This window comes from Halomonas sp. KM-1, assembly GCF_000246875.1.
GTDB lineage: Bacteria > Pseudomonadota > Gammaproteobacteria > Pseudomonadales > Halomonadaceae > Halomonas > Halomonas aerodenitrificans.
Genome location: NZ_BAEU01000150.1, coordinates 1 through 55,540, shown reverse-complemented (window position 1 = coordinate 55,540; position 55,540 = coordinate 1). Strand labels below are relative to the sequence as shown.

57 protein-coding genes and 1 pseudogene (1 of these 58 cut by a window edge) are annotated in these 55,540 nt (G+C 63.3%); 50 read left to right on the top strand and 8 right to left on the bottom strand.

Annotation, left to right across the window (positions count from 1 at the left end):
* Window positions 1-556, top strand: the 3' portion of a protein-coding gene (locus B8115_RS19450; RefSeq protein ID WP_010629525.1) for an NnrU family protein. Its footprint begins 11 nt before the window's first position; the window shows 556 of its 567 coding nt (coding positions 12-567); its start codon lies beyond the left edge, outside the window; the stop codon is at window positions 554-556.
* A 23-nt stretch (window positions 557-579) separates the two neighbouring features.
* Here the strand turns inward: B8115_RS19450 and B8115_RS19445 are convergent, their stop codons facing one another.
* Window positions 580-1,023, bottom strand: coding sequence for a nuclear transport factor 2 family protein (locus B8115_RS19445; protein ID WP_010629524.1), 444 nt, complete (start codon window positions 1,021-1,023; stop codon window positions 580-582).
* Window positions 1,024-1,241: 218 nt separating this feature from the next.
* Between B8115_RS19445 and B8115_RS19440 the strand changes: the two genes are divergently transcribed.
* The 17 genes from B8115_RS19440 (at window position 1,242) to uxuA (ending at window position 20,165) form a co-directional block, all read left to right on the top strand.
* Window positions 1,242-2,321, top strand: a complete 1,080-nt coding sequence (locus tag B8115_RS19440; RefSeq protein ID WP_010629523.1) for an NAD(P)-dependent alcohol dehydrogenase — start codon at window positions 1,242-1,244, stop codon at window positions 2,319-2,321.
* Between the two features lie 168 nt (window positions 2,322-2,489).
* Complete coding sequence (locus B8115_RS19435; RefSeq protein WP_010629522.1) at window positions 2,490-3,605, top strand: substrate-binding domain-containing protein; 1,116 nt, start codon at window positions 2,490-2,492, stop codon at window positions 3,603-3,605.
* Window positions 3,606-3,833: 228 nt separating this feature from the next.
* Window positions 3,834-5,003, top strand: coding sequence for an ABC transporter ATP-binding protein (locus B8115_RS19430; protein WP_010629521.1), 1,170 nt, complete (start codon window positions 3,834-3,836; stop codon window positions 5,001-5,003).
* Window positions 4,996-5,883, top strand: coding sequence for an ABC transporter permease (locus B8115_RS19425; RefSeq protein WP_010629520.1), 888 nt, complete (start codon window positions 4,996-4,998; stop codon window positions 5,881-5,883). Before B8115_RS19430 ends, B8115_RS19425 begins: the two co-directional genes overlap by 8 nt.
* 154 nt (window positions 5,884-6,037) lie before the next feature.
* A complete protein-coding gene (locus B8115_RS19420) occupies window positions 6,038-6,844 on the top strand; it encodes an ABC transporter permease (RefSeq protein WP_010629519.1) in 807 nt (268 codons plus the stop codon).
* A 208-nt stretch (window positions 6,845-7,052) separates the two neighbouring features.
* Entirely contained in the window at window positions 7,053-7,784 is a 732-nt protein-coding gene (locus B8115_RS19415; RefSeq protein ID WP_010629518.1) for a GntR family transcriptional regulator, read from the top strand.
* Between the two features lie 110 nt (window positions 7,785-7,894).
* Window positions 7,895-8,854: a C4-dicarboxylate TRAP transporter substrate-binding protein gene (locus tag B8115_RS19410; RefSeq protein ID WP_010629517.1), complete on the top strand. Its 960-nt coding sequence runs from the start codon at window positions 7,895-7,897 to the stop codon at window positions 8,852-8,854.
* A 98-nt stretch (window positions 8,855-8,952) separates the two neighbouring features.
* Entirely contained in the window at window positions 8,953-9,444 is a 492-nt protein-coding gene (locus tag B8115_RS19405; RefSeq protein WP_010629516.1) for a TRAP transporter small permease, read from the top strand.
* Window positions 9,441-10,730 carry a TRAP transporter large permease gene (locus B8115_RS19400; RefSeq protein ID WP_010629515.1) on the top strand — a complete coding sequence of 430 codons (1,290 nt, stop codon included), beginning with the start codon at window positions 9,441-9,443 and terminating at the stop codon, window positions 10,728-10,730. Before B8115_RS19405 ends, B8115_RS19400 begins: the two co-directional genes overlap by 4 nt.
* Before the next feature lie 31 nt (window positions 10,731-10,761).
* Window positions 10,762-12,183 carry a glucuronate isomerase gene (gene uxaC / locus B8115_RS19395; protein WP_010629514.1) on the top strand — a complete coding sequence of 474 codons (1,422 nt, stop codon included), beginning with the start codon at window positions 10,762-10,764 and terminating at the stop codon, window positions 12,181-12,183.
* Between the two features lie 34 nt (window positions 12,184-12,217).
* Complete coding sequence (gene manD / locus B8115_RS19390; RefSeq protein ID WP_010629513.1) at window positions 12,218-13,429, top strand: D-mannonate dehydratase ManD; 1,212 nt, start codon at window positions 12,218-12,220, stop codon at window positions 13,427-13,429.
* A 13-nt stretch (window positions 13,430-13,442) separates the two neighbouring features.
* Window positions 13,443-14,474, top strand: a complete 1,032-nt coding sequence (locus B8115_RS19385; RefSeq protein WP_010629512.1) for a zinc-binding alcohol dehydrogenase family protein — start codon at window positions 13,443-13,445, stop codon at window positions 14,472-14,474.
* Between the two features lie 97 nt (window positions 14,475-14,571).
* On the top strand, window positions 14,572-15,540 hold the full coding sequence (locus B8115_RS19380; RefSeq protein WP_010629511.1) for a TRAP transporter substrate-binding protein: 969 nt from the start codon (window positions 14,572-14,574) through the stop codon (window positions 15,538-15,540).
* Window positions 15,541-15,609: 69 nt separating this feature from the next.
* The gene (locus tag B8115_RS19375) at window positions 15,610-16,224 is read left to right on the top strand and encodes a TRAP transporter small permease (RefSeq protein ID WP_010629510.1); all 615 of its coding nucleotides are present in this window, start codon (window positions 15,610-15,612) and stop codon (window positions 16,222-16,224) included.
* On the top strand, window positions 16,215-17,498 hold the full coding sequence (locus B8115_RS19370; protein WP_010629509.1) for a TRAP transporter large permease: 1,284 nt from the start codon (window positions 16,215-16,217) through the stop codon (window positions 17,496-17,498). Before B8115_RS19375 ends, B8115_RS19370 begins: the two co-directional genes overlap by 10 nt.
* Window positions 17,495-18,970, top strand: a complete 1,476-nt coding sequence (locus B8115_RS19365; RefSeq protein WP_010629508.1) for a mannitol dehydrogenase family protein — start codon at window positions 17,495-17,497, stop codon at window positions 18,968-18,970. Before B8115_RS19370 ends, B8115_RS19365 begins: the two co-directional genes overlap by 4 nt.
* Before the next feature lie 16 nt (window positions 18,971-18,986).
* Window positions 18,987-20,165 carry a mannonate dehydratase gene (gene uxuA / locus B8115_RS19360; RefSeq protein WP_010629507.1) on the top strand — a complete coding sequence of 393 codons (1,179 nt, stop codon included), beginning with the start codon at window positions 18,987-18,989 and terminating at the stop codon, window positions 20,163-20,165.
* A 60-nt stretch (window positions 20,166-20,225) separates the two neighbouring features.
* Here uxuA and B8115_RS19355 read toward each other — a convergent pair whose 3' ends face one another.
* The 3 genes from B8115_RS19355 to B8115_RS19345 all read right to left on the bottom strand — a co-directional run bounded on the left by B8115_RS19355 (window position 20,226) and on the right by B8115_RS19345 (window position 23,329).
* Window positions 20,226-21,233, bottom strand: a complete 1,008-nt coding sequence (locus tag B8115_RS19355) for a PfkB family carbohydrate kinase (protein ID WP_026038249.1) — start codon at window positions 21,231-21,233, stop codon at window positions 20,226-20,228.
* A gap of 75 nt (window positions 21,234-21,308) precedes the next feature.
* Window positions 21,309-22,334: a LacI family DNA-binding transcriptional regulator gene (locus tag B8115_RS19350; RefSeq protein ID WP_010629505.1), complete on the bottom strand. Its 1,026-nt coding sequence runs from the start codon at window positions 22,332-22,334 to the stop codon at window positions 21,309-21,311.
* A gap of 92 nt (window positions 22,335-22,426) precedes the next feature.
* Window positions 22,427-23,329, bottom strand: coding sequence for a LysR family transcriptional regulator (locus B8115_RS19345; protein WP_010629504.1), 903 nt, complete (start codon window positions 23,327-23,329; stop codon window positions 22,427-22,429).
* 173 nt (window positions 23,330-23,502) lie between these two features.
* Here B8115_RS19345 and B8115_RS19340 point away from each other — a divergent pair, with 173 nt between their 5' ends.
* The 11 genes from B8115_RS19340 to B8115_RS19290 all read left to right on the top strand — a co-directional run bounded on the left by B8115_RS19340 (window position 23,503) and on the right by B8115_RS19290 (window position 36,884).
* Window positions 23,503-25,014: a CoA-acylating methylmalonate-semialdehyde dehydrogenase gene (locus B8115_RS19340; RefSeq protein WP_010629503.1), complete on the top strand. Its 1,512-nt coding sequence runs from the start codon at window positions 23,503-23,505 to the stop codon at window positions 25,012-25,014.
* 307 nt (window positions 25,015-25,321) lie between these two features.
* The gene (locus B8115_RS19335) at window positions 25,322-26,974 is read left to right on the top strand and encodes a GMC family oxidoreductase (protein WP_010629502.1); all 1,653 of its coding nucleotides are present in this window, start codon (window positions 25,322-25,324) and stop codon (window positions 26,972-26,974) included.
* A gap of 202 nt (window positions 26,975-27,176) precedes the next feature.
* Window positions 27,177-27,383 (top strand): cold-shock protein, encoded by a 207-nt coding sequence (locus B8115_RS19330; protein ID WP_010629501.1) that lies wholly within the window; start codon window positions 27,177-27,179, stop codon window positions 27,381-27,383.
* A gap of 202 nt (window positions 27,384-27,585) precedes the next feature.
* Window positions 27,586-29,355, top strand: coding sequence for an SLC13 family permease (locus B8115_RS19325; RefSeq protein WP_010629500.1), 1,770 nt, complete (start codon window positions 27,586-27,588; stop codon window positions 29,353-29,355).
* Between the two features lie 77 nt (window positions 29,356-29,432).
* Window positions 29,433-30,098, top strand: a complete 666-nt coding sequence (locus tag B8115_RS19320) for an alpha/beta hydrolase (RefSeq protein WP_010629499.1) — start codon at window positions 29,433-29,435, stop codon at window positions 30,096-30,098.
* Window positions 30,099-30,112: 14 nt separating this feature from the next.
* Complete coding sequence (locus B8115_RS19315) at window positions 30,113-31,036, top strand: prenyltransferase (protein ID WP_026038248.1); 924 nt, start codon at window positions 30,113-30,115, stop codon at window positions 31,034-31,036.
* Between the two features lie 188 nt (window positions 31,037-31,224).
* On the top strand, window positions 31,225-31,449 hold the full coding sequence (locus B8115_RS19310; RefSeq protein ID WP_141638668.1) for a hypothetical protein: 225 nt from the start codon (window positions 31,225-31,227) through the stop codon (window positions 31,447-31,449).
* An 11-nt stretch (window positions 31,450-31,460) separates the two neighbouring features.
* The gene (locus B8115_RS23770; protein WP_010629496.1) at window positions 31,461-32,129 is read left to right on the top strand and encodes an NADH-quinone oxidoreductase subunit K; all 669 of its coding nucleotides are present in this window, start codon (window positions 31,461-31,463) and stop codon (window positions 32,127-32,129) included.
* Window positions 32,126-33,589 carry a complex I subunit 5 family protein gene (locus tag B8115_RS19300; RefSeq protein ID WP_010629495.1) on the top strand — a complete coding sequence of 488 codons (1,464 nt, stop codon included), beginning with the start codon at window positions 32,126-32,128 and terminating at the stop codon, window positions 33,587-33,589. The genes B8115_RS23770 and B8115_RS19300 overlap by 4 nt, the downstream gene beginning before the upstream one ends.
* Window positions 33,586-35,091 carry a proton-conducting transporter membrane subunit gene (locus B8115_RS19295; protein ID WP_010629494.1) on the top strand — a complete coding sequence of 502 codons (1,506 nt, stop codon included), beginning with the start codon at window positions 33,586-33,588 and terminating at the stop codon, window positions 35,089-35,091. The genes B8115_RS19300 and B8115_RS19295 overlap by 4 nt, the downstream gene beginning before the upstream one ends.
* The gene (locus B8115_RS19290; protein ID WP_010629493.1) at window positions 35,088-36,884 is read left to right on the top strand and encodes a complex I subunit 5 family protein; all 1,797 of its coding nucleotides are present in this window, start codon (window positions 35,088-35,090) and stop codon (window positions 36,882-36,884) included. Before B8115_RS19295 ends, B8115_RS19290 begins: the two co-directional genes overlap by 4 nt.
* Window positions 36,885-36,964: 80 nt before the next feature.
* Here the strand turns inward: B8115_RS19290 and B8115_RS19285 are convergent, their stop codons facing one another.
* Window positions 36,965-38,377, bottom strand: coding sequence for a PhoH family protein (locus tag B8115_RS19285; protein WP_010629492.1), 1,413 nt, complete (start codon window positions 38,375-38,377; stop codon window positions 36,965-36,967).
* Window positions 38,378-38,743: 366 nt separating this feature from the next.
* Between B8115_RS19285 and B8115_RS19280 the strand changes: the two genes are divergently transcribed.
* The 15 genes from B8115_RS19280 to B8115_RS19210 all read left to right on the top strand — a co-directional run bounded on the left by B8115_RS19280 (window position 38,744) and on the right by B8115_RS19210 (window position 48,558).
* A complete protein-coding gene (locus B8115_RS19280) occupies window positions 38,744-39,388 on the top strand; it encodes a cell division protein ZipA C-terminal FtsZ-binding domain-containing protein (protein WP_010629491.1) in 645 nt (214 codons plus the stop codon).
* Window positions 39,389-39,423: 35 nt separating this feature from the next.
* A complete protein-coding gene (locus tag B8115_RS19275) occupies window positions 39,424-39,915 on the top strand; it encodes an AAC(3)-I family aminoglycoside N-acetyltransferase (protein WP_010629490.1) in 492 nt (163 codons plus the stop codon).
* A gap of 25 nt (window positions 39,916-39,940) precedes the next feature.
* The gene (locus B8115_RS19270) at window positions 39,941-40,510 is read left to right on the top strand and encodes a GNAT family N-acetyltransferase (protein ID WP_010629489.1); all 570 of its coding nucleotides are present in this window, start codon (window positions 39,941-39,943) and stop codon (window positions 40,508-40,510) included.
* Window positions 40,511-40,537: 27 nt separating this feature from the next.
* Window positions 40,538-40,948 carry a VOC family protein gene (locus B8115_RS19265; protein ID WP_010629488.1) on the top strand — a complete coding sequence of 137 codons (411 nt, stop codon included), beginning with the start codon at window positions 40,538-40,540 and terminating at the stop codon, window positions 40,946-40,948.
* A complete protein-coding gene (locus tag B8115_RS19260; protein ID WP_051004675.1) occupies window positions 40,941-41,948 on the top strand; it encodes a nucleoside recognition domain-containing protein in 1,008 nt (335 codons plus the stop codon). The genes B8115_RS19265 and B8115_RS19260 overlap by 8 nt, the downstream gene beginning before the upstream one ends.
* 134 nt (window positions 41,949-42,082) lie before the next feature.
* The gene (locus tag B8115_RS19255) at window positions 42,083-42,460 is read left to right on the top strand and encodes a CidA/LrgA family protein (RefSeq protein WP_010629486.1); all 378 of its coding nucleotides are present in this window, start codon (window positions 42,083-42,085) and stop codon (window positions 42,458-42,460) included.
* Complete coding sequence (locus tag B8115_RS19250) at window positions 42,457-43,164, top strand: LrgB family protein (RefSeq protein ID WP_010629485.1); 708 nt, start codon at window positions 42,457-42,459, stop codon at window positions 43,162-43,164. The genes B8115_RS19255 and B8115_RS19250 overlap by 4 nt, the downstream gene beginning before the upstream one ends.
* 86 nt (window positions 43,165-43,250) lie before the next feature.
* On the top strand, window positions 43,251-43,796 hold the full coding sequence (locus tag B8115_RS19245) for an AAA family ATPase (RefSeq protein ID WP_010629484.1): 546 nt from the start codon (window positions 43,251-43,253) through the stop codon (window positions 43,794-43,796).
* 463 nt (window positions 43,797-44,259) lie between these two features.
* The gene (locus B8115_RS19240; RefSeq protein ID WP_010629483.1) at window positions 44,260-44,736 is read left to right on the top strand and encodes an RDD family protein; all 477 of its coding nucleotides are present in this window, start codon (window positions 44,260-44,262) and stop codon (window positions 44,734-44,736) included.
* A 164-nt stretch (window positions 44,737-44,900) separates the two neighbouring features.
* On the top strand, window positions 44,901-45,470 hold the full coding sequence (locus B8115_RS19235; protein WP_010629482.1) for a sugar O-acetyltransferase: 570 nt from the start codon (window positions 44,901-44,903) through the stop codon (window positions 45,468-45,470).
* A gap of 20 nt (window positions 45,471-45,490) precedes the next feature.
* Entirely contained in the window at window positions 45,491-45,901 is a 411-nt protein-coding gene (locus B8115_RS19230; RefSeq protein WP_010629481.1) for a fosfomycin resistance glutathione transferase, read from the top strand.
* 64 nt (window positions 45,902-45,965) lie between these two features.
* Complete coding sequence (locus tag B8115_RS19225) at window positions 45,966-46,553, top strand: YdeI family protein (protein WP_010629480.1); 588 nt, start codon at window positions 45,966-45,968, stop codon at window positions 46,551-46,553.
* Window positions 46,554-46,613: 60 nt separating this feature from the next.
* Window positions 46,614-47,447 carry an oxaloacetate decarboxylase gene (locus B8115_RS19220; RefSeq protein WP_010629479.1) on the top strand — a complete coding sequence of 278 codons (834 nt, stop codon included), beginning with the start codon at window positions 46,614-46,616 and terminating at the stop codon, window positions 47,445-47,447.
* Between the two features lie 18 nt (window positions 47,448-47,465).
* Window positions 47,466-47,933: a hypothetical protein gene (locus B8115_RS19215; protein WP_010629478.1), complete on the top strand. Its 468-nt coding sequence runs from the start codon at window positions 47,466-47,468 to the stop codon at window positions 47,931-47,933.
* 115 nt (window positions 47,934-48,048) lie between these two features.
* Window positions 48,049-48,558 (top strand): DUF6622 family protein, encoded by a 510-nt coding sequence (locus B8115_RS19210; protein ID WP_010629477.1) that lies wholly within the window; start codon window positions 48,049-48,051, stop codon window positions 48,556-48,558.
* On the opposite strand, the gene B8115_RS19205 is transcribed toward B8115_RS19210, so the two are convergent.
* The 3 genes and pseudogenes from B8115_RS19205 to B8115_RS23980 all read right to left on the bottom strand — a co-directional run.
* Window positions 48,540-50,354: an alpha/beta hydrolase gene (locus tag B8115_RS19205; RefSeq protein WP_083861895.1), complete on the bottom strand. Its 1,815-nt coding sequence runs from the start codon at window positions 50,352-50,354 to the stop codon at window positions 48,540-48,542. The genes B8115_RS19210 and B8115_RS19205 overlap by 19 nt on opposite strands.
* Before the next feature lie 144 nt (window positions 50,355-50,498).
* Window positions 50,499-51,146 carry a GGDEF domain-containing protein gene (locus B8115_RS19200; protein ID WP_238539241.1) on the bottom strand — a complete coding sequence of 216 codons (648 nt, stop codon included), beginning with the start codon at window positions 51,144-51,146 and terminating at the stop codon, window positions 50,499-50,501.
* A gap of 12 nt (window positions 51,147-51,158) precedes the next feature.
* Window positions 51,159-51,562, bottom strand: a pseudogene (locus B8115_RS23980) (hypothetical protein); the annotation flags it as partial.
* A 350-nt stretch (window positions 51,563-51,912) separates the two neighbouring features.
* Between B8115_RS23980 and B8115_RS23665 the strand changes: the two are divergent.
* The 6 genes from B8115_RS23665 (at window position 51,913) to B8115_RS19180 (ending at window position 55,468) form a co-directional block, all read left to right on the top strand.
* Complete coding sequence (locus B8115_RS23665) at window positions 51,913-52,071, top strand: hypothetical protein (RefSeq protein WP_010629473.1); 159 nt, start codon at window positions 51,913-51,915, stop codon at window positions 52,069-52,071.
* A 260-nt stretch (window positions 52,072-52,331) separates the two neighbouring features.
* Entirely contained in the window at window positions 52,332-53,024 is a 693-nt protein-coding gene (locus B8115_RS19195; protein ID WP_010629472.1) for a transposase, read from the top strand.
* Between the two features lie 354 nt (window positions 53,025-53,378).
* Window positions 53,379-53,816 carry a GyrI-like domain-containing protein gene (locus tag B8115_RS19190; protein ID WP_051004673.1) on the top strand — a complete coding sequence of 146 codons (438 nt, stop codon included), beginning with the start codon at window positions 53,379-53,381 and terminating at the stop codon, window positions 53,814-53,816.
* A gap of 87 nt (window positions 53,817-53,903) precedes the next feature.
* Window positions 53,904-54,575 carry a hypothetical protein gene (locus B8115_RS23475; protein ID WP_141638667.1) on the top strand — a complete coding sequence of 224 codons (672 nt, stop codon included), beginning with the start codon at window positions 53,904-53,906 and terminating at the stop codon, window positions 54,573-54,575.
* 56 nt (window positions 54,576-54,631) lie between these two features.
* Window positions 54,632-55,072 (top strand): SMI1/KNR4 family protein, encoded by a 441-nt coding sequence (locus B8115_RS19185; protein WP_010629470.1) that lies wholly within the window; start codon window positions 54,632-54,634, stop codon window positions 55,070-55,072.
* A gap of 81 nt (window positions 55,073-55,153) precedes the next feature.
* On the top strand, window positions 55,154-55,468 hold the full coding sequence (locus tag B8115_RS19180; protein ID WP_010629469.1) for a hypothetical protein: 315 nt from the start codon (window positions 55,154-55,156) through the stop codon (window positions 55,466-55,468).
* Window positions 55,469-55,540: the final 72 nt, after the last annotated feature.

Sequence of the window (55,540 nt, the reverse complement as noted above, 5' to 3'; positions counted from 1 at the left end):
GATCCTTGGCCTCGTGATTTTTCTCGGTGCCCACTCCGTTCGCATCTTCGCCGAGGACTGGCGCAGCGAGCAGATACGCCGCCTGGGGGAGATGCGCTGGAAAGCGCTGTTTTCGGTGGTTTCCATCGTCGGTCTGGCGCTGGCAATCTGGGGCTTCGGGCGCATGCGGCTCGACCCCATCTGGGTATGGTTTCCGCCGGTGGGACTGCGCCATGCCGTAGCGCTGCTGATGATCCCAGCCTTCATTCTGCTGGTGGCGGCCTATGTGCCCAACAACCACATCAAGGCCAAGTTGGGTCACCCCATGGTGCTGGCGGTGAAGGTGTGGGCCTTTTCTCACCTGCTGGCGAACGGTCGCCTGGGCGACATCATCTTCTTCGGCGCCTTCCTGCTGTGGGCGGTGCTCGACTTCCGTGCCGCCAGGCGCCGGCAGCCGGCACCCGCGGTGACGCCGCGTCCGGTCGGCACGGCCATTACCGTCGTCGGTGGGTTGATCGCGTATTACCTGTTCGCCTTCCACCTGCACGTTTGGGTGACCGGCGTGCCGGTGATGTAGCGAATCGCCCATTGGGGCCGACCTCAGGGAGCGAGGTCGAGCAATGCCTTGTCGCCTTCCATGTCGAAAGGGGCGGAAAAATGTTCGTGCACCACCTTCCACTCGCCCTCGATGCGCCGGTAGCCGCTGGTCAAGCGTAGCCATCCCGCCTGGGTTTCGCCCTTGGCATCGGTGCCGCCGCAGCGTTGCAGGGCGTGGCAGAAGGCCACCTGGTGATCGGCATGGATCGTCACCTCGTGCAGTTCGAGAACCATCGGCCCCGGGAACATCTCCACGCACGTTTGCCAGTGGTCGCGGTAGGCCGCCACCCCCTTGAATTGCAGCTTCATCGCCGCATCGAAGGCGACGATGTCCGGGGCATAGTGAGCGACGATGGCGTCGACGTCCTGGGCGCGCACTGCGGCCGCCCAGCTTTCCAGCTGTTCCAGTACCGCAGCCTCGGCGGATAGGCTGGCATGAGTCGTCATGGGATCTCTCCTCGGTTCGTCTGGGTCCGTTCTCAGTCTGGCACTTTCCTGTCGTTCGAGTGGCGCTGAAATCGACTCACGGCTGAGCGGAGGTGACCCCTTTTCCGGCGATCTTGGCTACCTTGATCTGTATCAAGAGGTGCAGGCCGCCCGTGACGGATAGTTCTCCTACGGAATCGCTCTTCGTCAACGACCAGATGACATGAGGAAGCCACGCCATGCCTGCCATGATGAAAGCCGCCATCTTCGTCGAGCCCGGCCGCATCGAGATCGACGACAAGCCGATACCCGACATCGGCCCCAACGACGCCCTGATCCGCGTCACCACCACCACGATCTGCGGTACCGACGTGCACATCCTCAAGGGCGAGTACCCGGTCGAGCGCGGGCTCACCATCGGGCATGAGCCGGTTGGCGTGATCGAGAAGCTGGGCGCCAACGTGCGCGGTTACCAGGAGGGGCAGCGGGTCATCGCCGGCGCCATCTGCCCCAGTTTCACCTCCTATGCCTGCCAGGACGGCTGCTGCGCCCAGGATGGCGGCCACCATGCCCACGGCTACAAGCCGATGGGCGGCTGGCGCTTCGGTAACACCATCGACGGCGCCCAGGCGGAGTACCTGCTGGTGCCGGATGCCCAGGCCAACCTCGCCCCGGTACCCGATGGACTGACCGACGAGCAAGTGCTGATGTGTCCCGACATCATGTCGACCGGCTTTGCCGGTGCCGAATCCGCGGGCATCAAGATCGGCGACAGCGTCGCGGTGTTCGCCCAGGGGCCCATCGGTCTGTGCGCCACGGCCGGTGCCAGGCTGCGCGGTGCCGGGCTGATCATCGTCGTGGATGGGGTCGATGAGCGCCTGGCCATGGCGCGGCAGATGGGCGCGGACGTGACCCTGGATTTTCGCAAGGTCGACGTGGTCGAGGAGATTCTGCGCATCACCGGCGGACGTGGCGTGGACGCTTCCATCGAGGCGCTGGGGCTGCAATCCACCTTCGAAGCTGCGCTCCGGGTGGTCAAGCCGGGCGGTACCCTGTCGAGCCTGGGTGTCTATTCGAGCGATCTCACCATTCCGTTGGGCGCCTTCTGTGCCGGCCTGGGAGATCACAAGATAGTCACCTCGCTCTGCCCCGGCGGCAAGGAGCGCATGCGGCGGCTGATGCAGGTGATCGAAACTGGGCGTATCGACCTCGGCCCCATGGTCACCCACCGCTATGCGCTGGAGGACATCGTCGAGGCCTACGACCTTTTCTCCCATCAGCGCGATGGCGTCTTGAAGGTGGCGATACAAGCAAGCTGAATAACGTTGAAACGGCATACGCTCTTTTCTGCACAGGCTGCTACCCTTCGTTACATGGGATTGAACGGTCATTCAATGTTCATCCTCTCGTCATGAAGTCACGCGATAAGGGGCGGGGGCAGAACCCCGCCTTTGTCACCTGTGCAAGTTCCTCATGGAGAGCTCGTCATGTCGTTCACTCGCCGCCGTTTCCTCAAAGGCACCCTGGCTGCCGGCGCGGTCGCCACCGTTCCTTCGTTCTACATCAACAAGGTGCTGGCCCAGGAGCAGACCCTGCGCATCTATGCCTGGGCGGGCTACTTCACCGACGAGATGCTGGCCGACTTCACCGAGAAGACCGGCATCCGCGCCACCTTCACCCCTTACGGCACCAACGACGAGTTGATGAACTCGCTGCGCGCCTCCGACGGCTCGGGCTTCGACGTGATCATGCCCACCGTGGACCGTGTGCCGGGCTACCTGGATTACGACCTGATTCAGCCGCTGGATGAATCGCGCATCAATTGGTCCGGGGCACTCGACAGCGCCATCGAGGGCTCCGAGGTTGGTGGCGTGGTCAACGGTCAGCGTTTCTTTGCCCCCAGCGACTGGGGCACCGAGGCCATCACCTGGCATCGCCGCTTCGTCGATATCGACCGCGCCAACCTCAGCTATGCCGACCTGTGGAACCCCGAGCACGGCCAGGGGGTGACGGTGCGTGGCCACTCGGCGCTAGTGGGTATCGGCCTGTGGCTGGAGCGCGAGGGCAGGCTGCCTTACCCGCTGCTCGACTCCTACAAGAGCGAGGAGGCCATGCGCGCCAACTTCGACGTCATCCTCGAGGAGGCGGTCAAGCACAAGCAGATGCTGGTGCAGTTCTGGAACACCGAGAACGAGGCTCAGGCCGCTTTCCGCACCAACGGCGCCGTCATCGGCCAGACCTGGGACTCCACCGCCTTCCGCCTGCGCCAGGAGGGCGAGGACATCGCCTACGGTGCGCCGAAGGAAGGCGCGATGGCGTGGATGGAGGGCTTCGTGATTCCCAAGAATGCCCAGAACCCCGATGCCGTGTACGAGCTGATCAACTGGTACTACACCCCCGAGGCGGGCGCCATGTTCGCCGAGGCCACCGGCTACAACTCCACCTCCAAGGGCGCCACCGAGCTGCTGCCCGACGAGACCCGCCAGTTCTTCACCGACTCCTACACCGATGAGGACCTGGCCAACCTGTGGTGGTGGCCGATCCAGGAGCCGTGGTACGTGGCCCTGCGCAATGAGTACCAGGATCGCTATCTCAGCGCTTAGGGATGAAAGTGGCTGCGCTCGGCCATACGTCGTTAAAAATCAGCTTAAGATGCTCATTTACTACAGTAAACTCCGCTCTTTCGCTGATTTTTGCCTAGTCTGGCCATCGCACGCCGACTTTCCGCAAGTAGCTCTAAAAGGCGGCTTCGATGAGATATCGAAGCCGCTTTACCCCCTGACGCTACGGTGTCAAAAGAATCAGCAATACAGAACATAGGCAGTCATTGAATGGACGGTAGCGTCAGACTGGACGAGGTGGTGATGCGCTTCGGCGATTTCACCGCCATCGAGAAGATCTCGCTTGCGATAGGCTCAGGCGAATTTTTCAGCTTTCTCGGCCCCTCGGGCTGCGGCAAGACCACCCTGCTCAACATCGTCAGCGGGTTTCTCGTACCCAGCGAAGGGCAGGTGTACATCGGGGACGAACCCATGGCCGGGGTGCCGGTGAATCGCCGGCCCACGGCGATGATCTTCCAGAACCTGGCGCTCTTCCCCCTGATGACCGTATTCGAGAACATCGAGTTCGGTCTCGAGGTGCGCGGGGTCGACAAGCGCAAGCGGCGTGAGGTGTCCGAGCGTCTGCTGGCGCTGGTGGCGCTGGAGGGCAGCGGCCCGAAGATGGTGACCGAGCTCTCCGGCGGGCAGAAGCAGCGCGTGGCCATCGCCCGTGCCCTGGCGGTGGAGCCCCGGGTGCTGCTGCTCGACGAGCCGCTCTCGGCGCTCGACCTCAAGCTGCGCCAGCACATGCGCACCGAACTCAAGGCGATCCAGCGCAAGACCGGCATTACCTTCATCTACATCACCCACGACCAGGGCGAGGCGCTGAACATGTCCGACCGGGTGGCAGTGATGTCGGCCGGGCGCATTCAGCAGGTCGCCGACCCCATGACGCTCTATCGCCAGCCGGCCACCGGCTTCGTCGCCGCCTTCGTCGGGGAGAACAACCGTCTCCAGGCGCGCGTGATCGACTGTGAAGGCGAGCGGGTGCGCCTCGACGGTGGTGCCCTGGGCGAACTGGCGGGGCGGGTGAGCGGTGCCGCGCGTCTGAGCAACGGCGAGGCGGCGGTGCTGTTTGTGCGGCCCGAGCATCTGCGTCCGGTGGAGCCCCAGGCCTCGGGCCCGAAGCTCGAAGCCGAGATCGAGGCGGTGCACTTCGAGGGCGCCTGGGTGATGCTCGAGACGCGCCTGATCGCCTCGGGCGAGAAGCTGCGCGTTCAACTCGGCCATGAGCTTTCGCGCAGTCAGGCCGGCGCTTTCAGCGTGGGTCAGCGGCTCGCCTTCGGCTTCGATCCGGCCGACGCCGTGGTGCTGCCCGACGACGGCAGTCCGGTGGTGGACGAGGAGACCGGCGAGGTCGTGGAAGGGCGCCCGGCGTCGGCAGGGGGTACCCATGTTTAGGCAACTGCGGGCCCGCTTCGGTGGGCCGCTGGCGATGGCCATCGTCACCCTGCTGGGTATCTGGCTGATCGTGATGGTGACCCTGCCGCAACTGCAGATGATCGAGTACTCGCTGCGGCCCAACCTGCTGCCGGCGCAGATCGGCGGGCCCGACGATCGGCTCACGCTGGCCAACTACGCCACCCTGTTCAACAACGACATCCACCGCACCATCTTCTTCAAGACCATCTGGTCGAGCGTGCTGGTCACGCTGCTGACGCTGGCGGTGAGCTATCCGCTGGCCTGGTACCTGGCCAAGGTGGCGACCCCGCGGCAGGCGGCGCTGTGCATCCTGCTGCTGATCATCCCGTTCTGGATCAACGAGATCCTGCGTACCTACTCGTGGTTCATCATCCTGGCGTTTCGCGGCCCGCTCAACGAGGTGCTGATGATGCTGGGACTGATCGATCGGCCCATCCGCTTCCTTAGCGGCAACGGCGGGGTGATGGTGGGCATGGTCTACGCCTATATCCTGTTCATGGTGTTTCCGGTCTACAACGCTATCGAGAGCCTCGACGACAACCAGGTGCGCGCCGCCCGGGATCTCGGTGCCGGCACCGTGCGCACCCATCGGCGTATCGTCATTCCCCACGCCAAGCCGGGCATCGCCACCGGTTGCATCATGACCTTCATGCTGGCGGCGGGCAGCTACGCGGTGCCGGCGCTGCTCGGCTCGCCGGGCAGCCGCTGGTTCACCCAGATCATCTACAACTGGTTCTTCGAGGGCGGCAACTGGAACCAGGGCGCGGCCTACGCCTTCCTGCTGCTGGTGCTGTGTATCGGCTTCATGTCGTTGATCATGAAAATATTCAAAGTGGGGCTGGGGGATATCGGAAAATGAGGGAACCACCGCATAAATGCCTGCACGAACGAATCGCTGCGTTGCGCGGTGCGCGTAATCCTCACATATACCCCATATGCTCCGGTTACTGTGCTCCGTGCGCCTTGCGCTTCATTTCGCTCGCCGATTTCTGCGGCGCTTCCGGTAAAAAGATATGAGCTCTCAACGCTTCCTCGCCTTCGGCCTGCGCTTCTACGTGGTGATCTTCTTTATCTATCTGTTCCTGCCGCTGATCATTATGGCGGCGGCCACCTTCAATGACAGCCGCTTCCCCACCGTGACGCCCTGGGACGGCACCACGCTGCGCTGGTTCGGCGAGCTCGCTGCCGACCGCGGCATGTGGCAGGCGCTCGCCAACAGCCTGATCGTGGCCGCCGGGGTGCTGGTGGTGGCGGTGCCCATCGGTATCGCCACGGCGCTGTTCCTCAATACCGTGACCAGTCGTGCCAAGCCGTTCCTGTATGCCCTAATCCTCTCGCCGCTGCTCACGCCCGGTGTGATCATCGGCATCTCCACGCTGATCTTCTGGCGTCAGTTCGGCGTCAGTGGTGGGATCTTCCTCACCGTGCTGGGTCAGGCCACCTTCATCGCCGCCTACGTGATGCTGATGGTCACCGCGCGGCTGCAGCGCTTCGACCGCACCATGGAACGCGCGGCGCTGGACCTCGGTGCCAGCCAGTGGCAGATGTTCCGGCGCATCCTGCTGCCGTACCTCAAGCCGGCGCTCTACTCGGCGGCGGTGATCGCCTTCCTGCAATCCTTCGAGAACTACAACACCACCCTGTTCGTAGTGGGCTACGACACTACTCTGACGGTCTACATCGCCTCCAAGGTGCGCACCGGTTTGACGCCGGCGGTGAACGCCCTGGGGCTGATCCTGATCCTGGTGACGGTGCTGTTTGCCGCCATCTACGAGCTCAAGCGGCGGCGCGAGGCCGCACGTGCAGTGCAAGGGGTGTAACTGGTGTAGCTGCTGTAACTAACGGACAGGGGCGGCCGCGAGGCCGCCCCTGTCCTCGTGTAACGCTTCCTCGTTTTCTCATCGAACGTCGAACTCCGGACTCGACCAAAGTCTAGTCGAGCGAGCCTTTCTGTTTTCTAGTCTAACTACCATACTAGTTGTGTCAGTTGGCGGCAGCGCCTTTTCGCACGCGATTCGGAATAGATCCATGAACAAGACCCTACAAACGCTATGGCAGGAGACCCGCGAGAGCGACTCGGTGCGCCAGCGGCTCTATCAGGTATTGCGCCAGTCGATCATCCGCATGGTGCTGGAGCCCGGCCAGGCGCTGTCCGAGAAGGAGCTCGCCGATGCCTTTGCCGTCAGCCGCCAGCCGGTGCGGGAAGCCTTCATTCGGCTCTCCGAGGCGGGGCTGGTGGAAGTGCGCCCCCAGAGAGGCACCTACGTGGTGCGGATCTCGCGTCAGGCCGTGCTGGAAGCACGCTTCCTTCGCGAGGCGGTGGAGGTGGCGATCGCCCGGGAGGCCGCCGAGAAGGGCCTGGCTCCTGCGGTGCTGAGGGAGCTGAACGAGCTGATCGAGCGCCAGCGCGGCTGCATCGATCCCGTCGATCACGACCGTTTCTACCTGCTCGATGAAGCTTTTCACCGTACTTTGGCGCTCGAGGTGGGCAACACCATGGCGTGGCGCGTGATCGAGGACGTCAAGGCGCAGCTGGACCGGGTCCGCTACTTGAGCGTCCCGGATTCGACGCCGATCGCCAAGCTTACCGATCAGCACCAGGCCGTGGTGACGGCCATCGCCGCACGCCAACCGGAGCAGGCCGCCCAGGCCATGGCCGCGCATCAGCGCGAAATCCTGCTCTCCCTGCCGGAGCTGGAGCGGCGTTTCCCGACGATGTTCGAGACGACCGCCGTTGCGGCCCTCTTGGCAGAAACATGAACTAGTAGAAACAGGAATGAATAGGCAGCGCCCCTGGCCAGCGCTGCGACAGGCAAATACAGCTAACGAAGCGACCAGACCACAGTAATAACAAGACTCAGGAGCCCGTCATGAAAATCCAGACCCTCGTTCCCGCGCTGGCACTGCTGCTGGCCGGTAACGCCGCCCAGGCCGCCTACCAGCTCAATCTCTCGTCCGCCCTCAGCTCCCAGGACCCCATCGTGCAGGCGATGGAGAGTGCCAGTGAGGCGATTGCGCAGCGCTCGGAAGGCGAGCTGACCGTACGCGTCTTTCCCAACAGCCAGCTCGGCTCCGACGAGGACGTGGTCGAGCAGATCCGCAGCGGCGCCAACATCGCCATTCTGATCGACGCCGGGCGGCTCTCCGAGTACCAGCCCGAGTTGGGCATTCTGAGTGCGCCCTACCTGGTCGAGGATCACACCGACTACGACCGGATAACCTCGTCCGAGCTCTACCAGGAGTGGGTCGAGGGGCTGGCCGACAGCAGCGGCCTGCGCCTGCTCAACTACAACTGGTTCCAGGGCTCGCGCCACATGCTGACCAAGAAGCTGGTCGAGGCGCCCGAGGACCTGCGCGGGGTGCGTGTGCGCACCATCAACTCGCCGGTGTGGCTGCGCACCATCGAGTCGATGGGCGCCACGCCCACGCCGCTGCCCTGGTCGGAGGTCTACTCCGCGCTGCAGCTCGGCGCGATCGACGGCGCCGAGGCGCAGCTCACCGCCGCCGAGGGCCAGAACCTGCACGAGGTGATCACCCATATTGCGCTGACCGGCCATATCCACCTGATGACCGGCATTGCCACCTCCGAGCAGTGGTATCAATCGCTGCCCGAGGAGCTGCGCACCATTCTCGACGAGGAACTCCAGCGTGCGGGCGAGGAGGCCAGTCAGGCCACCGTCGAGGCCCAGGACGCCGTGCGCGAGCGCATGGAGGCGGAAGGGGTGACCTTCACTGCCGTGGACGTCGAGCTGTTCCGCGAGCGTGTCGGCGGCGTCTACGACGAACTCGGCTACGGCCAGTATCGCGACCAACTGACCGCGGGAGAGTGAGCCTGGCGGCCCTTGTCGCCTCGGCGGCAAGGGGCGGTCGACTTGCACGCCGTTCCATGGAATCGGCCGGAGACGCTCCGGCTCCGAGGACCTTCGACATGTGGTACTGGTACGACCGATTCGAGGCCTGGCTCGCCGTTGTGCTGCTGGGCGCGACGTCCCTCACGCTGCTGGCGAGCTCCACGGCGCGCGCCATCGGCCAGCCCTTCGCCGGCGGCGCCGAGCTGGCCCAACTGCTGTTCATCTGGACCGCCGTGTTGGGGGCCGACATCACCCTGCGCCACGGCGGCCAGGTACGCATCGACGCCCTGTCCATCAGGCTGCCGCTGCCTTTGCAGCGCTTGGTCACCGGGCTGTGTCTGGTGCTGATGCTGAGCTTCCTGGCCCTGCTGGTGCGCTATGGCTTCCCCCTGGCGTTATCCAACTGGCAGCGCCCCATGGGCGTAGCCGGGCTGAGCTATGGCTACATCACCCTGGCGCTGCCAGTAGGGGCCAGCCTGATGATCGTTTCCCTACTGCGTCGCGTGGCGGCCAAGGGCATCGTGATGAGCCTGGCGCCGGACACCGAGATCGTGGAGAAGCACTCATGACGGCCGCGCTGCTGCTGGGCCTGGGGCTGCTGCTGATGGCCATCGGTATGCCCGTAGCCTTCGCCATCGGCATTGCCGGCTTCACCTACTTCTTCCTGCCCGATACCTTTCTGCCGACCAACATCGGGGTGCAGCGCATCGTTTCGGCGACTCAGTCGTTTCCGCTGCTGGCGGTGCCGCTGTTCATCTTCATCGGTCACCTGATGAACGCCAGCGGCATCACGCCGCGGCTGATTCGGCTCTCCACGCTGCTGGCCGGCTGGATGAGCGGCGGCCTGGCCCAGGCCAGCATCGTGCTCAGCACGCTGATGGGCGGCGTCTCCGGTTCGGCGGTGGCCGATGCCGCGATGCAGTCGCGGGTGCTGGGCAAGGGCATGATCCAGGAGGGCTACACCCCGGGTTTCTCCGGCGCGGTGCTGGCCATCGGCGGGCTGATCACCGCCACCATTCCGCCGAGCATCGGCCTGATCCTCTACGGCTACCTGGGCGAGGTCTCCATCGGCCGGCTGTTCATCGCCGGCGTGGTGCCGGGCTTTTTGCTGATGGTGGCGCTGATGGTGACGACCTTCTTCGTCGCCAAGCGGCGCGGCTACGCACCGGTACGCGAAAAGCTGCCGAGCGGGCGCGAGGTGCTCGCCGCCGCGCGCAGCAGCATCTGGGCGCTGCTGTTCCCGGTGTGGCTGCTGGTAGGCATTCGCTACGGCCTGTTCACCCCCACCGAGGCGGGGGCCTTCGCCGTGGCCTATGCGCTGCTGGTGGGCTGCGTGATCCATCGCGAGATGGGTCTGCGCGAAATCCTCACGGCGATGCACGCCAGCGTACGCGACATCGGCATGATCATGCTGATCATCATGTTCTCGGGAATCATCGGCTACGTGGTCTCCTTCGAGCGGGTACCGCAGACCATCGCCGAGTTGACGCTGGGCGTCTTCGCCAGTCCCACCGCGCTGCTGCTGACCCTGGCCGTGCTGCTGGTGCTGCTCGGCATGCTGCTCGAGGCCACCGTGGTGGTGATGCTGCTCACGCCGATCCTGGTGCCGGTGATCAAGGCCGCCGGCATCGATCCGGTGCACTTCGGACTGCTGATGATGACGCTGGTGACCTTCGGCGGCATGACGCCACCGGTGGGCATCTCGATGTACACCGTGTGCGGCATCCTGCGCTGCTCCTTCTTCGACTACAGCCGCGAGCTGCTGCCCTTCGCCGTGGCGGTGTTCGTGGTGGTGCTCGGCATCATCTTCTTCCCCGACATCGTGCTGTTCCTGCCCAACTGGCTGATGGGCTGAGCATGAGCGAGCGATAGCTATGGAGGGTTCAATGGCCTTCACCGACAAGATCGCCTTCATGGGGTCGGATTTCCTGCTCGAGAACGAGCCGGCACGCCGGCTCTACCACGAGCATGCCGCGGCCATGCCGATCTGCGACTACCACTCGCACCTGAGCCCGCAAGAGATCGCCGGCAACGTGCAGTTCGACAACCTCACCGAACTGTGGCTCAAGGGCGACCATTACAAGTGGCGGGCGATGCGCATTGCCGGCATCGACGAGCGGCGCATCACCGGCGAGGCGAGCGACCGCGAGCGCTTCCAGGCCTGGGCCGAAACGGTGCCGCACTGCCTCGGCAATCCGCTCTATCACTGGACCCACCTTGAGCTGCGCCATCCGCTGGGCATCGAGAACACGCTGCTCTCGCCGGCCACCGCCGAGGAGGTCTGGACCACCGCACGCGAGAGGCTGGCCACGCCCCAGCTGAGCGCCCAGGGCATCCTCGAGCGCTTCGACGTGCGCACCGTCTGCACCACCGATGACCCGGTGGACGATCTGGCGCTGCACCGGCGCCATGCCGAGAGCGGGGCGGCCCCCGCCATGTTGCCGACCTTCCGTGCCGATACCGTGCTCAAGATCGAGCAGGCCGGCTTCGTCGACTATCTCGGCGAACTGGAGCGTGCCAGTGGCGTGGCTATCCGCGGCTACGACGACCTGCTGGCGGCGCTCTACCAGCGCCTCGAGCACTTCGCCGCCCACGGCTGCTGTCTCTCCGACCACAGCCTGGAGAAGCCGGTGTTCGTTGCACCGCCGAGCACGGCCGAACTCGACCGGCTGATCGAGCGTCGCCGCCAGGGCAGAGCGCTGAGTAGCGACGAGAGCGCTTCCTTCACCACCGCAGTGCTGCTGTGGCTGGGGCGCGAGTATGCCCGCCGCGGCTGGGTGATGCAGCTCCATCTCGGCGCGCTGCGCAGCTTGAGCCAGCGCGGCCTGGCTGAGGTCGGCGCCAACAGCGGCTTCGATGCGATAGGGGACGTGACCTACGCCGAGCCGCTGGCGGCGATTCTCGATGCGCTGGATCGCGACCGGGCGCTGCCGCGCACCGTGGTCTACAACCTCAACCCCCGCGACAACGAGATGCTGGCGAGCCTGGTCGGCTCGTTCGCCAGCGACGGCATTCCCGGCAAGCTGCAGTTCGGTGCCGCCTGGTGGTTCAACGACCAGCGCGACGGCATCGAGCGCCAGCTCGTCACCCAGATGAACTTCGGCCTGTTGCGCCACTTCGTCGGCATGCTCACCGATTCGCGCAGCCTCTTGTCGTTCTCCCGTCACGACTACTTCCGCCGCATCTTCTGCCAGATGCTCGGCACGCAGATCCAGCGCGGCGAGCTGCCGAACGATCTCGACCGTATCGGCGAGCTGGTGCGGGCGGTGTGCTACGACAACGTGCAGCGCTACCTCTGCGAAAGATAGGGCTCCCCCTCCACCTCACTGCGACGGAAGCTTCATGAAAATCAGCGATGCCTATGTGATTGTCACCTCGCCGGGGCGCAACTTCGTCACCCTCAAGATCGTCACCGAGTCGGGCACCTACGGCATCGGCGATGCCACCCTGAACGGCCGCGAGATGGCGGTGGTGGCCTATCTCGAGGAGCACGTGATTCCCGCCCTGATCGGGCGCGACGCCAGCCGCATCGAGGACATCTGGCACTACCTCTATCGCGGCGCCTACTGGCGTCGGGGGCCGGTGACCATGGCGGCGGTGTCGGCGGTGGACCTGGCGCTGTGGGACATCAAGGCCAAGGCGGCGGGCATGCCGCTCTATCAGCTGCTCGGCGGCAAGAGCCGCGAGCGGGTGATGACCTATGCCCACTGCACCGGGCGCGACATCGAAGGCTGTCTGGCCGAGGTGGAGAAGCACGTCAAGCTCGGCTATCGCGCCGTGCGCGTGCAGTCCGGCGTGCCCGGCATCCCGACCATCTACGGCGTGGCCAAGCGCGAGGGCGAGCGCTACGAGCCGGCGGACTCCGACTTGCCTGCCGAGCACGTGTGGAGCACCGAGAAGTACCTCAACCACGTGCCCAAGCTGTTCGCCGCGGTGCGCGAGCGCTTCGGCGAGGAGCTGCACGTGCTGCACGACGTGCATCACCGGCTCACCCCCATCGAGGCGGCGCGGCTGGGCAAGGCGGTGGAGCCCTACCACCTGTTCTGGCTCGAGGACTGCGTGCCGGCCGAGAACCAAGAGAGCTTCCGCCTGATCCGCCAGCACACCACCACGCCGCTGGCGGTGGGGGAGGTGTTCAACTCGATCCACGACTACCGCGAGCTGCTCGAGAACCAGTGGATCGACTACGTGCGCACGCCGCTCTCCCACGGCGGTGGCATCACCCACGTGCGCCGTATCGCCGACCTGGCCGCGCTCTACCACGTGCGCACCGGCTTCCACGGGCCGACGGATCTGTCGCCGGTGTGCCTGGGCGCGGCAATCCACTTCGACACCTGGGTGCCCAACTTCGGCATTCAGGAGCACATGCCCCACACCCTGGAGACCGACGCCGTCTTCCCCCACGACTACCGCTTCGAGGACGGTCACTTCCTGGTCGGCGAAGCGCCGGGACACGGCGTCGACATCGACGAGGCCCTGGCCAAGCAGTACCCCTACAAGCGCGCCAGCCTGCCGGTCAACCGGCTGGAAGACGGCACGCTTTGGCACTGGTGAGGAGAGCGCACCGATGAAAGCCTTTCAGGTCAATGCACCGCTGGACTATGCCGTCGTCGAGACAGAGGCGCCCCGCGCCGCTGCCGGCGAAGTGCTGGTGAAGGTGGCCTTCGCCGGGATCTGCGGTTCCGACATGCACATCATCCATGGCGACAACGCCTTCGTACGCTTCCCGCGCATTACCGGACACGAGTTCGCCGGTACGGTCGAGGCGCTGGGCGAGGGCGTCGAGGGCATCGAGATCGGCGCCCGGGTGTGCATCGACCCGGTGGTCAGCTGTGGGCGCTGCTACCCGTGCCGCATCGGCCGCCCCAACGTGTGCAGCGCACTGCAGGTGATCGGTGTGCACCGCGACGGCGGCTTCGAGGAGTGGGTCAACGTGCCGGCAGCCAACGTCCACCTGCTGCCCGAGGGCCTGGGGCTGGAGGCCGGCGCGCTGGTGGAACCCTATTCCATCGCCGCCAACGTGCTGGAGAGGATGCAGCCGCTGCGCGGCGACCGCCTGCTGATCTACGGTGCCGGGGTGATCGGCCTGACCATCTTGCAGATGGCTCGCGCCCTGGGCATCGAGGACATCACCGTCATCGACCTGATCGAGGAGCGCCTGGCCACGGCCCGAGAGCTCGGCGCCACGCGCACCTGGCACGGCAAGGAGGACGTCGAGGCCGTGGTGAGCGAGCTGACCGGCGGCGAGGGCATGCCGTTGATCGCCGATGCCGCCTGCGTGCCGGCGCTGCTGCCGCAGATGCTGCGCATTGCCTCGCCGGCGGGGCGTATCGGCCTGCTCGGCTTCAACCCCACCCCCAGCGACCTGGTGCAGTTGGAGGTGATCAAGAAGGAGCTGAGCCTGGTCGGCTCGCGGCTCAACAACCGCAAGTTTCCGGAGGTGCTCGAGCGCATGGCCTCGGGGCGTCTCGATCCGCTGGCGCTGGTCAGTCATCGCCTGCCCTTCGACGACATGCCCGGTGCCATCCACATGCTCGATCACCATCCCGAAAGGGCTCGCAAGGTGCTGATCGGTATCGGTGCCGATACCGGTGCCTGAGCCAGCTCGAGGCGACAGCGGCATCGCCATGTTGCGATGCCCCATAACAGCAGCAACAACACATCAACAACAACCAGTAAGAAGAAGGAGCTACGCCATGTTCAAACGACTCGTCACCGGCGCCGTCCTCGGGGCGGCTCTCATCGGCAGCCAATCCCTTATGGCTGCCGAGGTCACGCTACGCTTCGGTCACCTGGCCAATGAGCAGAACATCTGGCATCAGGCCGCCGAACGCTTCAAGGAGCTGGTCGAGGAGAACTCCGACGGCCGTATCGAGGTGCTGCTCTATCCCAACGAGCAGCTCGGCAACGAGATGGACGTCATCAACAGTATCCAGCTCGGCACCGCCGACATGACCATCACCGGCGAGAGCCTGCAGAACTGGGCGCCCAAGGCGGCCATGATGGCGGTGCCCTATGCCTTCCGCGACGCCGAGCATCTGCGCCAGGCGGTGGAGAGCGAGATCGGCGAGCAGATCGAGGCGCAGATCGCCGAGCGCGCCAACCTGGTGCCGCTGGCCTGGTTCGAGCGCGGCCCGCGGGAACTGACCTCCAACCGACCGATTCGCCATCCCGATGATCTCGACGGCATTCGCCTGCGGGTGCCCAACGTGCCGCTGTTCGTCAGCACCTGGGAGGCGCTGGGTGCGCGCCCCACGCCGATGGCCTTCAGCGAGGTGTTCACCGCCCTGCAGCAGAACACCATCCAGGCTCAGGAGAACCCGCTCAGCCTGATCGAGAGCGCCAGCTTCAATGAGGTGCAGGACTACGTGAACCTGACCGGCCACGTGCGCAGCTGGATCTACGTGGTGATCGGCCGCAACCGGCTCGAGAGCATGCCGGAGGAGCTGCAGCAGATCGTGCGCGAGGCGGCACGCGAGATGCAGGAGTATCAGGCCGAGCTGTTCGAGGAGGATCAGCAGCGCCTGGAGCAGGCCCTGCAGGAGCGCGGCATGGAGTTCGTCGAGGTCGACATCGAAGCCTTCGCCGAGAAGGCACGACCGGCGGTGGAAGCGGCCCTCAATGACGAGCAGCGTGAGCTGTTCGACGCCATCCAGAACCTGTGAACCGACCGACCGGGCGGGCCAGGCCCGCCCATTCCTTCCGATTTGGCGAACCCCCAGCGAGGAGCGCCTATGGATATTTCCCCACAGCGTGCCGAGGACGAAGCGGCGCGTGACGGCCAGGAGGTCGTGGCCAGTCTCGAGGCGCTGTCCGCCGTGCCCGGTTTTCAGGGGCTTTTGGGTCGTGTCATCGGCTGGATGGACCGTCTGTTCATGCTGCTCGCCAATCTGGTGCTGATCGGGATTGCCGCGACCGTGCTGTTGCAGATCTCGGGCCGGCTGTTTCTGCCGTTCGCCCTGTCCTGGACCGAGGAGCTATCGCGCTATCTCTTCATCTACATGGTGGCGCTGGCGGCCGGGGTGGCGATACGCCGTCACCGGCACGTCAACGTCGAGCTCTTCCATCACCTGCTGGGGCTGCGCGCGCGAGCCGCCTATCAGGCACTGATCTGCCTGTTGATCGGCGGCTTCGCCCTGATGGTGCTGCCTGCGGCGTGGCAGTTCGCTCAGAACGGCGCCTGGCAGACCTCGCCCACCCTGAGGGTGCCCATGCTCTATATTTTCTTCTCCACCGTGGTGCTGTTCGCCCTGGTGCTGTTCTACAGCGTCATTGGCTTCTGCGAAGGCCTGCTGGCGGCGTGGCGGCCATCCACCGAGGGTGACCGGGAGGGCGCGTCATGGAAGTGATGGTGCTGTTCGGCGTGTTCCTGGTGCTGCTGGTGCTAGGCCTGCCCATCGCCTTCGCGCTGGGCATCTCGTCGCTTGCCTACCTGCTGCTGGAAGGCATCTCGCTGACCATCGTGCCGCAGCGCATGTACTCGGGTATCGATACCTTCGTGCTGCTGTGCATTCCCGGCTTCGTGCTGGCCGGCAACCTGATGAACGTGGGCAACATCACCGAGCACATCGTACGCTTCTCCAACGCTGTGGTCGGCCACATCCGCGGTGGCCTCGGCCTGGCCAACGTGGGCGGCTCGATGATCTTCGGCGGCATCTCGGGCACCGCGGTGGCCGATGCCGCCAGCATCGGCTCGGTGATGATCCCCGGTATGGCACGCTCCGGTTACGACAAGCCCTTTGCTGCCGCCGTTACCGCCGCCTCGTCGACCATCGGCCCGATCATCCCGCCCAGCGTGCCGATGATCATCGTCGGCTCGCTGGCGGGCATCTCGGTGGGGCGCATGTTCCTGGCCGGGGCCGTGCCCGGCCTGCTGCTGGGCATGGCGATGATGATCACCGTCTATCTGCTGGCGGTGAAGCGCGGCTACCCCAAAGGGCGCCGTGCCACCCTGCGCGAGCTGCTGCGTGAGGGGCGTACCGCCTTCTGGGCGCTGCTGATGACGGTGATCATCCTCTACGGCATCATCGGTGGCTTCTTCACTCCCACCGAGGCTTCCATCGTCGCCAGCCTCTATGCGCTGGTGGTGGGCATGTACGTCTACAAAGGGCTGACCTGGCGCAAGCTGCCGGCGATTCTCACCGACACCGTGCTGACCTCGTCGGCGCTGCTGCTGCTGGTGGGCCTGGCCAACCTGTTCGGCTGGATCCTCACCAGCCAGCAGATCCCCCAGACCATCGCCGCCCTGATCATGGCGATCAGCGACAACCCCATCGTGGTGATCCTGATTCTCAACCTGATCCTGCTGTTCGTCGGCGCCTTCATGGAGACCATCGCTGCGCTGATCATCCTGTTCCCGGCGCTGCTGGGTGTGGCCACCGGAATCGGCATGGACCCGGTGCACTTCGCGGTGATGGCGGTGCTCAACCTGATGATCGGCCTGACCACGCCGCCGGTGGGGGTGTGCCTGTTCGTGGTCTCGGGCATCGGCAAGCTGCAGATGCTCACCGTGGCTCGCGCCATCCTGCCGTTCCTGGTCTGCAATATTCTGGTACTGCTATTGGTGGCCTACGTGCCGGCCATCTCGCTGTGGCTTCCCGACCTGTTGATGGGGACAAGATGAACGACGTTAAACGTATCGCCGCCGCCGCGCCTACCGGGCGCATCGGCATCGTCCACCTGGGGCTGGGGGCTTTCCACCGTGCCCACCAGGCGGTCTACCTGGAGCGCTATCGGCAGCGCAGCGGCGACGATGCCTGGGGTGTTTGCAGCGCCAACCTGCGCGGCGGCGTGGCGCTGGTGGATGCCCTGTGCGACGCTGGCTGCCGCTACCACGTGGCCGAATATGCCGACCGCGATACCGTTACCCTGCGCGAGATCGGCGTGGTCGAGCAGGCTCTGTTCACCGGCCGGGACCTGGCGGGGGAGTGGGGGCGCGATCTCGCGTCGCTGCTGGCGCGCATGGCCTCGCCCGAGACGCGTATCGTCACTCTCACGGTGACCGAGAAGGGCTACTTCCTGAGCCCCGCCGAGGGCAGCCTGCTGCGTGATGATCCGCTGATCGCTCACGATATCGATCAACCCCAGGCACCGCGCACCGCGCCGGGCATTCTGGTCGAGGCCCTGGCCCGGCGGCGCAGCGCGGGCGTCCCGCCGTTCACGGTGCTGTGCTGCGACAATATGCCGAACAACGGCAAGCGCACACGGGCGGCGGTGGTGCAGCTCGCCGCCTGTCGCGACGCTGAGCTTGCCGCCTGGATCGGGCGCGAGGTGGCGTTTCCCTGCAGCATGGTCGACCGCATCGTGCCGGCCATGACCGCGGCCGATTTCGTTCGCCTGGCCGAGCTGGGCGTCGAGGACCCCAACGCCGTGGTGGGCGAGGCGTTCACTCAATGGGTGGTGGAGGATGATTTCCCCCTCGGCCGACCGGCCTGGGAGGCCGAGGGCGTGGAGATGGTCGCCGATGTGGCGCCGTTCGAGACCATGAAGCTGCGTATGCTCAACGGCAGCCACTCGCTGCTTGCCTACCTGGGCGCGCTGGATGACATCGAGACAGTGTTCGATGCGGTGAGCCGCGACGACCTGGTGGCGTTGCTGCGTCGCTACATGCTGTGCGAGGCGGAGCCGACCCTGGCGATGCCCGAGGGCACCGACCTGGTGGGCTACGCGGACTCCTTGCTGGCGCGCTTCGCCAACGACAGTCTGCGTCATCGCCTGCAGCAGATCGCCATGGACGGCTCGCAAAAGCTGCCCCAGCGCTGGCTGCACGGCGCCCTGGCGCGGCTCGAAATGGGGGATGAGGTACCGTGCACCGCGCTCGGTTTGGCGGCGTGGATCCGCTATACCGCCGGAAGCGACCTGCACGGTAATGCCCATGCCGTCGACGACCCCATGGCGGGCACCTTCAGGCTGCTGCACGAAGCCCACGACGAGGATGTCGAAGCGTTGGTGCTGGCCTTTCTCGAGCTCGACGCCGTGGTGCCACCGGCGCTGGCCGAACACGCCGGCTTTACGGGGGCGGTGGTAGCGGCCTACCGCTGCCTGACGACGTATGGCCTCGACGCCGCGCTTGCAAGGCTCGACGCCCCCACCTGATAGGGAGAGATTGGTCATGGAACACACCTGGCGCTGGTTCGGCCCCAGCGATCCGATCACCCTCGACGAGATTCGCCAGACTGGTGCCACCGGCATCGTTACGGCGCTTCACGAGATACCCAACGGTACGGCCTGGCCGATCGAAGCCATCGCCGAGCGCAAGGCAGAGATCGAAGCCGCGGGGCTGACCTGGTCGGTGGTTGAGAGCGTGCCGGTGCACGAGGCGATCAAGCAGGGCGCGCCCGAGCGTGAGCGCTATATTGCCGCCTACCGGGAGACCCTGCGCAACCTGGCGGCCTGCGGTATCGACCTCGTCTGCTACAACTTCATGCCGGTGCTCGACTGGACCCGCACCGACCTGGCCTGGCGCCTGCCGGACGGCGGCCTGGCGCTGCGCTTCGATCAGACGGCCTTCGCCGCCTTTGATCTCTATCTGCTCAAGCGCCCAGGCGTCGAGGCCGAGTACAGCGAGGCCGAACGGGCCGAGGCCAGGCGTTACCTCGACGGCCTCGACGCCGCCGGGCGCGAGGCGCTGATCGATACCGTCATTGCCGGCCTGCCGGGGGCCGAGGAGCATTACACCCTGGCGCGTTTCCAAGAGGCGCTGGACGGCTATGCCGACATCGACGCCGAGCGCCTGCGCGAGAATCTCGGCTACTTCCTGCACGCCATCGTGCCGGTGGCTGAGGAGGCTGGTTTGCGACTCGCCATTCATCCCGACGACCCGCCGCGTCCGCTGTTCGGTCTGCCGCGGGTGGTTTCCACCCCCGAGGATGCCCAGTGGCTGCTCGATGCCGCACCGAGCGAGGCCAATGGCCTGACCCTGTGCACCGGCTCCTACGGCGTGCGCGAGGACATCGATCTGGCCGACATGGCGCGCCGCTTCGGTCCGCGCATCTACTTCGCCCATCTGCGCTCGACCCGGCGCGAGGCCACCGATCCGCGCACCTTCCACGAGGCGCATCATCTTGGCGGCGACGTCGATATGGTGGCGGTGATCGCCGCGCTGGTGGCGGAGGAGCGGCGCCGCGAGCGCGAGGGCGGCCCGCGGCTGCCGCTGCGGCCGGATCACGGCCATCACATCCTTGACGACCAGCGCCGCGACACCCGCCCCGGCTATCCGCTCTACGGTCGCCTCAAGGGGCTGGCGGAGCTGCGCGGCGTAGAGCTGGCGGTGCGCCGCTTGTTTCGCTGAACGCAGCCGGTCCGAGCTGAGCGCGGCCGGCCGGCTTTATCAACCGGGCAACAGGCGCCATCAGGCGCCCTGGTCCAGCCTGGCCTCGAGCTCGGTCAGCTGTTCGCGACTCGGCAAGCCTTCCATGTCGCCTATCACCTGCACCGCCAGCGAGCCGATCAGATTGCCGCGGCGCACCGCCTCCCGTGGGGAGCAGCGGTCGAGCAGGGCGCTGACCACTCCCACGGCGAAGCCGTCGCCGGCGCCCACCGTATCTACCACTTCGTCCACCGCAAAGCCGGGCACGCTGAAGGACTCCAGCTCGCCGCCAAGACTGCCGCGGTAGAAGCTGCCTTGGGGGCCGAGCTTGATGATCACCGCCGAGGCGCCGCGTTCGAGATAGAAGTCGGCGATGGCCTCGGGCGTGTCCTGACCGGTCAGCAGACGCCCCTCGGCGAGCCCCGGCAGCACCCAGTTGGAGAGGCTGGCGAGGTCATTGAGGGTATCGCGCATCTCGGCCTCGCTCTTCCATAGGCTGGGACGCAGGTTGGGATCGAACGAGATGCTGGCGCCGACCTGGCGAGCCTGAGTCAGCATGTGCCGGGAGAGTTCGCGGGCGCTGGGCGACAGCGCCGGGGGGATGCCGGTGGCGTGCAGATGGCGCAGGGCGGTGAAGTCCACCTCGGCGGCATCGGTGGGCGAGAGGTGGCTGGCAGCGCTGCCACGGCGGAAGTACTCCACTCGCGGGTCGGCGCCACCCAGGGCACGCTCCTTGAACATCAGACCGGTAGGGTGGGTGGGGTCGCTGCCGAGATGACGACAGTCCAGCCCTTCGGCCTCCAGGGTATGGCGAATGAAGGTGCCGAAGCTGTCGGCGCCCACGCGGCTCAGCCAGCCGACATGGAAACCCAGCCGGGCCAGGCCGATGGCCACGTTGGTGTCGGCACCGGCAATCCGGCGCTGGAAGTGCTCCACCTCGGCCAGGGGGCCGGGGGCATCGGCGACGAACAGGGTCATGGCCTCACCGAAGGTGAGTATCTCGGGGCTTGGCTCTTTACTTGAAACCGGGCTTGAGTGGCTCATGGTCATCTCGCTTGTTGTTGGGAACGTTACCATTCGAGTGGGCGATGATCGTCAGTCAGTCTGGACAAGCGGTTTGGGAGTTCAGCCTGAGAGGCGCGTGGAGCCTCGCGCTATCAGCCTGGGTTCGAATCGATGCTGCCTGGCCTTGGCATCGGCCGGGTTGACGGGCTTCGCCAACAGGCTGGCGACGGCCTGCTGGCCAATCGCTTCGGTGGGCTGCGCCAGGGTGGTGATGCCCGGGTCGATCAGCGCGCACCAGTCGAGCTCGTCGATGCCCATCAGCCCGGTCTTGCCGAGTCGTGCGCCGAGCCTTTGCATGGCGCGGGTGGCGGCCAGGATGACCGCACCGTTGGCACACAGCAGGGCACGCGGCACTTCACCCGAGCCCTTGTGAGCTGAACGCGTGAGAAAGGCCTCGATGGCTCGCACCAGTTCATCGTCGCTGCCGTTCATCGTGTAAGCCTCGCCTGTCAGACGACGAACCGCCAGACCGTCTTGAAAGCGCGTCAGGCGCTCACGGCGTGGACTGGCCCGCTCGGGCGGCTCGCTGAGATATAGCAGCTCGCCGTAACCCTGCTCGGCGAGGTGGTCGAGAGCCAGATCGATGGCCTTTGCATTGTCGAGCCCCACCAGATCGGCCTGCACGGTGCCTAGTTCGCGGTCGAGTAGTACCAGCGGCATGCCTTGATCGGTCAACGCTTGCAGCTCTGCGTCGGGGCTGCCGGACGCGTTGATGATCAGTCCTTCCACCTGGTAGGCGGCCATCAGCCCCAGGTGCGTGCGCTCCAGCTCGGGGTCGTTGTCGGTATTACATACCAGCAGTGCCAGGCCCCGCTCGCGGCAGGCGCGCTCCACGCCGTGCATCACCGCCACCGAGAAGGGGTTGCGAATGTCCGCCACCAGCATGCCGATCAGCCGCGAGCGGCCCCCCTTGAGGCCCCGGGCCATCTGGTTGGGGCGATAATCGAGACGCAGGGCGGCCGCGGCGATGCGCTCGCACAGCGCCGGCGACAGCTTGTCGCGCTCGCCGCTGAAGTAGCGCGATACGCTGGTCTTGGAAGCACCGGCTTCACGGGCGACTTCGATGATGGTGGCGCGACGTGGCATGAGGCGACTCGATGAATGGGAACGTTCCCATCATAGGTCGAGACGGTGCTAGCGACAACCGCACGACTACAGCCTGAGGTGGTGGCTCGGCTCTAACTCTCGCCCCACACGCTGCTCAGCACCTCCAGCGCTGCGGCCACGGCAGGTTCCTCACTGCGCTCTCTGCGCCAGATGAAGCACAGCGCGCAGGGCAGGCGGACGCCCTCGACCACCACCAGACCGCGCTCCTGACGCTCGGCCATCGCCAGGGCGTCGCGGGCCAGGCTCAGGCCCACGCCGGCGCGCACCAGATCGAGCATGCACGCTTCCTGATCCACCTGGGCCACGCCGTGAGGCGTCACCCCGAGCGGGTCGAGGGCGCCGCGCAGCAGGCGGTGGTGGGCCGAAAGCGTCGGTGTGACGATCCACGGCTGGGCGGCCAGGCTCTTCCAGTCGCTGCTGGCCACCCGACTGCCCCAGCCGGGTGGGGCCACTACGTGGTAGTGGAAGTGGGTCAGCTTGCGATGACCGATATCCGCTGCGTCCGGCCCGGGACCTTCGCCGGGCGGCGCGAGGAAAAAACCGACATCGAGCTCGTCGCGGCGAATCCACTCCAGCACGCTGCCGCTCATGCCGTGCTGCAGCTCGGTTTCCAGCTGCGGTGCGCGCTCCACCAGGCGATGCAGAAAGGCGCCGAGGCGAATGAACTCGGGGTCGACGATGGTGCCGATGCGCAGCCGGCCGCGCAGGGTGCCGTGCAGGGCGCGAGCGCTCTGCTCGAAGGCGGCCATGGCGGCCAGTGCCCGCTCCGCCGCGGGCAACAGGGCGTGGCCGTCGGCAGTCAGCGCCAGGCCCTGTGGGCGACGGCGAAACAGCGTCAGTCCCAGGGCTTCCTGCAGCTGCTTGAGCTTGAGGCTGACTGCCGGCTGGGTCAGATGCAGGCGCTCGGCGGCGCGGGAGACGCTGCCCTCATGAGCCACGGTAACGAAGGCGCGAAGCGTGGGTAGGTCGTGCATGGCGGAGAGTCGGTCAGGATATAAAAGAAGCTTATATCTGGCTTTTGAATTACTCAATTGATCCTTGCTCTCGGCGCGGTAGTCTAGACAGTCACAGCCGTGTGCCTGTTCGCTGAACGTGCCGAAAGACGTGCCGTCCAACCGAGGGCAGCCTACGACAAGAGGGAGCACCCATGACTCAGAACACCATCGCCCATTATATCGCCGGACAAATGACGACCGGCGAGTCGGGTCGTCATCAGAGCGTCTACAACCCGGCCACCGGTCAGGTCACGGGGCAGGTGGCGCTGGCTTCCCGTGCCGACGTAAACACCGCCGTGGCCGCCGCCAAGGCCGCCTTCCCGGCCTGGGCCGATACCCCGCCGATCCGTCGCGCGCGGGTGCTGTTCAAGTTCCTCGAGCTGCTCAACGCCAACAAGGACGAGCTGGCCCGCGCCATTACACTGGAGCACGGCAAGGTCTTCACCGACGCCCAGGGCGAAGTGGCCCGCGGCATCGACATCGTCGAGTTCGCCTGCGGCATTCCGCAGCTGCTCAAGGGCGACTTCACCGAACAGGTGAGCAACGGCATCGACAACTGGACCGTGCGTCAGCCGCTGGGCGTGGTAGCCGGTATCACACCGTTCAACTTCCCGGCCATGGTGCCGATGTGGATGTTCCCGGTGGCCATAGCCGCTGGCAACACCTTCATCCTCAAGCCCAGCCCCACCGATCCTAGCGCCTCGCTGCTGATCGCCGACCTGCTCAAGCAGGCCGGCCTGCCCGACGGCGTGTTCAACGTGGTGCAGGGCGACAAGGAGTCCGTCGATGCGCTGATCGAGCATCCCGACGTGCAGGCGCTCTCTTTCGTCGGCTCCACCCCCATCGCCAACCTGATCTACGAGAACGGCGCACGCCACGGCAAGCGCGTCCAGGCCCTGGGCGGTGCCAAGAACCACATGGTGGTGATGCCCGACGCCGATCTCGACAAGGCCGTCGACGCCCTGATCGGGGCCGCCTACGGCAGCGCCGGCGAACGCTGCATGGCGATCAGTGTGGCGGTGCTGGTGGGCGACGTGGCCGACAAGGTCGTGCCGCGCCTGGCCGAGCGTGCCCGCGCACTCAAGGTCAAGAACGGCCTCGAGCTCGACGCCGAGATGGGCCCCATCGTCACCGCCCAGGCTCACCAGCGCATCACCGGCTACATCGAGAAGGGCGTTGCCGAGGGCGCCGAACTGGTGGTCGACGGCCGTGACTTCGATGCCTCTACCACCGGCGACGGCTGCGGCGAAGGCTTCTGGATGGGCGGTTCGCTGTTCGATCACGTCACCCCGGAGATGACCATCTATAAGGAAGAGATCTTCGGCCCGGTGTTGGCCTGCGTGCGGGTCCCCGATGTGGCCACAGCCATCCAGCTGATCAACGACCACGAGTTCGGCAATGGCGTGAGCTGCTTCACCGAGAGCGGCAGCGTGGCCCGCGAGTTCGGCCGTCGCATTCAGGTCGGCATGGTCGGCATCAACGTGCCGATTCCGGTGCCCATGGCGTGGCACGGCTTCGGTGGCTGGAAGCGCTCGCTGTTCGGCGATACCCACGCCTACGGCGAAGAGGGCGTGCGCTTCTACACCAAGCAGAAGTCGATCATGCAGCGCTGGTCCGACTCGATCAACGCGGGCGCCGAGTTCGCCATGCCGACCCATAAGTGAGTCCTGCTGACGGATACGCACGGCGTCAGTGAGAGGCGCCGAGGGGAGACCGAAGAGGAGGTCATTTGCCAGGGGTGAGGAGCACTGCTCCGAACGGGCTGGCCATGGATGGCCAGCACCGGCCCTGCAAGCGGAGCAGGACGCGAGAGCGCCGCAGGGCAAATGTAGCGCCCAGGGATGGGTTCACAGCGCCTCCTCGCAGGTCTTCCCCTCGGATCAGCCTCGAACGGGCATCAACTGCCGTACATAAGAGAGAGGCTTTGCTGTCGGCTAAGGGCGCCGGTGGCATGCCGAGAGAGAGCACGCCATGGCAGAGCAGGAATTCGACTACATCGTAGTGGGGGCCGGTACCGCTGGCTGCCTGCTGGCCAACCGCCTCAGCGCCGACCCGGCCAACCGGGTGCTGCTGATCGAAGCGGGCGGCCGCGACAACTACCACTGGGTGCACATCCCGGTGGGTTATCTCTACTGCATCAACAACCCGCGCACCGACTGGTGCTTCAAGACCGAGCCGGACAAGGGGCTCAACGGCCGCTCGCTGATCTACCCGCGCGGCAAGACCCTGGGCGGCTGCTCCAGCATCAACGGCATGCTCTATCTGCGCGGCCAGGCCCGAGACTACGACGGCTGGGCCGAGCTGGTGGGCGACGACGACTGGCGCTGGGAGAACTGCCTGCCGGACTTCATGAAGCACGAAGACCACTACCGCCTGGACGAGGGCGGCGATGCCGATGCCGCCCACCGCGACTATCACGGCCACGGCGGCGAGTGGCGGGTCGAGAAACAGCGGCTCAAGTGGGAGGTGCTCGATGACTTCGCCGAAGCGGCAGTGGAGGCGGGCATTCCGCGCACGCGGGACTTCAACCGCGGCGACAACGAGGGCGTCGACTACTTCGAGGTCAACCAGCGCGACGGCTGGCGCTGGAACGCCGCCAAGGCCTTCCTGCGCCCGGTGTGCGAAAAACGCAGCAACTTCACCCTGTGGCACTCCGCCCAGGTGCACCGCCTGCTGTTCGACACCGATGAGAGCGGCAAGCCCCGCGCCACCGGCGTCGAACTCGAACGCAACGGCAGCGTCAGCCGGGTGAAGGCGAAGCGTGAAGTGATCCTGGCCGCAGGCGCCATCGGTTCGCCGCAGCTGCTGCAGCTTTCCGGCATCGGCCCGGCCGCCCTTCTGGCCGAGCACGGCATTCCGCTGGTTCACGAGCTGCCCGGGGTAGGGGAGAACCTGCAGGATCACCTGCAGATCCGCTCGGTCTACAAGGTCACCGGAGCCAAGACCCTCAACACCCTGGCCGCCTCCTGGCTGGGCAAGGCGAAGATCGGCATGGAGTACCTGCTGCGCCGCACCGGGCCGATGAGCATGGCCCCCTCGCAGCTGTGCATCTTCACCCGCAGCAGCGACGAATACGAACACCCCAACATCGAGTATCACGTCCAGCCGCTCAGCCTCGAGGCCTTCGGCCAGCCGCTGCACGATTACCCGGCGATCACCGCCAGCGTGTGCAACCTCAACCCCACCAGCCGCGGCAGCGTGCGTATCAAGAGTCGCGACCCGCGTCAGGCCCCGGCCATCGCGCCCAACTACCTCAGCACCGAAGAGGATCGCCGCGTGGCAGCAGACTCGCTGCGGGTCACCCGGCGAATCGCCGAGCAACCGGCGTTCGCCAAGTACCGTCCCGAAGAGGTCAAGCCCGGTGTGCAGTACCAGAGCGACGAAGACCTGGCGCGTCTGGCGGGCGATATCGGCACCACCATCTTCCATCCGGTGGGCACGGCCAAGATGGGCCGCGACGACGACCCCATGGCAGTGGTGGACTCGCATCTGCGGGTGCGCGGCGTCGAGGGACTGCGGGTGGTGGACGCCAGCGTGATGCCCACCATCACCAGCGGCAACACCAATTCGCCGACGCTGATGATCGCCGAGAAGGCGGCTGCCTGGATTCTCGAATCGAGGTAACATTAACGTCACCTACACAAAATAGTGTTTGACGTGTGGGGACGAAGAGCGCAAGATGCGTGCAGTTGGTTAGCAAGTCGAACATCGCAAGTGGTTATCGAAACGCTCATGGCGTCTTGATTTCCCGGTGAAAAGTTTCTTGTTTTACCCACTGCAACTCGGGTATTTCCCGGAAAATCAATGCTATTAGAGGAATTCGATAATGGCTACCGGTACTGTCAAGTGGTTCAACGACACCAAGGGCTTCGGCTTCATCTCTCCGGACGACAACGGTGACGACCTGTTCGCTCACTTCTCCGAGATCCAGGCTGACGGCTTCAAGACTCTGCAGGACGGTCAGAAGGTCTCCTTCGACGTCACTCAGGGCAAGAAAGGCCTTCAGGCTTCCAACATCAAGGTCATTGGCTAAGCTTCGGCTTACCATGAGTTGATGTGCCACCTCGGTGGCGACGAAAGGCCCGCGCAAGCGGGCCTTTTGCGTTGCTGTGCATGCGTTTCTCGTGTGCAAGGTATATGCATTTTTGGCATTAATGAATTTCTAAAAATAACTTTTTAGAATATGCGGCAGCCTTCACAATGGCTCAGCACCTTTGTGAACGGAACCCTCGCACATGCCGCTGGATGCTTGGATCTCATTGGCCGTGGTCATGGCCGTTTTCCCTTTGATGGCCTTTTCGCGCCTCGGCCCGGACATCGTTCTGCTGGGGGCGGTCATCCTGCTGCTGACGCTCGGCATCATCGACCCGAGTCAGGCCTTGGGCGGTTTCTCCAGTACCGGTCTGTTCACCGTGGCCTTCATGTACGTGCTGGTGGCCAGCATCCGTGAGACCGGCGGTATCGACTTGATCATTCGCCATGTGCTGGGGCGTCCTCGTCGCGAGGGTGGCGCGCTGGTGAGGCTGGTGGTGCCGGTCGCTGCCCTCAGTGCCTTTCTCAACAATACTCCGGTTGTCGCTACCTATATCCCCGCCGTGCTCAGCTGGAGCCAACGCCTGAAGCTGCCGGCGCACCGGCTGCTGATGCCGCTCAGTTTCGCCTCGATCCTGGGCGGCACCGTCACGCTGATCGGCACCAGTACCAACCTGGTGGTGCATGGCCTGCTGGTGGAGCGCTATCCTGGGCTGGCGATGGGGCTGTTCGATCTTGCCTGGGTGGGGCTGCCGGTGGCCCTGATCGGAGCGCTCTATCTGATCGTCATCGCGCCGCGCCTGCTGCCGGAGCGTCGTGGTACGGCGTCGGCGTTCGAGAATCCCCGCGAATTCACCATCGAGATGGAGGTCGACCCGAACGGCCCCTTGGTAGACCGCACCGTGGAAGAGGCCGGCCTGCGCCACCTCTGCGAGCTGTTTCTGGTGGAGATCGAGCGCGAGGGCAACGTGGTCAGCGTGGTAGGGCCGGGCGAACGGCTCAAGGGCGGTGATCGGCTGGTCTTTGCCGGCACCTCCGACGGCGCCGTGGAACTGCAGCAGATTCGCGGTCTGATGCCGTCGCGCCATGGCGAGTCGAGCCTTGAGAAAGACTTCAAGGAGCGGCGGCTGGTGGAGGCGGTGGTCTCCGACCAGTGCCAGTTCGTCGGCAAGCGCATTCGCGACGGCCACTTTCGCACGCTGTATGGCGCCGCGGTGCTGGCGGTGTGTCGGGGCGGCGAGCGAGTGGCCGGCAACCTCGGCCAGGTGCGCCTGCAGCCCGCCGACGTGTTGCTGCTGGAAGCACGCCCGCCCTTCATCGAGCGTCACCGCCAGTCGCGCGACTTCCTGCTGATCAGTCAGGTCAACGGCCAGGCGCGTCCCAAGCACGAGAAGGCCTGGCTGGCCTGGAGCATCCTGGCGGGGGTGGTGGCTCTCGCCACCTTCGGCGTGATGAGCATGATGAACGCTGCCATGCTGGGCGCGGTGCTGGTGCTGGCCACCGGCTGCTGCTCGGTGGGGGCGGCCAAGCGCGGGCTCGATACTCAGGTACTACTCACCATTGCCGCTTCCTTCGGTCTGGGCGCGGCGTTGGAGAGTTCCGGTGCGGCGGCCACCCTGGCCGGGCTGGCACTGGGTGTGGCCGACGGTAACCCCTTGCTGCTGCTGATCGGCACCTATCTGCTGGTGGCGTTGCTGACCGAGCTTGTGACCAACAACGCGGCGGCGGTGATCACCTTCCCGGTGGTCATGGCCAGCGCCGAGAGTCTTGGCGTCAATCCCATGCCCTTCGTAGTGGCGGTGATGTTCGCCGCCTCGGCCAGTTTCCTCACGCCCATCGGCTATCAAACCAACTTGATGGTGCACGGCCCCGGTGGCTACCGCTTCGGCGACTTCCTGCGCGTGGGCGGCCTACTCAACGTGCTGACGGCGATCGTCGCCCTCGTGCTGATTCCGCTGGTGTGGCCGTTCTGAGCCGCCCGGCGCTCGCCGTGGTCATGGCTTTGCGGTAGGGTGTCGGGTTGATACGAGCCACGACGAAGGAACCCGCCATGAGCCATCCCGGCGAACTGATCATCGAGCCCAGAAGCGGCCGTCCGGCCGACGCCTGCGTCTTCATTCTTCATGGCCTGGGCGCCGACGGCCACGATTTCGAGCCCCTGGTGCCGGCGCTGACGCTGAAAGAGGGGCTCGATGTGCGTTTCATCCTGCCCCATGCACCGCGGCTGCCGGTGACCATCAACGGTGGCATGGTGATGCCGGCGTGGTACGACATCTACGAGATGAGCCTCGACCGCCGTGTCGATACCCGGCAACTGGTGGCCTCGGCCGAGCGCATCCAGGCGCTGGTGCAGGAGCAGATCGACCACGGTATCGACAGCCGGCGCATCATTCTCGCCGGCTTCTCCCAGGGAGGGGCGGTGGCCTACCAGGCAGCGCTCTCCTTCCCGTCCCCGCTTGGTGGGCTGCTGGCCATGTCCACCTACTTCGCTACCGCCGAGACCATCGAGCTGAACGAAGCCAACCGCGGGCTGCCCATCGAGATTCACCACGGATCCTTCGACCCGGTGGTGCCCGAAGCGCTGGGCAAGGCCGCCCAGCAGCGCCTGCAGTCGCTGGAGTATCCGGTCAACTACCGCAGCTATCCCATGGCTCATGCGGTCTGTCCGCAGCAGGTCGGCGATATCGCCGCCTGGCTCAACGCCCGCCTGAGCTGAAACCCGTGAACGACATGGCGGCGCCACCTTCTGCCGCGCGGGCCTGCCTGCGCAGCAGTCGGCCGAACTTCTTGGTGCTGGCGCCGCTGTGCGCGGGCCTGGCGATCACCGCGGCCTGGGCCGACGGCCACGCGGTGGCTGGGTGGGATGCCCTGTTGGTGCTGCTTGGGGCACTGCTGGCTCACGCTGCAGTCAACCTGTTCAACGAGCATTATGACTTCTTCTCAGGGCTGGATGAGCTCACCGAGCGCACGCCGTTCTCAGGCGGCAGCGGAGCGCTGCCTGCCCAGCCCGAAGCCGCCGATGCGGTGCGCAATGCGGCCATGCTGTGCCTGGCCGGCGTGGTGGCGATAGGCCTCTGGTTCCTGTGGCGGACAGGTCCGGTGATGCTGCTCTACGGCTTGCTGGGCATCGGTCTGGTAGTGGCCTATACCGCCTGGTTGACCCGCCGCCCCTGGCTCTGCCTGCTGGCGCCCGGCGTCGGTTTCGGCCTGCTAATGGTGGCGGGCTCCTACCAGGCACTGACCGGCACGCTCAGCGCCACGGCGGTCGCGGCCGCGCTCATCCCCACGCTGATGGTCAGCGCGCTGCTGCTGATCAATCAACTGCCCGATATCGACGCTGACCGGCGGGTCGGGCGCGACCACTTGGCGATACGCCTGGGGCCGCTGCGCTCGGCGCGGCTGGTGGCGCTGCTGCTGGCAGCCGCCTTCGCCGTGGTGCCGGTGGCCTGGCTGTTCGGCGCGCTACCCGGTGCGGCCTGGCTGACGTGGCTGGCGTCGCCCGCCGTCGCTTGGCTGGTGCGTGGCCTGTGGTCGCTGCCGGCGGAAGTCGAGCAGGGCGAGCTTGCAGCGCTGCTGCCGCTGATGGGGCTCAACGTCGCACTGCTGCTGGCAAGCTTGACGCTGCTCAACATTGGACTGGTTATCGCGTCCTGATCAACCTCTCCGGACGGGGCGACAAGGACGTCGACCATGTGGCAGATAAGCTCGGACTCTGACAGGCTTAAGAACAGAAGACCGCCTGCCTGAATTGGCCTTCCGGGGTTGAGTCAGGCAGGATAAGCCCCAAGGTATTGAAAAGAGTGCTGGTCTTAAAGGTCATTGAACACAAGGAGACTGTGATGATGCCCGATACGTCCGAAGACATTCGTCTGCCGGTGGCCTGCCCTTCGTGTGGCAGCCATCTCTATCGCGTCAATCAGGTGCGTAACCCCACCGATGAGGTGCACTGCGCCTCCTGCAAGCTCTATCTCTGCGACTATCACGAAGCCGTCGATATGCTCGAAAAAGGTCCAGGTGACGAAGCCGAGGCCTTGATCGAGAAGGTGGTCAACCGGCGGCATCACTGAGGCACTGGCCTATGCCGCCACTCCTGGATGCGCTGCTCGCACTGACCATGGTGGCATTGGCCGCATCGGCGTTGCTCGATCGCCAACTGGTGAGGGCCTGCTCCTGGTTCGTGGCTTTTGCCGTGAGCGTGGCCCTGACCTGGTGGAGCGTAAGCTTTGCCTGGCTGGCGCTGCTCGAGCTGCTGCTGGGAGCGCTGCTCACCGGTGCCTTTCTGTTTCATGCCCTCGACGTGAAGCTGTGGGCCGGAGTGCCCTGGGGGCGCCTGGCTCGCTGGCGTGATCCTGTACCGCTGACCTGGCGCCGCGGGCTGCTGCGCCTGCTGCCGGCGCTAGCAGTGTTGGCGATGCTCGGCATGGCGCTGGCAAGCCTGGTCGACAGCGCTGGGCCGCTGCAGGTCAGCGGTTTGGGCCTGATCGGGCTGGGCCTGTGGGCTTTCATGCTGCATCGGCATCTGCTGCGTCGGCTGCTGGCATTCAACGTCATCGGCACCGGCATCTTTCTGATCCTGATGGGTCTGGTAGGTGAGCAGCACCCAGCTGCAGGCCATGGTTTGGTAGTGACCGGGCTGCTGGTCGCTTTGTTCGGCACTGCACTTGGGGCGCTGCTGATCAGGCGGCTCAGCGCACTCGAAGTTCGTAGTGCGCATTGCGCTGCCGGGGCAGAGCGGGGCGGCGCATGATCGAGAGGCTGGGCGGCGATTTCAGCGTCGTGCTGCTGGTGTTGGGATTGCCCGTGCTGTTGGGCGGGCTGGCAGCGTGCTGGCAGCCTCGACGCAGCTGGCCGATCATGGCGTTTTCTCTATTGCCGTTGCTGGCGCTGGCGGGGCTGTTTTACCAGGTACTCCCACAAGGGGAGCAGACCTGGCTCATCGAGCTTGGCTCCTTGACGTTGCAGTGGCGCGCCAATGGCTTGACCCTGCTGCTGCTCTTGCTGACGCAAGTCATCACGTTCTCCAGCGCTGCTTACGCACCGGCGTACTTGATGGAAGAGATCGGGCGAGAGGGCAAGCAGGTCTGGTTATGGCCGCTGCAAGGCGTGCTGGCCGCAAGTCTGTCCCTCATCTGGCTAGCCGGCGATCTGCTCACTCTTTATATCGGCCTGGAACTGATGGGGCTTGCCGCGGTGGGCCTCATGCTGCTGCCCGGTCGCGTGGACGCGTTGGCGGCCGGCATGCGCTACCTGCTGCTGGCGCTGGTAGGGTCGTTGGCCTTCCTGCTGGGCGTAGCGCTGCTGCTCGGAGCCTGGGGGCGGCTGGATCTGGCCGGGCTGGCGCTGGCCGCAGAGCCGGGCATCGTGCTGTGGGTGTCAGTGGCCCTGCTCAGTGCCGGGCTGCTGCTCAAGGCTGCCGCTTTCCCCCTGCACGCCTGGCTGGCGCCGGTACACGCTTCGGCCTGGACGCCGGTAAGCGCCCTCCATGCCTCCCTGGTGGTCAAGGGCTCGTTCTTCATCGTGCTGCAGCTGTGGCTGGTATTGGTGCCAGAGGCTCGTGTAGCCGCCTGGCTGGTGGGCGGGCTGGGCGGGGCGGCCGTGCTATGGGGCGGGCTGTTGGCCTGGCGGGCGGCCAAGCTCAAGGACGTGGTGGCTTGGTCCACGGTGTCTCAGCTCGGCTATCTGCTGCTCGGCTTCTCGCTGCTGATCGGCACCTCCTCTCAGGTGGCGGAAGTGGCCTGGGAGGGTACCTGGCTACAGCTGGCGGCGCACAGCCTGGCCAAGGCTGGCATGTTCCTGGCTACCGGCAATCTCATCTACTCCACCGGTGAGTCCCACGTAAGGGGCCTGGCCGGCGCCAGTCGGCGCATGCCGCTCTCGCTGCTCAGCTTCGGTATCGCCGCCATCAGCCTGATCGGCTTGCCGCCCAGCGCCGGTTTCACCGCCAAATGGCTGCTGCTGCATGCCTCGCTGGAGGCGGGCTACTGGCTGTGGATGGCGGCCCTGGCGCTGGGCACGCTGCTCAGTGCCGCCTATATCTTCCGCGTGTTTCGCTACTCCTTCGTCGAGGATGCCGAGCCGCTGGATTACCGTCGGGTGCCTTGGAGCATGGAGCTCTTCGCACTCATGCTGGCGCTGGCATCGCTGCTGCTGGGGCTGGTGGCGGAGTGGCCGCTGATGCTGCTGCGGGCAGCGGGAGGTGGGGCATGAGTCAGCCCTGGCTGCCGCTGGCAACGCTGGCCACCTCACTGCTGGTGGTGCCGCTGATCTTCGCCTTGCCGGAGCGAGCGTGGCATGCGCGTACCGCGCTCAACCTCGGTGCCGCCATGATCAAGGTGGTGCTGGTGGCGCTGATGGTTTGGGGGCTCTATCAGGGTGAGAGTTACCGCTTCAGCTTTACCGTGGTGCGGGACGTCACCTTCCTGTTGCAGGTGGACGCGCTGGGGCTGATGTTCGCCGGCCTCTCCTCGCTGCTGTGGCTGGCCACTACGATATACGCCATCGGCTATCTGGAGGACTCACCCAACCGCAAGCGCTTCTTCGGCTTCTTCAGCCTGTGCGTGGCCAGTACCGTCGGCATTGCCCTGGCGGGCAACCTGTTCACCTTTCTGCTGTTCTATGAGCTGCTCACGCTCTCTACCTATCCGTTGGTGGTGCACCGAGGGCATGCCAAGGCGTTGAATGCCGGCACCACCTACCTGCGCTATACCCTCACCGGTGGACTGGTGCTGTTGCTGGGCGTGGTAGCGCTGCACGTCATGGTAGGCGATGTGACCTTCGGCGAGCGCGAAATACTGGCCGATCTCGGTCCCGAGGCGCATGGACTGCTGACCGTGCTGTTCCTGATCATGCTGCTGGGGCTCGGGGTGAAGGCGGCGCTGGTGCCCCTGCACGGCTGGCTGCCCCGGGCCATGGTGGCGCCGGCGCCGGTGAGTGCGTTGCTGCACGCGGTGGCGGTGGTGAAGGCGGGGGCCTTCGGTATCGTACGGCTGGTGTACGATGTCTACGGCATCGGCCTGACCTATCAGTTGGGCCTGCTCACCCTGCTGGCGGTCATCGCCACCGTCACCATCCTGTACGGTTCGATGCGCGCCCTGGCGCAGCAGGAACTCAAACCGCGGCTGGCTTTCTCCACGGTCAGTCAGGTCTCTTACATCGTGCTCGGTATCAGCCTGTTCGGACCCTTCGGTACCATCGCCGGGCTCGTGCACCTGATGCACCAGGGGCTGATGAAGGTCACGCTGTTCTACTGTGCCGGCAACTATGCCGAGGAGCTCGGCATCCACCGGATCGATCAGCTCAACGGTGCCGGGCGGCGCATGCCGCTGACCAGTATCGCCTTCACCGTGGGAGCGCTTGGCATGATCGGACTGCCGCCGGTGGCCGGCTTCATCAGCAAGTGGTATCTGGGTATGGGGGCGGTGCAGGCGAACATGCCTTGGGTGATTCTCGTCCTGGTGGCCAGTAGCCTGCTCAACGCGGCGTACTTCCTGCCCATTCTCTATCGCCTGTGGTTCCGCCCGGGGCCGGCCCACGGTGTCGGCGAGTGGCCTGAAGAGCGCCATCTCGGACGCTTCGAGACCAGCGGCTGGCTGCTGTGGCCGGCGGTTGCCACGGCCCTGTTCAGCATCATGGCGGGGCTGTTCGCCGGGCTGCCGTTCAGTCCTCTGGATCTGGCCACCTTCGTGACCGCCGAGGAGTACACGCCATGATGCCGAGCCTGCTGCTGGCCGTGACGCTGCTCTGGCCGCTGGGGCTGGCGCTGCGCAACGTGCTGCTCCTTGTCGTGGAAAATGGGGCTTTGGGGCGCCCCGGCCCGCGCCCGGCACTGCTCGATTACTGGTGGATCTCCGCTCCGATGCCAGCCCTGCTGCTGGCACTATGGCCGGGTGAAGCGCAGCTGCTGATGGAAGGGTGGTTGCTGGGCGGAAATTGGCAGCTCGACGATGGCCGCCGTCCCTGGCTGTTGTTCAGTGCCTTGCTGTGGGGCCTGGCCGGCCTTTACGCCCGGGGATACCTGATTGTCGAGCAGCAGGCTGCTGAATCGGGCGATGGCGATGCCTTTCGTCGCCTGCTGGGGTTCGCCCTGTTATGGCCGTTGACCCTGGCCGGCAACCTGCTGCTGATCGTCGCCGAGGACATCCCCAGTTTCTATCTGGGCTTCGCGCTCATGACCTTTGCCGCCTACGGCCTGGTGGTGCACGCCGGCAACCGCGACGCCCACCTGGGTGGACGTGCCTACCTGATCATGGCTGTGCTCGGCGAGGGGCTGATACTCGGCGGGCTGCTGTGGTCGGCCGGTACCGCCCAGGTGCTCACCCTGACCGAGCTGCGCGCAGGTATCGCCACGGCTGAGCAGGGCGCCTGGATGGCGACGCTGCTGTGGCTGGGGTTTGGTGTCAAGGCCGGGGTGATCGGGCTGCACGTATGGCTGCCCCTGGCACATCCGGTGGCACCGACGCCGGCCAGTGCAGTGCTCAGCGGGGTGATGATCAAGGCTGGCTTGGTCGGCTGGCTGAGCACGCTGCCGCTGGGAGCGACCGGACTCGAGCCGTTGGGCAGGTTGGTGATCGTGCTGGGTCTGACAGGGGCTCTGGGCGCGGCGCTTTACGGCGTGATACAGCGCCATCCCAAGGCGGTCTTGGCTTATTCCAGTGTCAGCCAGATGGGCATGATCACGACGCTGGTCGGGGTCGGTATGGCCTCACCGCCGCTGTGGCCTGGGCTGCTGGTCGCCATCACCCTGTTCGCCGCCCATCACGGCCTGACCAAGGGTGCCCTGTTCCTCGGGGTTGGCATCAGCGAGCATCCGCCCCGGCTGCCTGGCTGGCTGGTCTGGCTGCTGCTCATGTTCCCGGCGCTGTCGCTGGCGGGGGCCGTGACCTCGGGGCTGGCGACGAAATGGACCTTCAAAGAGCTGCTTTATGACGCCGGCCATGGAGCGCTGGTCACCTGGCTCAGCGTGGCCGCCGTCGGCACCACGCTGCTGATGTCGCGCGCCCTGTGGCGGCAGTGGCAGGAGCGGGGCCGCTACCGTATCCCCTTGCACGCGCCCATGCCGCTGGCCTGGCTGGCCAGCATCGTGGCTGCCTCGAGCGTGCCGCTGTGGCTGCCTCTCGCCGGCCGGCACCCCAACTGGCCGCCGTTGGCGGAATGGCCGGGCCTGTTGTGGCCTGTTTCGCTGGGGCTGGTGGTGGCAGCGCTGATGCTGTTGGCTACCTTGCGCAGCAAACGCAGGTGGAGTCGTGCCCAGCGGCTCCTGCCGGGGGATCTCTGGTGGTGGTATGCGCAGCTGGCAAGCCGGCTGCTGAGCCTGCTCAACGATCTGGCTGAAGCCGGAGAAAGTCGCGGCTCGCGGCTGCGCGGTCGCCTGCAAAAGTGGGAAACGCGAGCCACCGCGACGATCAGCGAACTGCCGCGTTTCGAGCGCAGCTTCCGCCGCCTGGCCGTACCGCTCATGGTGGGGGTGGCCGTGGTTCTGTTGATGGGGCTGTGGCTGGGTTAATCGCTGTGGCCGAGCCAACCAAAGGCATCGGGCCCGGCGATGCCAGGCCCGATGCTGCGCTCCTAATGTATTGCTCGAGTCTACAACAGTTCCTCACCGGCCAGTGCCAGGCGCGAGCGCTCAACGCTGCGCAGCGTCACGTGGCCGGCATGGGGCCAGTTGCTGAAGCGCTGCACCACAGCCGCCATGCCGCAGGTGTTTGCGGTAAGGTAGGGCGTATCGATCTGACCGACGTTGCCCAGACAGACGATCTTGGTGTTGCGTCCAGCGCGGGTGAGCAGAGTCTTGAGCTGCTTCGGGGTGAAGTTCTGCGCCTCGTCGATGATCAGAAAGGTGTCGTTGAGGGTGCGTCCGCGCATGAAGCCAGGGGCGCGGATCTGCACCCGTGAGCCGATCAAGCTGCGGGTGGCATCCTGGCTCCAACTGGTGCTGCCGTCATGCTCGTCGCGCAGCAGGTTGTCCATGTTGTCGTGAAAGGCGCCCATCCACGGCGACATCTTCTCCTCTTCGGTGCCTGGCAGGAAGCCGATGTCTTCGCTCATCGAGATCGGCGCACGGGTGAAGACGATGCGCTCGAAGCGCTTGGCGTCCAGGGTCTGCTGGAACGCCGCGGCCAGGGTCATGAAGGTCTTGCCGGTGCCGGCGCTGCCGGCAATGGTGACCAGATCGATGTCGTCGTCCATCAGCAGGTTGAGGGCGAAGTTCTGCCGGCTGTCGTGGGCATGTACGCCCCACACGCCATCCTTGTGGCGATAGTTGGTCAGCAACTGCAGCCGCGCCTGGTTGGGGCCCAGTTCGCGCACGATGGCTTCGAAGCTGGCGCCGTTCTCGCTGTCGGAAACCAGCATGCCCAGGTGCCAGTCGCTGGGTATCCGACCCTCGAGGCGATAGAAGGTATGGTGGTCGACTCGTTCCACCTCGACTTCGACCTCCATCTGATCCCAGGGGCCGCTGCTGCCTTCGGCGTCGGGATAGATACGCACCCCTTCGAGCATCACGTCGCTGTCGCTGAAGGCGCGGTCGGTCAGGTAATCTTCTACCGGCACGTGCAGGGCGGCGGCCTTGACTCGCAGGTTGATGTCCTTGGAAACGAGGATCACCGAAGCATCGGGGCGCTCGTCACGCAGCCGGCAGGTCTCGGCCAGCAGCACGTTGTCGGGGCTCTCCTCCAGGTGCTCCAGCGGCTTCAGCTCTGGGTAGCAGAGAAAGCGGAGCTTGCCGAGGGTGGTACCGCCGGCGCGGGGTATCGGGATGCCCCGCTGGATTTCGTCGAAGGTGACCTGATTGGTCAGGTCGGAGAGGGTGCGGCTGACCTGGCGGGCGGTGCGGGCAATCTCACGCAGGCCGTTCTTGAGCTTGTCGAGTTCCTCGAGCACGGTCATGGGGATGACCACCTCGTGTTCCTCGAACTGGTACAAGGCAGCGGGGTCGTGCAGAAGAACGTTGGTATCCAGCACGTACAACCGCTTGGCTTTCTTGTCGAGTCGTACCATCGGGGTAGCACTCCTGAGTTGACGGCACCAACAACACTGGCCTTCACATCATTCCATGGCGTGACAGTTCGCTACTGGCGACCAGCGTCACGTGAATGGCAGGGCTCCTCTTCTGCTCGAGTTACCCTTAGCATGGAGTCTCTCGCTCCGCGCTGCCATCGAAATGCTTCAACGCAGCGTAATGCGTTTCCTATGGTAAAGTCGTGAGCTCGCCTTGGCCGGCCTCCAACGTTGAGAAGTCGGCATGCACGGCGTGGCAAAAGAGCGTAGCATTACGTAAAATAACAATGGCTACACGTTTGCCCATCAGGTGCGAGCAGGTGGCAGGGGTAATATCGTGGGCCAGTGAAGGTCGAGGTATGCAGGATGGATCCGGTCGTAAGCGTTTTGATCGTGGCGGGTGTCGCGCTGTTGCTGGCGCTGCTGTGTTTCGTGGCGTTCATCAAGAGCCGACGTCAACGCGAAGATGCCGAGCTCGCTCCGCGGGTTCAGGCCCGGGTAGTCGACACTCAGCCAGTGCCCCCTACTCAGTCCACTGAGCCAGTGCCGTCCGCTCAGCCAACCGAGCCTGAGCCGATGCGCCGTTTTCAGGTCGTGTCGAGCAAGGAAATCAAACAGTGCCTGTTCGTGATCCTCGACTGGCCGGGCCTGGACACCAATCGGCGTCTTGCCCGCCTGCTCAAGGAGTACAACGCGCACTACGACGCCAAGCTCGGCGTTTACACCATCCGCGACCCTCTCGCCGGTTACAAGCTGACCATCGCCAACTCGTCGCCGCCGGGCACGTTGCCGCCCATTCACGATGGCGATGACCAGCCCACCGTGGCCGGGGTCTCCATCCTGATCCACTTCATCAGCAAGCGCAGCGTGGCACGTAATCCCGACACACTGATTCAGATTACTCAGGCCATTGCCGACATTGGCGGTCATATTCTCGATGCCGAGCGCAATGCCGTCAGCGCAGAGGAGTTCGAAGCGCTGAGGCAGCAGGCGCAGAGGATGGCTCGCTAAGCCAAAGAATGGTTCGATAAGAGAGCGCTCAGCCCATGCCCCCCGATGCCTTCATCCTGACCCAGCTAAATCCCGGCGACACGGTGTTGATGCACGAGCTGCTCACGGTTTTCGGCGAGGCCTTCAACGAGGTGGAAACCTATGGCGCCGCGCGCCCGGAGCAGGCCTACATGGAGCGATTGCTGGGCAGCGACACCTTCATTGCCCTGGTGGCTCGCCAGGGGGATGAGGTAGTGGGCGGTCTGGCTGCTTATGTGCTGCACAAGTTCGAGCAGGCGCGCAGTGAGATCTATATTTATGATCTGGCCGTTGGAAAAGCGTATCGCCGGCAGGGTATCGCTACCGCCTTGATCGAGCATTTGCAAAGCATCGCCGCTCAGCGCGGTGCCTACGTGGTCTTCGTACAGGCGGATCATGGCGATACTCCTGCCATCGAGCTCTATTCGAAGCTCGGCACGCGGGAGGAGGTGCTGCACTTCGATATTGCCGTACCCGTGACACCAGGGCCATCCAGCCGACACCGATAAACGAGCGCTACCAGGGAGGGGGACCATGTTCGAATTGGAAACGCCGCGTTTACGGCTGCGGCCGCTGGCCACCGCCGATGTGCCCGCGCTTGCCGATATGCTTGCCGACCCGGAAGTCATGCGTCATTCGCTGCACGGCGTTTGCGACGAAGCAGCGACCCGCCTGTTCCTGGATTGGTGCTTCGACTGCTATATCCAGCACCGCACCGGTCCGCTGGCCATGGTGAGCGGCGAAAGCGACGAGTTCGTCGGCTTCTGCGGTGTCTCGCCCGAACAGGTGAAGGGCACTACCGAGTGGAACCTGGGCTACCGTCTCGCCAGGCCCTACTGGGGTCAGGGCCTTGCTACCGAGGCGGCCGTCGCCGCTCTCGATCACGCCTTCGAAGAGCGGCGCTTCGATTCGATCATCGTGCTGGTGGAGCCGGATCATGCGGCGTCACTGCGGGTGGCCGAAAAGGTAGGATTCAGCCGTTTCGATACGCTGAGCTTCAACCATCAGCCGGTGCGTCTCTACCGCATGCGTCGTAGCCAGTGGCAGCATAAGTGCTCGGCCTCCCGTGCCGAGGCTGAGCTTCCGGCCATACTTAGCAAATAGCAGATCTCGCGCTGTACGGGAGGCCACATGAAGCCACGAATCAGCATGATCACGCTCGGCGTACGCGATCTCGCGGCATCGATTCGTTTCTACGAAGAAGGGTTGGGCCTGCCGCGTATGGAATCGCCGCCCGAGGTGGCCTTCTTCACCCTCAACGGCACCTGGCTGGGGCTCTATGGCCGCGAGGCATTGGCCGAGGATGCCGGCATTTCACCCGAGGGCAGCGGCTTTTCCGGCATCGCGCTGGCGCACAACCTGGCTTCGGAGGCGGAGGTCGACGAGCTGCTGGAACAGGCGGTCGCTGCCGGCGCCAAGCTGGTCAAGCCCGGCCAGAAGGTGTTCTGGGGCGGCTACTCGGGCTATTTCGCCGATCCGGATGGGTATCTGTGGGAGGTTGCCCACAACCCCTTCGTCTGGGTCGGGCCAACGGATGAGTGAAAGGCGAAGCCTTACCCCTCTTTTCGGTACGGTGGGTAGTCTCCTGCGTGAAGCCGCCAAGGTGTACTGGACACTGCTCAAGGTGATGGTGCCGGCGCTGCTAATCGTGAAAGCGCTCGAGATGCTGGGCATGACCGAACTGCTCAGCCAGTGGCTGTCTCCGCTGATGTCACCTCTGGGGCTACCGGAACCGCTCAGCGTGGTGTGGGCCGCTACGCTGCTGACCAACATCTACACCGGCCTGGTGATCTTCTTCGAGGTTACGCGGGATACGCCGCTGACCGTGGCGCAGGTCACGATACTGGGCACCTTGATGGCCGTGGGGCACTCACTGCCGATAGAGGGGGCGGTGGCCCGTTTGGCTGGGGTACCCTGGTGGTTGACCATCGTGCTGCGCGGAGGCGGTGCCTGGCTGTTGGGCTGGCTGCTGCATCTGAGCTATTCGTGGGGTGGCTGGCTGCAGCATGCCAACCAAGTGGTGTGGGAACCCTCGGTTCAAGACGCGACGCTGACGGCCTGGCTGCAAGGTCAGGTCGTGACACTGGCGACCATCTTCGTTGTGATCTTCGCGCTGATGAGCCTGCTCAGGCTGCTAGGTTGGCTGGGCGTGGAGCGGCTGATCCACAAGCTGCTCTATCCGCTGCTGCGGTTGCTGGGTATCGGTCCGGCGGCAGCCAACATCACCGTCATCGGCATTACCCTTGGGCTCACCTTCGGTGCGGGCCTGCTGCTGCGTGAGGCGCGCTCGGGGCGCCTGACCCCGCGGGACATCGTGCTCACGCTCTGTTTTCTTGGCCTGTGCCACAGCCTGATCGAAGACACGCTGCTGATCATGCTGATGGGAGCGGACCTCTCCGGTCTGCTATGGGCGCGGCTCGCTTTCGCACTAGTGATCATTGCCGTGTTGGCAAGATTGCCATGGCTGAGCCGCGCAGAGCTGCCTTCCTGGATGTTTGCGTCGCGGGCAGTGGCGGAGCGCGAGGCGAGCAGAGAAGGGTAAGGTAATACAGCGCTGCTCGCTCACGCAGAATGATAGCGTGTTAACATTTCGTAGGTTGTCCCATGGTGTCGCTGTCTGTCTCAACCGATAGCCAGTGATGCTTACCTACTTTGTTCGGCTGCGGCGGAGATGGCATGAAGCTGTTGCGCGGTTTCCTCTGGCTACTTGGTTTCCAACTGCTCGGCCATGCCTTCGTCGAGCTGCTTTCACTGCCGGTTTCCCATGCCATGGCGGGGCTTTTGTTGCTGCTGACATGGCTGCTGGTCAAGCGGCGTTTGAACGAGAGCGTGGCCACCGCGAGCCAGGCGCTGATTCCTCTGCTCGCCATGCTGATCATGCCTGGAGTGGTGGGGGTGTTCTTCGTCATCGATGAGTTCGCCGGCCACTGGACGGCGGTAATGGTCGCGCTGGGGGTGGGCACCTTCCTCAGCGTGCTCACCACGCTGTGGCTGATGCTGCGATTCATGCCCAAGGAAGCCGATAGCGGCAACGAGCGGGAGCGCCTGTCTTGAACGCGCTGTACGACTCACTGCTCGACACACCCACCCTCGCCGTAGCGCTGACCCTGGCCGCCTACCTCGGCGGCGTGACCCTGTTCGAGCGCATGGGCCGGCCGAGCTGGTGTCCGGCGGTGCTGATCGGAGCCGTATTCACGGCAGCCGGCCTGTGGCTGCTACGCTACGACTTCGCCGACTACCAGCGCAACGTCGCCTGGCTCACTCTGCTACTGGGCCCAGCCACCGTGGCCTTGGCGGTACCGCTCTATCAGCAGCGTCAGCATATCTTCGCCCTGTGGAAGCCGATTCTCTGCAGCCTGCCGCTCGCCGCCGTGCTGGCGGCCTTCTATGCCGTACTCATTGCCTGGCTGCTGGGCGCTCCCCCCGCGGTGTTGGCCTCGCTGGCGCCCAAATCGGTTACCGCACCGCTGGCCATGGGCATACAGGAGCAGATCGGCGGCTCGCTCTCGCTGATGTTGGGCGGCCTGCTCATCACCGGCGTGCTCACCACCATCTTCGTCTCGCTGCTGGCGCGTCTGCTCAACATCACCGACCAGCGCATTCTCGGCTTCGCGCTGGGGGTGAACGGCCACGCCATCGGCATCGTGCGTGCCTTCGAACTCGGCCCCAAGGCCGGCGCGTTCGCCTCCCTCGGCATGAGCCTGGTCGGCGTATTCAGCGCACTTTTCTTGCCGCTGGCGTGGCGACTGCTGGCATAGCGTAGGCCATTAGGAAAGCTTTGCTCACCGGGTTGGTGCGGCATGCCTCTGGCTAGCGTTACAACACACGACAAGGAGTAGTGAACATGGAAAATAGAATTCATATCTTCGGTGCGTCAGGTGTCGGAAGTACGAGCCTGGGCGCGCTTGTGGCGGCGCGTCTCCAGGTGCCGCACCTGGATGTGGATGACTACTATTGGAAACGCACCGATCCGCCTTTCACACAAAAGCATTCTCCAGAGCAACGTGTGGCCTCGATCCTTGCCGATATGCAAGGCCACGATAGTTGGGTGCTGTCCGGTTCTCTCGTCAACTGGGGCAAGCCGCTCGAAGGCATGTTCACTTTGGCTGTATTTTTGCACCTGGATCCTGCGCTGCGAATGGAAAGGCTCCGCGAGCGTGAGCGTCGACGATACGGTAGCCGAGTCCATCCCACGGGTGATCTGTATGCACAGCACCAGGAGTTTCTCGAATGGGCAGCAAGTTACGATACTGCTGCTCCACCGATTCGCAGCCTGGCGCTACACGAAGAGTGGATCGAACAACTGCCGTGTTCGACTCTTAGACTAAACTCGATCCAATCAGCTAATGAATTGGCCGATGCGGTGCTTCAGAAATTGGCTGTTGAGTAGGTGATTTCCCGACTGTTCCGAGATATCGCCCCTCCCTGGTGACTTCGAGCTAGCTCCGTTCGTGGCTCGATTGGTGCTGCTGTCAAGTTTCTTGCTTGTCCGACGGGGAGGGTGGCGAGCTTTTTGTTCCCACTGACAATGGCAACGCTGTTTTTCTCCTCATGGGAGTGCACCCTTTTGTAGCTTTTTTATGAAAATTTTGTAGGAAATCAGCTATGCAGATGTAAGAAAAAGGCCCGTTCCATGCTGGGGATGGGTTTTTCCTATATTTAACAATTTCTTACGAAGTTAAGCTCTGAGGGTCTCAAGTGACCAGGCAGCGGGGTGATACTGAAAGAGTTTTTTGAGCTTTTGCGAATAACGGGCATGTTTTAAAATGGCAAAGTTAAAGCATAAAAAATGAGCAGGGTGGGTTTTTTTAATTTTCTTCTGGAAAAAGAAGATTTACGTCAAGGGAACTAGAATGAAAGATCAAGGGCTTGAATATGCAGGTTTTTGGGTCAGGACGGGAGCGACTATCATTGATGCCATTCTTCTTATGATGGTTACTTTTCCGGTGCTGATCTCAATTTATGGCTGGGGATATTTCGATCCGAATTTGTACGGGTTCGTTGCAGGGCCGGCTGATTTTCTAATTTCCTGGGTGCTTCCGGCAATAGGTATCGTTCTCTTTTGGGTCTACAAGCAGGCGACTCCAGGAAAAATGGCAGTGTCGGTGAAGGTTGTGGATGCAAGAACGGGTAACTCTCCCAGCGTTGGGCAGGCCATGGGGCGGTATCTCGCATATATACTTTCTAGCTTGCCTCTTGGCTTGGGCTTTCTGTGGGTTGCTTTCGATGGTAAAAAACAGGGATGGCATGACAAGCTGGCGGGCACTTTGGTCGTGCGTGAGGCTAAAAATGCTGTGCCTGTAGAGTTTGTGCAACCTAAGTCAGAGTAAAGATGCTATCACCTTGCTCCATCGGAGGTTCTCTGCCGGCTATTGATTATAGCCGGCTTTTTTTCTCTTATTATGCGAAGCGAATGCATTTTTGTATGCCTTGGCCAGAGGGAGAAAGAGCTGTAACGTACGTGAAGTTTGCTTGACCAGATAATGGGGAGACCATGTCCGAAAAACAGAAGATGCTGGCCGGTGAACTCTACGATCCGCGGGAAGCCCAGCTCCTGAGCGAGCGTCACCGTGCCCGCCTGTTGACCAAGGCCTTCAACGACACCAGCGACGCACAGGGAAAGGAGCGCAAGCGGCTGTTGAGCGAGCTGTTCGGCGCCATGGGCAAGGGCTGTTTCATCGAGCCGCCTTTCCACTGCGACTACGGCGGCAACATCACCCTGGGCGAGAAGGTCTTCTTCAACTTCAACTGCGTGATCCTCGACGTGGCGGAAGTCACCATCGGCAACCACACCATGTTCGGCCCGGGCGTGCAGATCTATACCGCTACCCACCCGCTCGATGCCGATGAGCGCCGCAGCGGCCTGGAAGCCGCCAAGCCGATCACCATCGGCGACGACGTGTGGATCGGCGGCGGCGCGATACTGTGCCCCGGCGTCACCATCGGCTCCCGCACGGTTATCGGTGCCGGCAGCGTGGTGACCAAGGACATCCCCGAAGACGTGTTCGCCGCCGGCAACCCTTGCCGGGTGATACGCACGCTCAAGGAAGAAACTCCTAGCTGAGGCTAACTGAGGAGTAGGGCATGATAATCGGCATCAATCACCTTACGCTCGCAGTTCGCGATCTCGAAGGCTCGTTCGACTTCTACACACGGGTGGTAGGGCTCCAACCGGTGGTGAAATGGGCTCGGGGTGCCTATCTTCAGGCTGGCGATGACTGGATCTGCCTGTCGCTCGACGACGAGGCGCGCACCGGCCCGCTGCCTGAATATACTCACGTCGCCTTCAGCGTCAGTAGAGAGGCCTTCGCCCGCTGTACCGACGCCATTCGCGAGCAGGCCGTGACGATCTGGAAGGAGAATCGCAGCGAAGGCGACTCCCTCTACTTTCTCGACCCGGACGGCCATAAGCTGGAGATTCACTCCGGTGATCTGCAAAGCCGCCTGGCGGCATTGAGAGATAACCCCTATGAAGGGTTGGAGTGGTTCATATAGCGGGGCCCAGGAGTGAGTAAGTACTGACTGGGTAGCCTCGTCGCCAATAACGAGAACAAGGACAATGAACGATACCAATCCAAAAGTGGAAGCTTTGCTGAGCCAGCCGCAATGGCATGACGAGCGCAAGAGGCTGCGCGCAATAGCGCTCTCATGCCAACTGACCGAGAGTGTGAAGTGGGACAAGCTTTGCTACTCGGTGCAGAACGGCAACGTAGCCATAATCTTCAGTATGAAAGACTACTGCGCACTCGGCTTTTTCAAGGGCAGCCTGCTGAAGAATTCTGAAGGAATTCTTGTTGCCCCTGGCGAGCACTCCCAGGCGATGCGCCAGGCTCGCTTCACACAGCTGGGCGAGATCGAAGCGCAGGCTGCCATATTAAAAGCCTATCTCCTCGAGGCCATCGAGCTGGAGAAGGCCGGTGCCAAGGTGGACTTCAGCGAGAAGCATGAGCTGACGTACCCGATAGAACTTCAGAGAGCGCTGGATGGAAACACTGCCCTGAAAGCTGCCTTTGAAGCGCTCACCCCCGGCCGTCAGAGAGGCTACATTCTGCATTTTTCCGGCGCCAAGCAATCGAGCACGCGAGCGTCACGAATCGAGAAGTGCATGCCCGATATTCTGGCCGGAAAGGGGTTAAACGGTCGTTGATACCGGACGTGATGGGTTAGTGAGTACTGACTGGGGTTGGTTGCGCCATTAGGAGGTGTCATGGTCGATCTTGAGTTAAGACGCGCGGAATTTGCCAGACTTCATGAGTCCGGTTGCTTCGTGATTCCCAATCCCTGGGATATCGGTACGGCGCGCTTTCTCCAGCACTGCGGTTTTCGCGCGCTGGCAACCACCAGCGCAGGATTTCAATTCAGCCAGGGCCAGGCCGACAGCGTGCTCGGTCTTTCTTGCGAAGCGGCACTTGCCCACATCACCGAAATGGTGAACGCCACCGATCTGCCGGTGAATGCGGATTTCCAGTCCGGCTATGCACACGAGCCCGAAGGCGTGGCGGCCAATGTCGCCCGCTGTGTCGGAACCGGCGTGGCCGGGCTCTCCATCGAAGACGCCACCGGAGAACCCGGGCAGCTATACGACCTGGCGCTCGCCGTGGAGCGCATCCGCGCTGCCCGCACTGCGATAGATGAGGCGGGAGCTCAGGTTCTGCTTACTGCACGGGCAGAAAGCTACCTGGTGGGCCAGCCGGAGCCCCTGAAGGACGTGTTACAACGTCTGACAGCCTACGCGGAGGCGGGCGCTGATGTGCTATTCGCCCCAGGGCCGCGAACGCGAGAGGAGCTGAGCGCCATCGTCAGTGCCGTCGCGCCCAAGCCGGTCAACGCCATCGTCATGGGCAATATGGGACTGACGGTGCAGGATCTCGCGGAACTCGGCGTACGGCGTATCAGCGTCGGCTCGGCCCTCGCGCGCACCGCATGGGGTGCCTTCATACGGGCCGCCAGAATGATGGCAGAGGGAGGGAGTTTCGAAGGCCTGGACGGCGCGGCGAGCTTCGATGAGTTGAACGCCATTTTTGAAACGCGGAAGGCGTAAAAGATAACGGGAGGATGAGTGCATCAGGAAGCCATCAAGTGGATCGCAGGTTTGCTGAGAAACAGAAACATCCCTTTTCTGATCTGTGGCGGACTGGCAGCAAAGGGGTACGGTTCCGGGCGCGATTTAAACGACGTCGACTTGTTCGTTCCCGGTGAGCGCTTCTTAGAAGTGGTAGAGGCGGGCCAGGAATTCATAACCAAGCCTGCTGCCCACTATCGGGAGGAAGGCTGGGACCTGACCTATGTACAGTTCAAATATGAAGGCATCAAGATCGAAGTAGGATGTGCCGCTGGAGCGAGCATCTTCGATAAGGAAAGCCAGACATGGATTCCGCTTGATATCGATTTCTCTCGCTATGAGACCAGGTACCTCCTCGGCGTGGAGCTTCCGCTGATGTTAAGAGAGGATCTGGTTCGCTATAAGCTGGCATTGTCACGACCGGTGGACGAGGAAGACGTCCGGGCAATTTGTGGGAAAGGGTAGGAGGGCCGTGTTGAAAGTCGGTCTTAGAAGGCCTTTTCCGGGTTAGTAAGCACTGACTGGAGGGGTTGGCTGCGCCTCGCTATGCTGGGGCGAAACACAACGCCAGGGAATACCGATGCTGATCGAGATAATAAGAAACACACCGCTATGGGTATGGCCGCTGCTGCTGTTTCTTCTCTACCGGGGCTATCAGCAGAGCCAGGACAGAACCATCGGCCTTTCCAAGCTGGGTATCATCCCGGCGATTTTTCTTTTGCTCGGGCTCTATGGCCTGATCCATGCGTTTGGCGCCGAGCCGGTAAGTCTCACGCTCTGGTTGCTCGGTATCGGCCTTGCCGTACTTCTTCATCTCAAGCTCGAGCTGCCCAGAGGCGTGAGTTTTTCACCGCAGGACCAAACCTTCCACGTGCCGGGAAGTTGGCTTCCGCTCGTGCTCATGATGACGATCTTCTGCGCCAAGTTTGCCGTTGGTGTAATGGTCGGCATGCAGCTTTCCATAGTCGATACGGCCGCCTTCGCCGCTGCCGTCAGTCTCGTATACGGCCTGCTCGGCGGTATGTTCCTGGGCCGAGCCGTGGTGATCTGGCGCGCCTCGCAACCCACCTCTCATGGCGCCAACACATAGCTTCCCGGCGCGTCGGTCAGGGGAGGGTACTGTTGGCTACCCATGCCTGGCGGCGGTACCTGCTCAGTAGAATGGGCCGCTAGCCACTGATGCCACGCCGGCCACCAGGAGCCGTCCTGCTCGGGCGTGATCTGCTGCCAGGTTTCCGGATCCAGGTACGTCTTGTCATGCTGTGGCGCAGACATCCGAAAGCGGCGGCCCGGATGCCCCGGCTCACTGACGATACCTGCGTTGTGCCCACCGCTGGTCAGCACGAAGGTTACCTCGTCGGTATCCGCCTGCAGATGGATCTTGTAGACGGACTTCCACGGAGCCACGTGATCGGTGATGGTACTGACGATGAACAGCGGCGCCCGAATGTCCTGAATCACGACCGGTCGGCCATCCACCCGATAGTGCCCATTGGCCAGATCGTTGTTCAGGAACAGCTGGCGCAGATACTCGGAATGCATGCGGTAGGGCATGCGAGTCAGGTCCGCATTCCAGGCCATGAGAGCATTCATGGGCTGACGTCCGCCGAGGAGGTAGTCATGCACGATGCGCGACCAGATCAGATCGTTGGAGCGCAGGATCTGGAAAGCGCCGGCCATCTGGTAGCCGTCGAGATAGCCCTGATCCCACATCATGTTTTCCAGGTACGAGACCTGGCTTTCGCCGATGAACAGCATCAATTCGCCAGCTTCAGTGAAGTCCACCTGAGTGGCCAGGGTGGTCAGGGAAGCCAGCCTCTCGTCGCCATCCCGCGCCATGGCCGCCGCCGCGATGGAAAGCAGCGTACCACCCAGACAGTAACCCACCCCGTGCACCCTGTGGCTGCCAGTGATGCCACAGACCGCATCCAGCGCCGCCATCGGCCCCAGCCGACGATAATCCTCCATGCCTAGGTCGTGATCCTCCGAGCCCGGGTTGCGCCAGGAGATCATGAAGACGGTATGGCCTTGATCCACCAAGTATTTGACCAATGACTGGGCGGGCGTGAGGTCGAGAATGTAATACTTCATTATCCAGGCGGGCACGATCAGCACCGGTTCCGCGTAAACCTGCTTCGTGGTTGGTGCGTACTGGATCAACTCGATCAGTTGGTTCCGGTAGACCACCTTGCCCGGGGTGACCGCCAGGTTCTTGCCTACGCGGAACGCCTCGGCACCGACCGGTGGTTTGCCGGACACGGCCCGCTCCCAGTCCTCGATGAAGTGCTGCCAACCCACCACCAGATTCTGTCCGCCGGTCGCCATAGTGGTAGCAACCACTTCAGGGTTCAACCACGGAGAGTTGGATGGCGAGTACCGGTCGAGTATCTGGCGTGTGATGAAGTTCACCACCCGCTCGCTCTCCGGCGACAGGCCGTCGATCTCGCTGGTGGCGTTGTGCCACCACTGCTGAGTCAGCAGAAAAGATTGATAGATCAGGTTGAACGGCCAACGCTGCCACTCCTCGCCGCTGAAGCGCTGGTCCTGCTCCAGCGGCTCGATACAGGCAGCGGCACCGGACCCCGCCGCCACGCGATTGAGGTATTGCCCGAAACGGGTGAGCTTGCGGTTGTACTTCTCGCCCAGCTCCAGTTGCTTGCCTGGGGAGAGCATCATGTGAACCAGCCACTCGAAATAGACGCTGGCCAGGCCGGCCGGGGTGATGCCGGCGGTCAGCCTGGCCAGGTTGGCCTTGAAGGCCCGGTCCAGGGCATGAGTGGAGTAGAACCCCGGGTTAGGTCTCTCCACGGTAGAGGGGAGTTCCACGCACCGCGCGGGCCTGGGGTCGATATCGGGAGCGGCCGGGTTTCGAGTATCCTGCGACATGACATGACCCCCGGTTCGAGGAGGAGCGACCGAAGGCGACGGCGGCCGCAGTGTACGGGATTGGTTGAGCACGAGGATTGCAGAAATCTCAGTGTAGGGTCGTATGATGAAATTTACAGGCAATATCCTTCGGTACGATAAGGATCACGAATCTGAGTTGATCGCACTTCTGGAATCTGAGCCAGACTGGAACTCTTTGGCTGCATTGTTGAGCAGCGCCCCCTCTCGCTCAACACCGGATTCCGCAATTGGACCGCGAACGCAGTTCCGTCCGCTCGCCTTGGCCTGGTACAGCCGTTTATCGGCGACTCGGCTGAGCGTGTCCAGGTCAAGCCCGTCTGGCCCGTATTCGGCGACGCCAATGCTGACGGTGAGCTTCAGAATCTTGCCCTGATATTCGATATCGAGTTGCTCCAGGCTCTGCCGCAGCACCTCGGCTACGGCGACGGCTCGCTTACCATCGGTGTTGTTCAGTAGTACCAGGAACTCCTCGCCGCCAAAGCGTGAGATCAGGTCGATCTCCCTCAGGCGCTGCTGCAGCATACGAGCGAAGGCGACCAGCACCGCGTCGCCGGCCTCGTGCCCGTACTCGTCGTTGATCCGTTTGAAGCGATCCAGGTCCAGCATCAGCAACGAGAGTGGGGTCCCATTGCGCCGCGCTTGTGCCTGCTCCCAGAGGAAGACGTCGATGAGACGCGCGCGATTGGCGAGCCCGGTCAGCGGATCGACCGTGGCCAGACGCGTCAACTTCAGCTCGGACCGTTCACGAGTACGTTCGTAGAAGTGCGACATGCCAAGGGTCGTCAGCGCGGCGATGATAGCGTTGGACATCACCTCCACCCGAATGAGTTCGGGGTTGCCGCCAAAGCGGTACAAAAAGAGGGCGGCGCCAACCCCCATATAGCCCACCGAGAGCAGCAGGCCCAGCCTGGAACCTAGCAGGAGGTGCGTGACGGCGGGATGACCAGCAGCCAGATGAAGGCGAACGGCGAGATATCCGGTCGGCTGAGCAGCAGAATCGTTACCGACAGCAGTATCAGCAAAAAGAGCAGGCACCATGTCTGGACTCGCCGTGTGCGACGAACCACGACCAGCAGGCCGGCGGCGAGAGTAGCAAGGGCAACCTGGATACCGCCGACCAACATCATGCCGTCGGGAAAGTTGAGCGCCGCAAAGACGAGCGCGCTGGCGATGGTGACCAGCAGCATGACCTGCAGCACCGACCGGCGATGTTCTTGATCTTCTTGATATGGGTGCATGCACGGAATCCTGCTCAGGTTTCATACGTAAAATCGGCAGTCAGCACATCCATGCAAGCCAGCGTGCCAAGGCGTGAAGGCCGCTCGCCAATTTTCCACATTGCGTGGCGTTTAGCCGTAGTTCCTTTCGCCAGCCTGGCGTAAGCCGTTTCTTACATCGTATAAGCTTTTGCCTACTTCGAAGCGACATAGGTCAATATTCAGGCCCGTTACGTAGAATTACACGATAGAAAGCGCTAGCGTGACCTAAGCAGCTGAAGCAAACGACACTAGCCGAATCGCTGAAACGAGATGTTGCTTTGGACTATTCGATCCTCTTTGAAGCCGCCAGACCGCTATGGTGGGTGCTGCCCCTCATCGTGCTCCTGGGCGTGCTCAAGTCCCGCTGGCTCAAGGGCATGTTCGGCGAAGCCTTCGTCAAGCTGATCGCCAAGGTGCGGCTGCCGGCGGAGGAGTAAGTGCCGGGAGGTGCAGGACGTGGCGTAGGGGAAGTATCAGGCTCAAGGTGCTACGGCACGAGCCGATGCTTTATTTGGCAAGGCTAGTGTGAATCAGTGCTTCGAATCGGATTTCAGCATCGTCCGATGAAGGCATACCGGCGGCCAGTAACCGCCAGAGTGGGAGGCCGATGAGCGGCATTCCTTGGCGGTAGCGTGCCTGAAATAAGGGACGGCATCACTTCCTCGTGGGATAGCGCCGCTGTTGGCCGGCGCGGTCTATGTACCTGCACCGCTTGGTCCCCGGCGACGCCTTGGGCGACGATGGCCGCTGGCATGGGGCACCTAGCCACTACCTGTTTCCGGTGCGGGCCCTGTCGCGCCACTTTCGCGGCCATCTGGTGAGTGCTCTGCGCCGGGCGGCGAATACTGGCGAGCTCCCCCGGGTCACTCGTCCCGGTGACGTGGATGTTCAGCTCAATGCTCTGATGGCCACCGAGTGGGTGGTCTACAGCAAGGACTGCCTCGAGCACACCCAAGCCGTGGTCCGTTACCTGGCACGCTACACGCGTCAGATCGCTATCAGCAACGCTCGCATCCTCGCCATGGACGATCATCAGGTCACCCTGCGCTACAAGGACTATCTCGACCGTGACCGGCACAAACGGCTCGTCCTTGATGGCGAAGAGTTCGTACGCCGCTTCCTGCTCCACGTGCTGCCCAAGGGGCTGATGCGGGTGCGTCACTACGGCTTTCTGGCCAATCGCTGCCGGCGACGACGCCTGGCACAGATCCGCCAAGCCCTGATGGTGGCGGAGGCGGCCCCTGAGACCGTTAGCACGGTCAGCGACAAGGCTCCCGCCTACACCTGCCCGCACTGTAGACGACCGACACTGCGCGTCACCGGGGCCCGTACCCCCCAGCGACCCACCCTCGGCCCATCCAACCACAGGGGGCAACGCTATCGAGCATAAGGTAACGTCAGACACACCATGGAGTTGGCCAGACAACGGACTCGACGCTCCGGCCCGCTGGCGGGCCGCGGCGGCACTCGCCCTGACGATGGAATTTGGCCAACAGGCGGGTTACGTTGGGAAAAATTGAGCCAGTAGGAGAGGGTAAACCGTGACCCACACCACTGCCCGAACGCGTCATAGCCGATCCGCCTTCATGCGATCAATAACCTCAGGCGGTACCTCGGCCAATACAATACCCCTATAGAAGCGGCGTAGCAGCCTGATGGACGGCTTAGTCCAACAGGCATTTATTCGCCATGCTGCGCACGGCGAATAAATGCTGAACAGTTATGAAATCTAGGAGACCGAATTGTGAGTGTTGTTCAGATTGAAGAAAAAGCCATAAATGGGATCAAAGTTCGCACAAAAAACGCTGATGAGATGAGCCCTGATTCATCAAAAATACCAGGTCTCTGGCAGCGTTTTTATGGTGACATTGCCCCAAAGCTGGAAAGAGAGGCGAGTATTTTTGGTGTCTACTGTAACTATGAATCAGATTTCACCGGTGAATTTGATGTGGTAGCCGGTTCTGACATGTTCGAAGGTGGCGTTGACTCTGTCACGATTCAGGCAGGAAAGTATTTGATTTTTGAAGGAAAGGGGAGCATGCCGCAGGCTGTTATCGATACTTGGTCTGAGATCTGGCGGTACTTTAGTTCAGGCGAGCCAGAATATGTTCGTGCTTATACTACTGACTTTGAGCTGTACAAAGGTGATAGTGAAATCCAGATATACATCTCTATCAAGTAGGGTTCCTAACAACGCGCATGTTGCCGGACTGGTTTCCGCTGCGCTTCAACCAGCCGCGAATGCGGGCGTTAGGCAAAAAGGTTGATCATGGATGCTGAACTAGTCACTGCTGAAAAATATGGTTTGTTTTGGGCTAGGTCGTTTGTAGAGGACGAGTCGGGGAGGCTTATTGCTGACGGACTCTACATTTATCAGCCAGATCGGTTTTGGGAACCATTCTGGGTGCTTTTCGACAGACTGGGTCAACTTAACGATTATTGTTTCAATCAGCTTGTGGCTTCGGAAACTAAGCTAAGCGAACTTCAAGCGGAACATGAACGCGCCATTGAGGATAAAGCCTCAGGAGCTGAAGTTTTCGATTATCTTTCGGAGCAAATTCCAGCTTGGGTAGATAATGTAGCTATCTTTGCAAAGGCTGCGCCGATCGTTCTTTTAGCTAGTTTTACCGAGTGGGGGTTGAAGCATATAGCGATAAGCCTCTTTAGAGGCTCACCCAAAAAGGCGGATCGCAGAATGAGTGACATCCAGTTTTATTCGGGTCATCTCGTTAGTTGTGGGCTTGAGGTAGAAAATATTGATGAGTTTCTTTCACGAGTTGGGATTTTCCGCTCAATAAGAAATAACTTTGCTCACGGAAAATGGAATGAGATAGAGAAAGATCTTCAAGGGATTAGCTTGAGAGAAGCGTTTACAGGCGTGTCCGATATGTTTGAGGCATTTGAGGATGCAGCATGGCGTAGAGAAGATGCACTTGCCTAACAATATGCCATGCACGCGACAAGCGCGTGATGGCGAGCGTTAGCGGTCAAAGACACATGGTCAGCATCTGTAAAATCATCAATTCGCTGCTGGATCCGCTCGTGTCCTGTGGGCCTGCGTCCAAGGAGCAGATCCACTCTGCGCAGAGCCAACTTGGGTTGCTTTTTCCACCAAGCTACATCGCATTTCTGCAGCGGTACGGTGCAGCGTTTGGTAATGGTGTCGGAATCGCCGGCCTCGCGCCAGACCCTATGGGGGAGCAGCCAATGTGGGAGGACGTAGTGAGCTCTACACTGATGTATCGTAGCCACAATGCCCTGCCCGGCGACTCCATCTACATATCTACGGATGGCGCGGATCACAGTTACTTCCTTTCTTGCAGCAAAACCAATCCGGACTTTGAGGGAAAGGTTATTGAATGGGGTCCAGCACATGGAGGAGGGACGGTTTATGCGGACAGCTTCATTTCGTTTGTTCAGCGCCAAGTTGACCGCTAACAATTCATTCAAGCCGACGCTGGACTTCTCCCACTTCAATAGACACGCATCGATAACTCTCCCCCTGACGAGAGGAAGAAAATGCTCATTGCTATCACTAAGTTCAAGTTGCCCAAGCCCGTCACTCGGGACGAGGCACGTAAAATCTTTCTGAGCACTGCTCCAAAGTATCAAGGCATGCCGGGCCTCTTCCGCAAGCACTACTTCATATGGGAGGACGGCTCCACCGTCGGAGGAGTCTATTTGTGGAGGTCGCGAGCGGATGCGGAGGCCCAGTATACTGACAGCTGGAAATCCTTCGTCCGGGAGAAGTACGGCACAGAACCGTCTATTACGTATCTCGACAACCTGATCACCGTCGACAACATCACCGACGAGATGCTCACGCATGAGTAGCTTGGCTCTTCTGTGCATCTCCCGGCCTTCCATGCAGACACCTAACCGGTCGTTACACCTGACATGCACCAG

Bases quoted from the DNA above. Each gene is read 5' to 3' on its own strand.
- B8115_RS19445 (WP_010629524.1), bottom strand. From the start codon at position 1,023: ATGACGACTCATGCCAGCCTATCCGCCGAGGCTGCGGTACTGGAACAG.
- B8115_RS19440 (WP_010629523.1), top strand. From the start codon at position 1,242: ATGCCTGCCATGATGAAAGCCGCCATCTTCGTCGAGCCCGGCCGCATC.
- B8115_RS19435 (WP_010629522.1), top strand. From the start codon at position 2,490: ATGTCGTTCACTCGCCGCCGTTTCCTCAAAGGCACCCTGGCTGCCGGC.
- B8115_RS19430 (WP_010629521.1), top strand. From the start codon at position 3,834: ATGGACGGTAGCGTCAGACTGGACGAGGTGGTGATGCGCTTCGGCGAT.
- B8115_RS19425 (WP_010629520.1), top strand. From the start codon at position 4,996: ATGTTTAGGCAACTGCGGGCCCGCTTCGGTGGGCCGCTGGCGATGGCC.
- B8115_RS19420 (WP_010629519.1), top strand. From the start codon at position 6,038: ATGAGCTCTCAACGCTTCCTCGCCTTCGGCCTGCGCTTCTACGTGGTG.
- B8115_RS19415 (WP_010629518.1), top strand. From the start codon at position 7,053: ATGAACAAGACCCTACAAACGCTATGGCAGGAGACCCGCGAGAGCGAC.
- B8115_RS19410 (WP_010629517.1), top strand. From the start codon at position 7,895: ATGAAAATCCAGACCCTCGTTCCCGCGCTGGCACTGCTGCTGGCCGGT.
- B8115_RS19405 (WP_010629516.1), top strand. From the start codon at position 8,953: ATGTGGTACTGGTACGACCGATTCGAGGCCTGGCTCGCCGTTGTGCTG.
- B8115_RS19400 (WP_010629515.1), top strand. From the start codon at position 9,441: ATGACGGCCGCGCTGCTGCTGGGCCTGGGGCTGCTGCTGATGGCCATC.
- uxaC (WP_010629514.1), top strand. From the start codon at position 10,762: ATGGCCTTCACCGACAAGATCGCCTTCATGGGGTCGGATTTCCTGCTC.
- manD (WP_010629513.1), top strand. From the start codon at position 12,218: ATGAAAATCAGCGATGCCTATGTGATTGTCACCTCGCCGGGGCGCAAC.
- B8115_RS19385 (WP_010629512.1), top strand. From the start codon at position 13,443: ATGAAAGCCTTTCAGGTCAATGCACCGCTGGACTATGCCGTCGTCGAG.
- B8115_RS19380 (WP_010629511.1), top strand. From the start codon at position 14,572: ATGTTCAAACGACTCGTCACCGGCGCCGTCCTCGGGGCGGCTCTCATC.
- B8115_RS19375 (WP_010629510.1), top strand. From the start codon at position 15,610: ATGGATATTTCCCCACAGCGTGCCGAGGACGAAGCGGCGCGTGACGGC.
- B8115_RS19370 (WP_010629509.1), top strand. From the start codon at position 16,215: ATGGAAGTGATGGTGCTGTTCGGCGTGTTCCTGGTGCTGCTGGTGCTA.
- B8115_RS19365 (WP_010629508.1), top strand. From the start codon at position 17,495: ATGAACGACGTTAAACGTATCGCCGCCGCCGCGCCTACCGGGCGCATC.
- uxuA (WP_010629507.1), top strand. From the start codon at position 18,987: ATGGAACACACCTGGCGCTGGTTCGGCCCCAGCGATCCGATCACCCTC.
- B8115_RS19355 (WP_026038249.1), bottom strand. From the start codon at position 21,233: ATGACCATGAGCCACTCAAGCCCGGTTTCAAGTAAAGAGCCAAGCCCC.
- B8115_RS19350 (WP_010629505.1), bottom strand. From the start codon at position 22,334: ATGCCACGTCGCGCCACCATCATCGAAGTCGCCCGTGAAGCCGGTGCT.
- B8115_RS19345 (WP_010629504.1), bottom strand. From the start codon at position 23,329: ATGCACGACCTACCCACGCTTCGCGCCTTCGTTACCGTGGCTCATGAG.
- B8115_RS19340 (WP_010629503.1), top strand. From the start codon at position 23,503: ATGACTCAGAACACCATCGCCCATTATATCGCCGGACAAATGACGACC.
- B8115_RS19335 (WP_010629502.1), top strand. From the start codon at position 25,322: ATGGCAGAGCAGGAATTCGACTACATCGTAGTGGGGGCCGGTACCGCT.
- B8115_RS19330 (WP_010629501.1), top strand. From the start codon at position 27,177: ATGGCTACCGGTACTGTCAAGTGGTTCAACGACACCAAGGGCTTCGGC.
- B8115_RS19325 (WP_010629500.1), top strand. From the start codon at position 27,586: ATGCCGCTGGATGCTTGGATCTCATTGGCCGTGGTCATGGCCGTTTTC.
- B8115_RS19320 (WP_010629499.1), top strand. From the start codon at position 29,433: ATGAGCCATCCCGGCGAACTGATCATCGAGCCCAGAAGCGGCCGTCCG.
- B8115_RS19315 (WP_026038248.1), top strand. From the start codon at position 30,113: ATGGCGGCGCCACCTTCTGCCGCGCGGGCCTGCCTGCGCAGCAGTCGG.
- B8115_RS19310 (WP_141638668.1), top strand. From the start codon at position 31,225: ATGCCCGATACGTCCGAAGACATTCGTCTGCCGGTGGCCTGCCCTTCG.
- B8115_RS23770 (WP_010629496.1), top strand. From the start codon at position 31,461: ATGCCGCCACTCCTGGATGCGCTGCTCGCACTGACCATGGTGGCATTG.
- B8115_RS19300 (WP_010629495.1), top strand. From the start codon at position 32,126: ATGATCGAGAGGCTGGGCGGCGATTTCAGCGTCGTGCTGCTGGTGTTG.
- B8115_RS19295 (WP_010629494.1), top strand. From the start codon at position 33,586: ATGAGTCAGCCCTGGCTGCCGCTGGCAACGCTGGCCACCTCACTGCTG.
- B8115_RS19290 (WP_010629493.1), top strand. From the start codon at position 35,088: ATGATGCCGAGCCTGCTGCTGGCCGTGACGCTGCTCTGGCCGCTGGGG.
- B8115_RS19285 (WP_010629492.1), bottom strand. From the start codon at position 38,377: ATGGTACGACTCGACAAGAAAGCCAAGCGGTTGTACGTGCTGGATACC.
- B8115_RS19280 (WP_010629491.1), top strand. From the start codon at position 38,744: ATGGATCCGGTCGTAAGCGTTTTGATCGTGGCGGGTGTCGCGCTGTTG.
- B8115_RS19275 (WP_010629490.1), top strand. From the start codon at position 39,424: ATGCCCCCCGATGCCTTCATCCTGACCCAGCTAAATCCCGGCGACACG.
- B8115_RS19270 (WP_010629489.1), top strand. From the start codon at position 39,941: ATGTTCGAATTGGAAACGCCGCGTTTACGGCTGCGGCCGCTGGCCACC.
- B8115_RS19265 (WP_010629488.1), top strand. From the start codon at position 40,538: ATGAAGCCACGAATCAGCATGATCACGCTCGGCGTACGCGATCTCGCG.
- B8115_RS19260 (WP_051004675.1), top strand. From the start codon at position 40,941: ATGAGTGAAAGGCGAAGCCTTACCCCTCTTTTCGGTACGGTGGGTAGT.
- B8115_RS19255 (WP_010629486.1), top strand. From the start codon at position 42,083: ATGAAGCTGTTGCGCGGTTTCCTCTGGCTACTTGGTTTCCAACTGCTC.
- B8115_RS19245 (WP_010629484.1), top strand. From the start codon at position 43,251: ATGGAAAATAGAATTCATATCTTCGGTGCGTCAGGTGTCGGAAGTACG.
- B8115_RS19240 (WP_010629483.1), top strand. From the start codon at position 44,260: ATGAAAGATCAAGGGCTTGAATATGCAGGTTTTTGGGTCAGGACGGGA.
- B8115_RS19235 (WP_010629482.1), top strand. From the start codon at position 44,901: ATGTCCGAAAAACAGAAGATGCTGGCCGGTGAACTCTACGATCCGCGG.
- B8115_RS19230 (WP_010629481.1), top strand. From the start codon at position 45,491: ATGATAATCGGCATCAATCACCTTACGCTCGCAGTTCGCGATCTCGAA.
- B8115_RS19225 (WP_010629480.1), top strand. From the start codon at position 45,966: ATGAACGATACCAATCCAAAAGTGGAAGCTTTGCTGAGCCAGCCGCAA.
- B8115_RS19220 (WP_010629479.1), top strand. From the start codon at position 46,614: ATGGTCGATCTTGAGTTAAGACGCGCGGAATTTGCCAGACTTCATGAG.
- B8115_RS19210 (WP_010629477.1), top strand. From the start codon at position 48,049: ATGCTGATCGAGATAATAAGAAACACACCGCTATGGGTATGGCCGCTG.
- B8115_RS19205 (WP_083861895.1), bottom strand. From the start codon at position 50,354: ATGTCGCAGGATACTCGAAACCCGGCCGCTCCCGATATCGACCCCAGG.
- B8115_RS19200 (WP_238539241.1), bottom strand. From the start codon at position 51,146: ATGTCGCACTTCTACGAACGTACTCGTGAACGGTCCGAGCTGAAGTTG.
- B8115_RS19195 (WP_010629472.1), top strand. From the start codon at position 52,332: ATGTACCTGCACCGCTTGGTCCCCGGCGACGCCTTGGGCGACGATGGC.
- B8115_RS23475 (WP_141638667.1), top strand. From the start codon at position 53,904: ATGGATGCTGAACTAGTCACTGCTGAAAAATATGGTTTGTTTTGGGCT.
- B8115_RS19185 (WP_010629470.1), top strand. From the start codon at position 54,632: ATGGTCAGCATCTGTAAAATCATCAATTCGCTGCTGGATCCGCTCGTG.
- B8115_RS19180 (WP_010629469.1), top strand. From the start codon at position 55,154: ATGCTCATTGCTATCACTAAGTTCAAGTTGCCCAAGCCCGTCACTCGG.